This is a genomic window from Vibrio sp. 661 (assembly GCF_033339315.1).
Lineage (GTDB): Bacteria > Pseudomonadota > Gammaproteobacteria > Enterobacterales > Vibrionaceae > Vibrio > Vibrio alginolyticus.
The window spans coordinates 1-56,769 of the sequence record NZ_JAWOUJ010000012.1 but is presented as its reverse complement, the minus strand read 5'-3'; the positions used below and the strand labels follow the sequence as shown (position 1 = coordinate 56,769).

The 56,769-nt window shown below is 41.4% G+C and carries 63 protein-coding genes and 5 pseudogenes (1 of these 68 only partly in view); 42 read left to right on the top strand and 26 right to left on the bottom strand.

Annotated elements, in window-relative coordinates:
• Together R7P69_RS18110 and R7P69_RS18105 are read right to left on the bottom strand one after the other, a co-directional pair.
• Positions 1-41, bottom strand: partial view of a hypothetical protein gene (locus R7P69_RS18110; protein WP_213892703.1) — the start only. The gene continues 721 nt to the left of window position 1, outside the view; 41 of the gene's 762 nt are visible here — the first part of the coding sequence; it begins with the start codon at positions 39-41; its stop codon lies beyond the left edge, outside the window.
• Between the two features lie 2 nt (positions 42-43).
• Positions 44-583 (bottom strand): hypothetical protein, encoded by a 540-nt coding sequence (locus R7P69_RS18105; RefSeq protein WP_213892701.1) that lies wholly within the window; start codon positions 581-583, stop codon positions 44-46.
• A gap of 547 nt (positions 584-1,130) precedes the next feature.
• Here R7P69_RS18105 and R7P69_RS18100 point away from each other — a divergent pair.
• On the top strand, positions 1,131-2,021 hold the full coding sequence (locus R7P69_RS18100; protein WP_170890808.1) for a LysR family transcriptional regulator: 891 nt from the start codon (positions 1,131-1,133) through the stop codon (positions 2,019-2,021).
• 4 nt (positions 2,022-2,025) lie between these two features.
• Here the strand turns inward: R7P69_RS18100 and R7P69_RS18095 are convergent, their stop codons facing one another.
• Complete coding sequence (locus R7P69_RS18095) at positions 2,026-2,436, bottom strand: hypothetical protein (RefSeq protein ID WP_017065034.1); 411 nt, start codon at positions 2,434-2,436, stop codon at positions 2,026-2,028.
• Positions 2,437-2,488: 52 nt separating this feature from the next.
• Positions 2,489-4,162 carry an amidohydrolase gene (locus R7P69_RS18090; RefSeq protein ID WP_213892699.1) on the bottom strand — a complete coding sequence of 558 codons (1,674 nt, stop codon included), beginning with the start codon at positions 4,160-4,162 and terminating at the stop codon, positions 2,489-2,491.
• Between the two features lie 211 nt (positions 4,163-4,373).
• Here R7P69_RS18090 and R7P69_RS18085 point away from each other — a divergent pair.
• From R7P69_RS18085 to R7P69_RS18060, 5 genes and pseudogenes are all read left to right on the top strand, one after another.
• Positions 4,374-4,541: pseudogene (locus R7P69_RS18085) on the top strand (IS481 family transposase); the annotation flags it as partial.
• A 124-nt stretch (positions 4,542-4,665) separates the two neighbouring features.
• Positions 4,666-5,337 (top strand): hypothetical protein, encoded by a 672-nt coding sequence (locus R7P69_RS18080; protein ID WP_033905380.1) that lies wholly within the window; start codon positions 4,666-4,668, stop codon positions 5,335-5,337.
• Between the two features lie 1,370 nt (positions 5,338-6,707).
• Positions 6,708-6,920: a cold-shock protein gene (locus R7P69_RS18070; protein WP_053307303.1), complete on the top strand. Its 213-nt coding sequence runs from the start codon at positions 6,708-6,710 to the stop codon at positions 6,918-6,920.
• A gap of 278 nt (positions 6,921-7,198) precedes the next feature.
• Positions 7,199-7,348 (top strand): hypothetical protein, encoded by a 150-nt coding sequence (locus R7P69_RS18065; protein ID WP_193838005.1) that lies wholly within the window; start codon positions 7,199-7,201, stop codon positions 7,346-7,348.
• A 13-nt stretch (positions 7,349-7,361) separates the two neighbouring features.
• Positions 7,362-7,565 (top strand): hypothetical protein, encoded by a 204-nt coding sequence (locus R7P69_RS18060; protein WP_054579159.1) that lies wholly within the window; start codon positions 7,362-7,364, stop codon positions 7,563-7,565.
• A 791-nt stretch (positions 7,566-8,356) separates the two neighbouring features.
• Here R7P69_RS18060 and R7P69_RS18055 read toward each other — a convergent pair.
• Both R7P69_RS18055 and R7P69_RS18050 read right to left on the bottom strand, forming a co-directional pair.
• The gene (locus R7P69_RS18055) at positions 8,357-8,566 is read right to left on the bottom strand and encodes a hypothetical protein (RefSeq protein WP_017634146.1); all 210 of its coding nucleotides are present in this window, start codon (positions 8,564-8,566) and stop codon (positions 8,357-8,359) included.
• A 160-nt stretch (positions 8,567-8,726) separates the two neighbouring features.
• A complete protein-coding gene (locus R7P69_RS18050; RefSeq protein ID WP_017634145.1) occupies positions 8,727-9,788 on the bottom strand; it encodes a LacI family DNA-binding transcriptional regulator in 1,062 nt (353 codons plus the stop codon).
• A gap of 231 nt (positions 9,789-10,019) precedes the next feature.
• Here R7P69_RS18050 and R7P69_RS18045 point away from each other — a divergent pair, with 231 nt between their 5' ends.
• From R7P69_RS18045 to R7P69_RS18005, 9 genes and pseudogenes are all read left to right on the top strand, one after another.
• Positions 10,020-12,122, top strand: a complete 2,103-nt coding sequence (locus R7P69_RS18045; protein WP_017634144.1) for an alpha-galactosidase — start codon at positions 10,020-10,022, stop codon at positions 12,120-12,122.
• A gap of 130 nt (positions 12,123-12,252) precedes the next feature.
• Positions 12,253-13,974, top strand: a complete 1,722-nt coding sequence (locus R7P69_RS18040; protein WP_017634143.1) for a solute:sodium symporter family transporter — start codon at positions 12,253-12,255, stop codon at positions 13,972-13,974.
• A gap of 128 nt (positions 13,975-14,102) precedes the next feature.
• Positions 14,103-15,113, top strand: coding sequence for a UDP-glucose 4-epimerase GalE (galE, locus tag R7P69_RS18035; protein ID WP_053307373.1), 1,011 nt, complete (start codon positions 14,103-14,105; stop codon positions 15,111-15,113).
• Between the two features lie 83 nt (positions 15,114-15,196).
• Positions 15,197-16,249 carry a UDP-glucose--hexose-1-phosphate uridylyltransferase gene (locus R7P69_RS18030; RefSeq protein ID WP_017634141.1) on the top strand — a complete coding sequence of 351 codons (1,053 nt, stop codon included), beginning with the start codon at positions 15,197-15,199 and terminating at the stop codon, positions 16,247-16,249.
• 112 nt (positions 16,250-16,361) lie between these two features.
• The gene (galK, locus tag R7P69_RS18025) at positions 16,362-17,522 is read left to right on the top strand and encodes a galactokinase (RefSeq protein ID WP_017634140.1); all 1,161 of its coding nucleotides are present in this window, start codon (positions 16,362-16,364) and stop codon (positions 17,520-17,522) included.
• A gap of 771 nt (positions 17,523-18,293) precedes the next feature.
• A complete protein-coding gene (locus tag R7P69_RS18020) occupies positions 18,294-19,196 on the top strand; it encodes a homocysteine S-methyltransferase family protein (protein ID WP_053307308.1) in 903 nt (300 codons plus the stop codon).
• On the top strand, positions 19,183-20,718 hold the full coding sequence (locus tag R7P69_RS18015) for a BCCT family transporter (RefSeq protein WP_017634138.1): 1,536 nt from the start codon (positions 19,183-19,185) through the stop codon (positions 20,716-20,718). The genes R7P69_RS18020 and R7P69_RS18015 overlap by 14 nt, the downstream gene beginning before the upstream one ends.
• Before the next feature lie 274 nt (positions 20,719-20,992).
• A pseudogene (locus R7P69_RS18010) lies at positions 20,993-21,275 on the top strand (type II toxin-antitoxin system Phd/YefM family antitoxin).
• Positions 21,272-21,558, top strand: a pseudogene (locus tag R7P69_RS18005) (type II toxin-antitoxin system RelE/ParE family toxin). The pseudogenes R7P69_RS18010 and R7P69_RS18005 overlap by 4 nt, the downstream one beginning before the upstream one ends.
• A gap of 127 nt (positions 21,559-21,685) precedes the next feature.
• Here R7P69_RS18005 and R7P69_RS18000 read toward each other — a convergent pair.
• A complete protein-coding gene (locus tag R7P69_RS18000; protein WP_017634137.1) occupies positions 21,686-22,003 on the bottom strand; it encodes a CcdB family protein in 318 nt (105 codons plus the stop codon).
• Positions 22,003-22,248 (bottom strand): type II toxin-antitoxin system CcdA family antitoxin, encoded by a 246-nt coding sequence (locus R7P69_RS17995; protein ID WP_025998575.1) that lies wholly within the window; start codon positions 22,246-22,248, stop codon positions 22,003-22,005. The genes R7P69_RS18000 and R7P69_RS17995 overlap by 1 nt, the downstream gene beginning before the upstream one ends.
• Positions 22,249-22,428: 180 nt before the next feature.
• Here R7P69_RS17995 and R7P69_RS17990 point away from each other — a divergent pair, with 180 nt between their 5' ends.
• The 8 genes from R7P69_RS17990 to R7P69_RS17955 all read left to right on the top strand — a co-directional run bounded on the left by R7P69_RS17990 (position 22,429) and on the right by R7P69_RS17955 (position 27,274).
• Entirely contained in the window at positions 22,429-22,770 is a 342-nt protein-coding gene (locus R7P69_RS17990) for a type II toxin-antitoxin system HigB family toxin (protein WP_213892697.1), read from the top strand.
• Positions 22,736-23,149, top strand: coding sequence for a helix-turn-helix domain-containing protein (locus tag R7P69_RS17985; protein WP_025998577.1), 414 nt, complete (start codon positions 22,736-22,738; stop codon positions 23,147-23,149). Before R7P69_RS17990 ends, R7P69_RS17985 begins: the two co-directional genes overlap by 35 nt.
• A 26-nt stretch (positions 23,150-23,175) precedes the next feature.
• Positions 23,176-23,592 (top strand): hypothetical protein, encoded by a 417-nt coding sequence (locus R7P69_RS17980; protein WP_054579164.1) that lies wholly within the window; start codon positions 23,176-23,178, stop codon positions 23,590-23,592.
• Between the two features lie 319 nt (positions 23,593-23,911).
• Positions 23,912-25,087, top strand: a complete 1,176-nt coding sequence (locus tag R7P69_RS17975) for a HEPN-associated N-terminal domain-containing protein (protein ID WP_225466629.1) — start codon at positions 23,912-23,914, stop codon at positions 25,085-25,087.
• 134 nt (positions 25,088-25,221) lie between these two features.
• Complete coding sequence (locus tag R7P69_RS17970; RefSeq protein WP_225466630.1) at positions 25,222-25,698, top strand: GNAT family N-acetyltransferase; 477 nt, start codon at positions 25,222-25,224, stop codon at positions 25,696-25,698.
• A 148-nt stretch (positions 25,699-25,846) separates the two neighbouring features.
• A complete protein-coding gene (locus R7P69_RS17965) occupies positions 25,847-26,350 on the top strand; it encodes a hypothetical protein (RefSeq protein ID WP_146441433.1) in 504 nt (167 codons plus the stop codon).
• A gap of 13 nt (positions 26,351-26,363) precedes the next feature.
• Complete coding sequence (locus tag R7P69_RS17960) at positions 26,364-26,489, top strand: hypothetical protein (protein WP_257969135.1); 126 nt, start codon at positions 26,364-26,366, stop codon at positions 26,487-26,489.
• Between the two features lie 122 nt (positions 26,490-26,611).
• The gene (locus R7P69_RS17955; RefSeq protein WP_104034889.1) at positions 26,612-27,274 is read left to right on the top strand and encodes a hypothetical protein; all 663 of its coding nucleotides are present in this window, start codon (positions 26,612-26,614) and stop codon (positions 27,272-27,274) included.
• A 170-nt stretch (positions 27,275-27,444) separates the two neighbouring features.
• Here the strand turns inward: R7P69_RS17955 and R7P69_RS17950 are convergent, their stop codons facing one another.
• Together R7P69_RS17950 and R7P69_RS17945 are read right to left on the bottom strand one after the other, a co-directional pair.
• Positions 27,445-27,744, bottom strand: coding sequence for a type II toxin-antitoxin system RelE/ParE family toxin (locus tag R7P69_RS17950; protein WP_015296889.1), 300 nt, complete (start codon positions 27,742-27,744; stop codon positions 27,445-27,447).
• A 7-nt stretch (positions 27,745-27,751) separates the two neighbouring features.
• Positions 27,752-27,994, bottom strand: coding sequence for a type II toxin-antitoxin system Phd/YefM family antitoxin (locus tag R7P69_RS17945; RefSeq protein ID WP_213892749.1), 243 nt, complete (start codon positions 27,992-27,994; stop codon positions 27,752-27,754).
• A gap of 230 nt (positions 27,995-28,224) precedes the next feature.
• Between R7P69_RS17945 and R7P69_RS17940 the strand changes: the two genes are divergently transcribed.
• The 5 genes from R7P69_RS17940 to R7P69_RS17920 all read left to right on the top strand — a co-directional run bounded on the left by R7P69_RS17940 (position 28,225) and on the right by R7P69_RS17920 (position 32,721).
• The gene (locus tag R7P69_RS17940; protein WP_213892753.1) at positions 28,225-28,878 is read left to right on the top strand and encodes an AbiV family abortive infection protein; all 654 of its coding nucleotides are present in this window, start codon (positions 28,225-28,227) and stop codon (positions 28,876-28,878) included.
• 218 nt (positions 28,879-29,096) lie between these two features.
• Positions 29,097-29,621, top strand: a complete 525-nt coding sequence (locus R7P69_RS17935) for a hypothetical protein (protein ID WP_005487922.1) — start codon at positions 29,097-29,099, stop codon at positions 29,619-29,621.
• Between the two features lie 483 nt (positions 29,622-30,104).
• A complete protein-coding gene (locus R7P69_RS17930; RefSeq protein ID WP_213892757.1) occupies positions 30,105-30,500 on the top strand; it encodes a hypothetical protein in 396 nt (131 codons plus the stop codon).
• A 215-nt stretch (positions 30,501-30,715) separates the two neighbouring features.
• The gene (locus tag R7P69_RS17925; protein ID WP_213892759.1) at positions 30,716-31,630 is read left to right on the top strand and encodes a hypothetical protein; all 915 of its coding nucleotides are present in this window, start codon (positions 30,716-30,718) and stop codon (positions 31,628-31,630) included.
• Between the two features lie 164 nt (positions 31,631-31,794).
• On the top strand, positions 31,795-32,721 hold the full coding sequence (locus tag R7P69_RS17920) for a hypothetical protein (protein ID WP_213892761.1): 927 nt from the start codon (positions 31,795-31,797) through the stop codon (positions 32,719-32,721).
• Positions 32,722-32,848: 127 nt separating this feature from the next.
• Here the strand turns inward: R7P69_RS17920 and R7P69_RS25390 are convergent, their stop codons facing one another.
• Positions 32,849-33,319 carry a transposase gene (locus R7P69_RS25390; protein ID WP_347879216.1) on the bottom strand — a complete coding sequence of 157 codons (471 nt, stop codon included), beginning with the start codon at positions 33,317-33,319 and terminating at the stop codon, positions 32,849-32,851.
• Positions 33,222-34,040 (bottom strand): IS4 family transposase, encoded by an 819-nt coding sequence (locus R7P69_RS17915; RefSeq protein ID WP_346014764.1) that lies wholly within the window; start codon positions 34,038-34,040, stop codon positions 33,222-33,224. The genes R7P69_RS25390 and R7P69_RS17915 overlap by 98 nt, the downstream gene beginning before the upstream one ends.
• A 156-nt stretch (positions 34,041-34,196) precedes the next feature.
• Between R7P69_RS17915 and R7P69_RS17910 the strand changes: the two genes are divergently transcribed.
• The 3 genes from R7P69_RS17910 (at position 34,197) to R7P69_RS17900 (ending at position 35,301) form a co-directional block, all read left to right on the top strand.
• On the top strand, positions 34,197-34,592 hold the full coding sequence (locus tag R7P69_RS17910) for a DUF3465 domain-containing protein (RefSeq protein WP_017634120.1): 396 nt from the start codon (positions 34,197-34,199) through the stop codon (positions 34,590-34,592).
• A gap of 192 nt (positions 34,593-34,784) precedes the next feature.
• Positions 34,785-35,039 (top strand): type II toxin-antitoxin system Phd/YefM family antitoxin, encoded by a 255-nt coding sequence (locus R7P69_RS17905; RefSeq protein ID WP_017634119.1) that lies wholly within the window; start codon positions 34,785-34,787, stop codon positions 35,037-35,039.
• On the top strand, positions 35,032-35,301 hold the full coding sequence (locus R7P69_RS17900) for a Txe/YoeB family addiction module toxin (protein WP_005464459.1): 270 nt from the start codon (positions 35,032-35,034) through the stop codon (positions 35,299-35,301). Before R7P69_RS17905 ends, R7P69_RS17900 begins: the two co-directional genes overlap by 8 nt.
• A gap of 158 nt (positions 35,302-35,459) precedes the next feature.
• Here the strand turns inward: R7P69_RS17900 and R7P69_RS17895 are convergent.
• A pseudogene (locus R7P69_RS17895) lies at positions 35,460-35,737 on the bottom strand (type II toxin-antitoxin system RelE/ParE family toxin).
• The gene (locus R7P69_RS17890; protein ID WP_136976191.1) at positions 35,734-36,018 is read right to left on the bottom strand and encodes a type II toxin-antitoxin system RelB/DinJ family antitoxin; all 285 of its coding nucleotides are present in this window, start codon (positions 36,016-36,018) and stop codon (positions 35,734-35,736) included. Before R7P69_RS17890 ends, R7P69_RS17895 begins: the two are co-directional and overlap by 4 nt.
• A gap of 245 nt (positions 36,019-36,263) precedes the next feature.
• Here R7P69_RS17890 and R7P69_RS17885 point away from each other — a divergent pair, with 245 nt between their 5' ends.
• From R7P69_RS17885 to R7P69_RS17865, 5 genes are all read left to right on the top strand, one after another.
• On the top strand, positions 36,264-36,521 hold the full coding sequence (locus tag R7P69_RS17885; RefSeq protein WP_017634117.1) for a type II toxin-antitoxin system Phd/YefM family antitoxin: 258 nt from the start codon (positions 36,264-36,266) through the stop codon (positions 36,519-36,521).
• A complete protein-coding gene (locus R7P69_RS17880; protein ID WP_182033403.1) occupies positions 36,509-36,811 on the top strand; it encodes a type II toxin-antitoxin system RelE/ParE family toxin in 303 nt (100 codons plus the stop codon). Before R7P69_RS17885 ends, R7P69_RS17880 begins: the two co-directional genes overlap by 13 nt.
• A 219-nt stretch (positions 36,812-37,030) precedes the next feature.
• A complete protein-coding gene (locus R7P69_RS17875; protein WP_017634115.1) occupies positions 37,031-37,465 on the top strand; it encodes a hypothetical protein in 435 nt (144 codons plus the stop codon).
• A gap of 114 nt (positions 37,466-37,579) precedes the next feature.
• Positions 37,580-38,032 carry a GIY-YIG nuclease family protein gene (locus R7P69_RS17870; RefSeq protein WP_054579183.1) on the top strand — a complete coding sequence of 151 codons (453 nt, stop codon included), beginning with the start codon at positions 37,580-37,582 and terminating at the stop codon, positions 38,030-38,032.
• A 225-nt stretch (positions 38,033-38,257) separates the two neighbouring features.
• Positions 38,258-38,554 carry a YkgJ family cysteine cluster protein gene (locus R7P69_RS17865; RefSeq protein ID WP_031812801.1) on the top strand — a complete coding sequence of 99 codons (297 nt, stop codon included), beginning with the start codon at positions 38,258-38,260 and terminating at the stop codon, positions 38,552-38,554.
• 461 nt (positions 38,555-39,015) lie between these two features.
• On the opposite strand, the gene R7P69_RS17860 is transcribed toward R7P69_RS17865, so the two are convergent.
• The gene (locus R7P69_RS17860) at positions 39,016-40,605 is read right to left on the bottom strand and encodes a diguanylate cyclase (protein WP_017634112.1); all 1,590 of its coding nucleotides are present in this window, start codon (positions 40,603-40,605) and stop codon (positions 39,016-39,018) included.
• Positions 40,606-40,988: 383 nt separating this feature from the next.
• On the opposite strand from R7P69_RS17860, the gene R7P69_RS17855 reads away from it, so the two are divergent.
• Positions 40,989-42,488: a putative bifunctional diguanylate cyclase/phosphodiesterase gene (locus R7P69_RS17855; protein ID WP_017634111.1), complete on the top strand. Its 1,500-nt coding sequence runs from the start codon at positions 40,989-40,991 to the stop codon at positions 42,486-42,488.
• An 80-nt stretch (positions 42,489-42,568) separates the two neighbouring features.
• On the opposite strand, the gene R7P69_RS17850 is transcribed toward R7P69_RS17855, so the two are convergent.
• The 7 genes from R7P69_RS17850 to R7P69_RS17820 form a co-directional block, all read right to left on the bottom strand.
• The gene (locus tag R7P69_RS17850; RefSeq protein WP_017634110.1) at positions 42,569-43,081 is read right to left on the bottom strand and encodes a hypothetical protein; all 513 of its coding nucleotides are present in this window, start codon (positions 43,079-43,081) and stop codon (positions 42,569-42,571) included.
• Positions 43,078-44,229: a phage tail protein gene (locus tag R7P69_RS17845; protein WP_170890862.1), complete on the bottom strand. Its 1,152-nt coding sequence runs from the start codon at positions 44,227-44,229 to the stop codon at positions 43,078-43,080. The genes R7P69_RS17850 and R7P69_RS17845 overlap by 4 nt, the downstream gene beginning before the upstream one ends.
• Positions 44,230-44,232: 3 nt before the next feature.
• Entirely contained in the window at positions 44,233-44,556 is a 324-nt protein-coding gene (locus R7P69_RS17840; protein ID WP_024703879.1) for a hypothetical protein, read from the bottom strand.
• Positions 44,549-45,181 carry a hypothetical protein gene (locus R7P69_RS17835; RefSeq protein ID WP_054579188.1) on the bottom strand — a complete coding sequence of 211 codons (633 nt, stop codon included), beginning with the start codon at positions 45,179-45,181 and terminating at the stop codon, positions 44,549-44,551. The genes R7P69_RS17840 and R7P69_RS17835 overlap by 8 nt, the downstream gene beginning before the upstream one ends.
• 376 nt (positions 45,182-45,557) lie before the next feature.
• Positions 45,558-45,737, bottom strand: coding sequence for a hypothetical protein (locus R7P69_RS17830; RefSeq protein ID WP_213892765.1), 180 nt, complete (start codon positions 45,735-45,737; stop codon positions 45,558-45,560).
• Positions 45,734-46,267 (bottom strand): PadR family transcriptional regulator, encoded by a 534-nt coding sequence (locus R7P69_RS17825; protein WP_017634104.1) that lies wholly within the window; start codon positions 46,265-46,267, stop codon positions 45,734-45,736. Before R7P69_RS17825 ends, R7P69_RS17830 begins: the two co-directional genes overlap by 4 nt.
• 231 nt (positions 46,268-46,498) lie before the next feature.
• On the bottom strand, positions 46,499-46,864 hold the full coding sequence (locus tag R7P69_RS17820) for a hypothetical protein (protein ID WP_213867176.1): 366 nt from the start codon (positions 46,862-46,864) through the stop codon (positions 46,499-46,501).
• A gap of 372 nt (positions 46,865-47,236) precedes the next feature.
• Here R7P69_RS17820 and R7P69_RS17815 point away from each other — a divergent pair, with 372 nt between their 5' ends.
• The gene (locus R7P69_RS17815) at positions 47,237-47,605 is read left to right on the top strand and encodes a hypothetical protein (RefSeq protein WP_213867177.1); all 369 of its coding nucleotides are present in this window, start codon (positions 47,237-47,239) and stop codon (positions 47,603-47,605) included.
• A 540-nt stretch (positions 47,606-48,145) separates the two neighbouring features.
• Here the strand turns inward: R7P69_RS17815 and R7P69_RS17810 are convergent.
• Both R7P69_RS17810 and R7P69_RS17805 read right to left on the bottom strand, forming a co-directional pair.
• Positions 48,146-49,711 carry a hypothetical protein gene (locus R7P69_RS17810; RefSeq protein WP_213867178.1) on the bottom strand — a complete coding sequence of 522 codons (1,566 nt, stop codon included), beginning with the start codon at positions 49,709-49,711 and terminating at the stop codon, positions 48,146-48,148.
• 12 nt (positions 49,712-49,723) lie between these two features.
• Positions 49,724-51,412 carry a hypothetical protein gene (locus R7P69_RS17805; RefSeq protein WP_213867179.1) on the bottom strand — a complete coding sequence of 563 codons (1,689 nt, stop codon included), beginning with the start codon at positions 51,410-51,412 and terminating at the stop codon, positions 49,724-49,726.
• 520 nt (positions 51,413-51,932) lie between these two features.
• On the opposite strand from R7P69_RS17805, the pseudogene R7P69_RS17800 reads away from it, so the two are divergent.
• The 3 genes and pseudogenes from R7P69_RS17800 (at position 51,933) to R7P69_RS17790 (ending at position 53,546) form a co-directional block, all read left to right on the top strand.
• Positions 51,933-52,147 (top strand): annotated as a pseudogene (locus R7P69_RS17800) (Txe/YoeB family addiction module toxin).
• A 412-nt stretch (positions 52,148-52,559) separates the two neighbouring features.
• Complete coding sequence (locus R7P69_RS17795; protein ID WP_213892766.1) at positions 52,560-53,129, top strand: helix-turn-helix transcriptional regulator; 570 nt, start codon at positions 52,560-52,562, stop codon at positions 53,127-53,129.
• Between the two features lie 99 nt (positions 53,130-53,228).
• A complete protein-coding gene (locus tag R7P69_RS17790) occupies positions 53,229-53,546 on the top strand; it encodes a DNA-binding protein (protein WP_053307329.1) in 318 nt (105 codons plus the stop codon).
• A gap of 604 nt (positions 53,547-54,150) precedes the next feature.
• Here the strand turns inward: R7P69_RS17790 and R7P69_RS17785 are convergent.
• Together R7P69_RS17785 and R7P69_RS17780 are read right to left on the bottom strand one after the other, a co-directional pair.
• Complete coding sequence (locus tag R7P69_RS17785) at positions 54,151-54,300, bottom strand: hypothetical protein (RefSeq protein ID WP_017634095.1); 150 nt, start codon at positions 54,298-54,300, stop codon at positions 54,151-54,153.
• A gap of 206 nt (positions 54,301-54,506) precedes the next feature.
• Positions 54,507-54,716 carry a cold-shock protein gene (locus tag R7P69_RS17780; protein WP_017634094.1) on the bottom strand — a complete coding sequence of 70 codons (210 nt, stop codon included), beginning with the start codon at positions 54,714-54,716 and terminating at the stop codon, positions 54,507-54,509.
• Positions 54,717-55,180: 464 nt separating this feature from the next.
• Here R7P69_RS17780 and R7P69_RS17775 point away from each other — a divergent pair, with 464 nt between their 5' ends.
• A complete protein-coding gene (locus R7P69_RS17775; RefSeq protein ID WP_213892769.1) occupies positions 55,181-56,566 on the top strand; it encodes an HlyD family type I secretion periplasmic adaptor subunit in 1,386 nt (461 codons plus the stop codon).
• Positions 56,567-56,769: the final 203 nt, after the last annotated feature.

The following is a 56,769-nucleotide window of genomic DNA, read 5'->3' as shown; positions in this document are numbered from 1 at the left end:
ACATCGCATGGGATTTCAAAGAACGTCTCATCCAGTTGCATGATTAGTCCTCCAAATCGTCCAGCTCGTAATACTTACGGCCTTTAACGATAGTGATGCACTTATCGCTTCGGTGTAAGGTCACATCGAACTTGTGGAAGTTGCTCGTTAGGATAGGTAGGTAAGCCGATACAGGCTCATTGCGTTGGTAGCCGTCTCGCGTTTTACGGCCTTTACCGGAACGGTTGCCCTCATAGATTTGGATGACCGCGCAATCAAAATCAATCTTGGCCATGTCTGCGATCGCTGCATCAAGATCTTTGTACATGTTAAGTACGTTCGCACACAACATGACGCAAAAACGGCGCTTTGAGCTGTCAATTTCGGCAATATTGTTCACTACGCCTTTGGTTTTTGAGTTCGGGTCAAAGTGAGTGACCGTCATGCTCTGCTTGTGGTAGTTAGTAAGGTATTCTTCTGTTAGGTCTGGAAACTTACCGCAACCAAAGTTAAGAATGTTGTTCGCGTATGACCAGTTAGGTGTCAGTTTTCTCAGGCGCTTTGCACTGACTGGAACTTGCTTTCGGCTAGTCTGTAATGTCATGCCCACTCCATGATTGGAGCGGCGCTTTAAGGATGGGGTGGAGTAGGGCTAATATTAACGTTAAAGCTCGATTACGTCACTGTCTTGTAACGTTTCTTTGGATTCTAGCTCAGGCGAACTTTATGGTAATGTTTATCTGTACAATTCAAGGTAATTAGGGGGCACAATTTGGTTAACTCATTACTGCCCCAAAACAATTTAGAGTGTTTGCTTAGTTTAAAAATGTTATTGGTGATTTACTTTATCTTTTTTCATATATGTCTTTAATACATTCTTTTTTGGGTTAGAACGGTATGCTTTCTTCGAATAGGGCTTGTTTTTCGGGTGCTACGCGCTGAGCATAGTAATTCAAGATAGGTGGGCGCGGAGAATTTTCTATTAATATTTTTTTATCTTCGAGTAGAATTATTAATTCTACATATGTCTTAATTGAGAAAGAACAAGGACTTATTGTGTAATTTGGCTGAGCTGAGATCTCAAGAAATGAGTCACGCATTGAATACATACAGGAATTAGTCAAAGCACCATCAACTCTAAGTATTGGTCTATGAACACACTTCATCTAAAAGCACTGTTATTAGCCGTAGAAACTGGATCGATTTCTGCCGCGGCACGTAAACTGGGTAAAAAGCAATCTCAGGTTAGTCAATGGATTTCTGATCTGGAAATCGATCTAGGGGTTAACTTCTTTGACCGAACAGGAAATAAAACCACTTTGAGTAAAGACGGGGAACGTTTACTTCCCCATCTTACTCATACACTGAGCCACCTTGATAAGTTTGTCCAAGGTGCTGAAATGCTTATGCAAAATGAGCCGACTGTACTGACCATAGGGATTGAAAACTACATCCCTGACATTGTGTTTACGCAACCTCTAGCCTCTGTTTTAGATTTACCCCATTTGAGTGTTGAGGTCTATCGCGATGAAAGAACCCAACTGGAGCAAGACTTAGGCGATGGTCATGTAGACGTCATAATTACCCATGAGTCGGAAACTATTCATCACAAGCATTTCGATTATTGCCGTCTAGGGTACTATAGAGAAATTCTAGTCTGTAGTCCTGACCATCCACTGGCTCAGTTATCTCACGTTACCAGTAAGGACTTGAGTGAATACCGCGAGTTAGTATGGGGTGAAGTAAGTAGCGAAGACAACGATGGTTTTAGCCCGTGTTACTGTGTGTTCTCAGATATCGATCCCCTCATAGCTATGCTCAAACACAATAAGGGATTTGCGTTTTTACCAGAGGAGTGTGTTAGCACGCAAATCGAAAACGACCTACTGGTTGCTCTCAATTGCGACTTCGAACTCTCTGGCATTGACCGAAAAGTTGAGCTGTGTTGGCGCAACGGACTAACCCTTTCTGAGGGTGGGAGTATGGTAATTAAAGCCTTTAAACACTACCATCTTCTGCCCCAGAAACACCAATACAAGTAGCGAATTAGTCAGACGCTGCGATAAGCGCATCCCACCAATCATAGATATACAGGGAGGCGTAAATAGGTAATAGCGCCCATAGCAATGGATCGTCCCATACCGTTGATGTGGTGCCAATAGCCGCTATCGCCAAGATCATAAGCTCAGAAATACCAGTAAAGAGAAGTAGCTTAGTGAAGTGAACCAGAATTCGCTGAATCTGATTAGCAAGCTGAGTTTTCTGGTATGTCGCTTCAAACACGCCAATAATACCAGCAGCCATCATGAGCCCAATAACGGCTAAAATCGCCGACTGATTACCATGTTCCATATCGCGCATGCTATCGAAGGTGCAGCTAAACAGTACCGGGACAAGGATCACCAGCAGTATTAGTTGTTTCAGGCTCACTTCAATATAGAAACGTTTACGTAGCACTCTTACCTCCGTGGAAAAAATAAGGTGCCGGAAACATCCTGCACCTTTTTAGTTACTCTTCTGAGTCGAAAACTATATCACCCTGTAACATTGTCATTAAGATCTTAGTGTCGGCAATCTCACCTACCCGCAAGCGGGTAATATCATGTTCCAAAATGGCAAAGTCTGCTGATTTTCCGACTTCTATCGAACCTGTAATATCACTGATTCCCAAACTTTCTGCGGCGTTGGTTGTGTACGCATCAATCGCTGAATGAATATCCGGCAATCCCGTTTTACCCATTTTAAGGCTATTGGCGATACCAACTAACGGATTGATATCATGCACATTCCAGTCACTACTCAAGGAGACGTTAGCCCCTGTATCAAAGATGGCTTTCAGGTTCATCATGGCTCTGGTGCGTTTAGCACCAAGAAAAACTTCTGCCCATTTGTGATCATGGTAAGCCACATAATCAGAGCCAACCTGAAAATCTGCCGTTACATTCAGCTTGGCAAAACGCGGGACATCTTTTGAGTTCACCAGCTCCACATGAGTTAGTGTATAAGGTTTATCTGCGCCTTGACTGCGAACATATTCGATAGCATTCAGTGACTCACGAATACCTCCATCACCTATAGCATGAATATGAGCGCTATAACCAATTTGATTTAACTCATCAAGCCAGATTTTCATTTGCTGCGGTGGAATATAGTTGATGCCGTATGGCTCGTCAGGAATATAGGTGTCTAGATACGGAGCCAGTGTTTTTGCAGTTCCGTTAATGAAAATACCATCGCTATACATTTTCACCTGATCCACCAGTAGCAAACGAGATTTGTCGCTGGATTGAATTTTCTTTAAAAATGTAAGCTGGGGTTCCATGGAGTCGGCCGGGTAAATCCACGGGCGAAGCGATACACGAGCCGTTAAGTTTCCTTTTTCTTCAGCTTGTTTCCACACTTCATACCAGCCACGTTTCCAATATAATCGACCGTCACCAATTGTGGTTATACCATGAGCGGCCGCTTCTTCAAGGCCTGCCATTAAGCCTTCGTAACTTTGATCAAATTGGCTCTCTAAGCTGTTCCATGCTATCTCCATAACAATATCGCCCGCATTATCAAGCAAAATGCCATTGAGTTCTCCAGTTTCATCGTCTTTAAGAATCTTGCCGCCTTGCGGTTCTTGGGAGTATTTGGAGATGCCTGCTTGCTTAAGGGCTGCTGAATTCACCCACATGGAATGGGAAGTCTGCTCCATAATCACCACTGGTTGATCCGGGAAAATACGGTCAATCACTTCTAAAGGTGTATAACGGTTGTCTTCACTTAGGATTGCATCAAGAGAAAAGCCATAACCCATTAGCCATTCGTTCGACTTAGCTTGCTTACGACACGCTTTTAGATAGGGGGTCTGCTCTTCCAGTGAAGCATCCATATTCAGCTCACAATTGCCCCCTGCCTCCGAAGCCGCTTCAAACACATGGTTGTGGTTATCGATAAAACCCGGCATCACAAAAGCTTGTTCAACATTGATAATGTTAGTTGTCGAGGTCCGATAGGCATTGACTTCGGGTGTATTACCAACATACAAAATATTACCATCGTAAATCGCGATAGCATCTGCATCGTCGTAACCGTAAATCTTGGCGTTAGTGATAATCACATCCGCTTGTTCAGCAGCAAGAGAAATTGGACTCATGGTTAAGCTCGCTATTAATGCAAGTGAGTAAACTCGGTTCATATATTGATCCTTTAATGTCCCACAATATCTGTGAGTATAGGAAGTAGGTGGTTTGAAGAAAGTCTACAGTAGTCAAAAAATAGATGAAAAATAGTGAGTATTAGAATCTTGGGATAGTCTGCACAAATCAGATTTCAAGTTACTTATTCTTATATATTGCACTCTTGTTAAAGCAATTAATCTAACAAAGTATTGTCCAAATAACGTTTAGAAAAAACTGTATGGTTCGATGGAGGAGTTACAAAAAGATCTGGACGAATGGATGGACTACAACAATCATCGTACTTATCAAGGAAAAATGTGCTGTGGCAGAATGCCAATAGAAACATTAGAGGATGGGAAATCAATCTGGGCTAAAAAGAATTTAGCCCAGACGTAATTTGACAGGTACTGAATCGAAAAGTGGGTAACTGTCAGATCATGTCTGAACTATTACAGTTTAGTTGATCACTACAGTGCTAGCTGTTACTTTCCTTCTATTATTCCTGATTATGGTTTTTTTGTTGAAAACAGTTCTGTCAATTATTGCCTTTGTCGCTTCCTTATTTTCATCCGAACTCTTGGCCGCTGAAGTCGCTATAGGCATACAAGCCACAATGAATAGTATCGATATTCAAGAGTCCAAGGATAACGAAAAAACAATTGCCCGCATGACCAGCGACATAAAGTATTATCCGACGGTATCACTCCTGTCGGACGAGTACTATTTTAGCAAAGATTCTAACGTTGGTGTTCAATTACAATTTGATTGGAGTATATTCAAAGTTGATAAGCAAGAAGTCGGCGGGAATGATACTGGCATTGATTTGGGAACATCCATATCGGGCTACGCCCTATCGGGTGTACCGGTCCTCTTTTACCACTTTAACCGGCACAACCGTAATGAATGGAATGTAAAGTTAGGAACAGGATTGGGACTTGGGTATTTAAAGCTCAAGGGGGATTATCAGATCACAGATGTGACACATCCCGATTACAGTAAGAAAAAACAAGTAAGCATGGATGAAGTAGGGCTTGCGGTCGGTGTCTACCTGGAAGCAAATAAAGGAAATCATGTTATCTCGGTTTACAACTTTAGTCCTGTTACCCAAAGTGGTACCTCACAATTGGAAGAATATAATTTTTTCTTATCTTATAAGTATCGCGTTAATATTGATGGCCTACTTTACCCCTGAACTGCCACAGTCAGACTGGGCACTTCATCAAGCGATATTTTGCTGTTCAGTGTCAACTGGGTTTAAGCACTCTGTCTTTTCGTCAGATTATAATCAACCGTAATGTACTCAAAGGCCGTTTACCTTGTCTCATATCTGAGCGGTTCGTATTGGATCGCTTCAACTTTGATCGAATGGAAGAAACTCTCAACATTAGCTGAACAGCTTGTTTTTTTCTGCTGAGATGTTGTTATTTGGAATATGGAATAGTCTGAGTATGAAAGTTCTCTTTATGCTCATGGTTCGGAGAGCTTTAAGCAATTTAATGAAGAACTGGGGGAGAAGAGTTTTCGTGAATGATTGAAATGGTTTTTTGAATACTCGGTGCGAGAATCCAAAAGTTCACGATAGTTCCATCAACAATTGTTCAGGATTTTCACGGTACTAAAGTACGCTTCATTACACGCTCTCAAGTGAGTGAGTTTGTTGCGGAAACAACATGCTAACAAACTTGTTTAAGAGCGATTCGCAATGTGTAGCATTTTTCGTTTGCTTTGGCTGTAGTGTGTACGGCACAGTATTTTAGGTTAGTGGTCTGCATTACTCACCACTTAACACGGCGTTATAAACCCGAATGCTCCACGTTTAGTAGACACTTTACTAAGTTAGATCTAGGGTCTACTTGAGAGGTGATTTACGGCTAAACAAATCGCAGCGCTCTTCTTTTCAACAAATATACACAGGGGTAGGTTTTCATTATTGATCCACATACAAACTGTCCAAATTCCTATTAACAGGTGTGATAATAGTAGAAACTTAACCAACGAAGAATGTATGGTCGTCCACTCATCGGTTGAACTGCTATAATTTCCTTTAAAATCAGACAAATAAAGTCTAGTTTAATACTCGATTCTTGTGCTCATATGTTGGATAGACTATCGCTAAGTAGCGCATGATGGTACACCAATTACTAGCTCTATTGACTTCTGCAATTCATTCTTTGCCTTTAAGTCAATAAGGTTCGTGTTGACTTGTTTATGCCTCTTTCAAAGTTAAAAACAGGCTTTATTGTTGTATCGAATATCTGTTTGCAATAATTACTCTAATGATACCATAGATTTTAATCTGACGTACCATTTTTCACTATGATTTTTCCGTTAAGTGATTGATTTAATACATAATAAAATTTATATCAAGAAATGCATATCTATTATGTACACATAGTGTATAGTATCCGAAGCTCAAACAGTGAGCTATTGATAATACATTTAGTTCAAGATCTTCTCAGTTTTTATTCGATTAAGTTCGTCATATCTATCCTGCGATACCTTTTTCTTCATTCCTTATTTAGTAGCTTTCTTTTTTATTAATTCAATGTATCGAGATATATTATGTCAAATAAAACAACTGGATCAGTAAAATGGTTTAATGAAACTAAAGGTTTTGGATTCATCACTCCAGATAACGGTGGTGCTGACCTTTTTGTTCATTTCAGATCAATTTCTGACGAAGGTTTCAAAACATTATCTGAAGGCCAAAAGGTTTCTTTTAATGTTGAACAAGGTAACAAAGGCCCACAAGCTGACAACGTTACTTTAGTATAAGAGTTATTTAAAAGATCTCTTCGTTAGTCGAGGTCTTTTTTGTTTAATTTTAATAATCAGCCCGATGACTCTAAAAACTAATCTAAAATAATATTGGTATTTCTTGGTCTGCTACCAGAAAATAGGTAAACAATGATGTACTAAAAATCCATGCTCTTACTAGGTTAAATACCAGCTTCTTTGACCTCTATTTTCATTTTTTGAACTTGAAAATCAAAGATTCATACGTGAGGTTTTGGAGGCATTTTCGTACTCATATCAAAGAAGGAGGATATCCTTTGAAAAAACCATCGATTAAGAGTAACTCAAGAATGATGAAAAATAAAAGCTCTAGTACAAATGATAATTATAATAGTATTCATAAAATTAGAAAAAAAATTGAAGATATATTGTTAGAACGAGAAGAAAAGAAACTTTGGGATTTATAAGGTAAGTAGTTATATGAGAAAACCAGTAAGAAAGAAATCGATCAAAAAAACGCAGAAAAACAACTTCGAAGAACGATTTTCTATGATGGTAAAAGAATACCAAGAAGCTAAAGAAACGCTAGAATCTATGGAAGAAGGTTCAAAAGAATATATGGTTCAAAATAAGTTATGCGATAAATTATTTTCAAATGCTGAACGATACATTAATAAAAACTAACCATTTGAAATAGTTTCTTCTACTCTATATCAAATTTACCCAAACTTTTTCTAATAATAATTACGATCTATCTTACCTCATTTGGTATCGTGTCTTCAGTGTTACATTGTGTTGAACATAGAGTTGGCTTTGTTACTAATTTATAAAGAAGGGTTGTTGCCTCATCAGTGCAGGTTACTTAATCGGCGGGGTCTACCACGTTTGTCTTGCTTCCAGTTAGTTATTTAATAACCGGAGGTTAATGAGTGTAGTCGATCACAGCGTAGCTTCTTGATTGAGATCCATCAATTTAAATAACAAAGTCTTGCGATACTTACAATAATTAATAATGTGCTAATTTAACTAGTGCCGTTACTCACTTTTGTCTATTTTATGCTGACCTATGTAGTATCATCGTCTCTTTCATAGTCAGCATGGATAAGGTGCGAAATTTAGTTAACCATCAAAATAGGATTATATATGAGTAAGCTATCCAAACCGATACAAAAGCAGAAAAAACCTGTTCTTAATCCGAAAGGAAAAAGGGCTAAGGAACAAAAGAAGTGGGATAAGGAATGGTGATTGTGAGTTCAAGAAACCTTTCTGAACTTATAAATACGACACTCCTCATACATTCTGAAAAACTGAGTAACTTGGACAGAGATATGCTTTCAGGTTTACTCGATCAACTTAACCGTAAACAGGCTTTGACAGACAAACAAATTAAACTGTGTCAAAGGCTAATACGAAAAACTAATCAAGCCTGTGTATTTATTGATACATCTCAAACGAACTTTGATTGTTAGGCAATATCAGTTTTCAATGTTATCAAGCCAGCTTTCATCTAACGTTAATCGAGTTAGGACTTGATCCATTAAATCTTTGATTTCAATTTGGTCAGTCCCCTTTGGCGCATGATGCTCTGCCGAGCGTTTAGCGTTGGTTAGGTTTTTCATAAATATCGTTTCTTTATCTATCACGGTATGTTTCTCGTTGAAGTAAGTAACCAGGTAGGGTGGCATAGTGTTATTCCTTCTGTGGAGGAATGATGATATGAGGCTTTCAATATAGCATTTTTTCAGTGCTACTTCTTTGAGATAAGAAAAAGTGAGACTTTTCTAACATTTCTTATACTATCGGCTTAATAGCAACATAAAAAAGATGGCTAAATAGTTCTACTAATTATGGCAGTAGGTGACGAATATTTTCAAGGCAAGCGAGCACCTCTTGCTTATCATATGAAGTATCTGCTTTTTCACTTGTACTTTGTCTGACGACTAAATTGACGGGCAGCACCTCAGAGATTGTTCCCTCTGGTTTTTCCATTTGGCTGAGCATTAATTTAACGGCTTTACGGCCCAACTTGTCGAAGTCTTGTTTGATCGTGGTTAAAGGCGGTGAAAAATATTGACTGTCCTGAATACCATCAAACCCAATGACAGAAACCGTCTTTGGCACATTGATGCCTGCTTCAGACAGAGCGCATAAAACACCGAGTGCCATTTGATCATTGGCGACTAGCACCGCATCAAAGTCTATACCTTTTAGAACAAGGTCTTTAATCGCTTTGTGGCCACTGGCTGCTTGCCAATCACCTTCATAACAAGCAACTTCTTTGGCTCCATGTTTTTGGAGTTGTGTTTGCCACGCGTCGTAACGAATTTTAGAGGCGGTCGATTCAGATGGGCCAGAAATACACACGAAGGAATCGCGTTTTTGTTCAATCAAATGTAATACCGCTAAGTTTGCTCCTGTATGATGATCACACCTAACATGATTGACAGGGGTCCCTTCAGGAACATCAATGAATACCAATGTTAGTTGACTGAACTGCTCAATCAGACACTGTGCGATGTCTTGATTTACGGGGGCGTTGATAATAATAGCATCGACTTGTTGTGCAATAAGCTCTCGAATCGCATCGCGAAATTCATCAATAGAGTTGTTTGCTAGCACGGTTAACGCTGTCCCGTAGCCCATCTCATGCGCTTGGTTACGAATTCCGTTGGCAATCAGAGCCACACCGTGCAGAGAGATATCCAAGGAAACAATACCGATGATCCGAGACTTAGCTCGGCTCAGCATTTGTGCACCTTTGTTTGGTACATAGCCAAGCTTTTTTATCGCATCGTTGACGCGTTTTCGCGTTGCTTCCGCGACGTTATCTGCGCCATTGGTTACGCGAGATACGGTTTGAGTTGAGACCCCAGCTAACCGCGCAACATCTTTAAACGTGACTGCCACTGCATTCTCCTATCCAGATTTGCTATTCATTCTACCATATTCATTCAAATTTCCTCGTGATTAATGTCGTAAAAACATGAAAAAATGTTTTCGAAAACACAAGATCGACCACACAAAAAATACCTCTTTAACATGATTTGAGTCACATTTGTTAGGCTTTTTTGTCGTAATAAAGCTGAATGTGCGCATCATTATTTATAGATTAAATGTTTGCGAAAACAGAGAAGCAGAATGCAAAAATTTGTTCACTTAAAGTCTAAGAATCACAGCATGATCATTAAAGTGGATCGTGTTCCTGAAATCCTTCATTGGGGAGCGAAAATAGCTCAGATTGACCCTGATTTAATCCTCTCGACCGAGCGGCCTATTTCTCAGGCTCGTCTTGATGTCGACGTGCCGTTATCACTATGCCCAGAGCTTGGTAGTGGTCACTTTAATGCGCCTGGTATTGAAGGACACCGAAATGGCGATAATTGGGCGCCCGTGTTCATAACCAAATCTATTGAGCAAAATGATGGTAGTGCAACATTTATACTTCAAGACGACATCGCTGGGCTTGAGTTGGTCATTGAGCTGCACCTTGATTTCAATAGCGACGTGGTGCAAAAACGCATCTCAATAAAGAACATCGCGTCAAGCGAGTATTGTTTAGATAAGCTTTCTTCCACTTTACCATTACCTAATCATGCCAACGAATTAATGACATTTCACGGACGTTGGTGTCATGAATTTCAAACTCAACGCTTGCGCTTTGAACATGGTGGCTTTATGCAAGAAAACCGCCGTGGCCGAACCTCTCATGAAAATTTCCCTGGTCTGTTCGCTGGCACGAATGGCTTTGGCGAGCAATTGGGTCACGTATGGGGCTTTCATCTTGGTTGGAGTGGTAATCATCAACTGCGCGCTGATGTTCGTAGTGATGGTCGCCGCTTTGTTCAAGCCGGCGAGTTGTTACTCTCTGGTGAAAAGCGTTTAAAAAGTGGTGAGACATACCAGTCCCCGTGGCTTTACGCAACATACAGCAACTCGGGTTTGAACGGTATTTCACAACGATTCCATGAGTTTGTTCGCACCAATATTATCCAGTTTCCAAGCAGTAAACCCCGCCCGGTTCACTTAAACACATGGGAAGGTATCTATTTTGATCATAACCCTGAGTACATCATGCAGATGGCAACCGAAGCCGCTGAGATGGGGGTCGAGCGCTTCATTATTGATGATGGTTGGTTCGTTGGTCGTGATGGCGAACGTGCCGCGCTTGGTGACTGGTATTTGGATGAAACGAAGTACCCAAATGGTCTTGAACCAGTGATTGAGCACGTAAACAACAAAGGTATGGAATTTGGTCTTTGGGTTGAACCCGAGATGGTCAGCCAAGACTCAAATCTATATCGCCAACACCCCGATTGGGTGTTGAGTCTGCAAGGCTACCATCAGCCTTCAGGTCGTTGGCAATACGTGTTGGATTTGCAAAACAAAGATTGCTTCAACTACCTGTTTGATCGTTTGAATGACTTACTAACTCGCTACAACATTGGCTACCTAAAGTGGGATATGAACCGTGAACTGGTGCAGCCAGGTCATCAAGGTAAGCCAGCTGTACATGGTCAAACTAAAGCGCTTTATCGTCTGTTAGATGAACTTTATGCGGCACATCCTGAGGTCGAGATTGAGTCTTGTTCTTCAGGTGGTGGTCGTATTGATTTTGAAATCCTTAAACGCACTCATCGCTTCTGGGCTTCTGATTGTAACGATGCGCTAGAACGTCAAGCTATTCAGCGCGGTATGAGTTATTTCTTTCCGCCTGAAGTAATGGGTGCACACATTGGCCCTGCGGAATGTCATTCAACTAACCGTCGCCATGCCATCAATATGCGTGGAGTGACGGCGTTAAGTGGTCACATGGGCGTTGAACTCGATCCAGTAAAAGAGAGTGCTGAAGAAAAACAAGCCTTCGCCCATTATATTCAATTGCACAAACAGTATCGCGACTTGCTTCACTCTGGGCGTGCTTTCCGTATTGACCCAGCAGATCATAGCCAGAACATCTATGGTGTTGAAAACGGGAAAGAAATGCTGATTACGGTCTGCCAGTTGGCCATGCCAAATCACGCGCTACCATCTCCACTTCGGGTGAGTTGTGCGGATGAAAAGGCCAGTTACGAAATCAAGATTGTGGAAATGCCACAGACCAGTTTTCAATTGATGAAACAACGTCCGAAATGGCTAGACAAAACTCTGACTCTAAGTGGTGATAACTTAAAAGAAATTGGGGTGACACTCCCGATCCTCGATCCCGAATCAGCGCTTATTGTTCATCTTAAAAAACGTTAAACCTCTACCTGCCTCCTCTAGCGACCAGTTTCAACTTACGTTGTTCCTGATAAAACACTCCTATACTCGCTAGAGGGGCACCCTACAACCAACAAGCAAGTTGAATTGCTTAACTTGTTAAGGAAACAAAATGTCTATTACAGTATTACTTTCGTTTTTGCTGTTTACGGGCTTTGTTGTGGTGTTCACTTACAGCAAAGTTAAAAATGATAAACACACCTCTCAAGATGGTTTCTTCCTTGGAGGACGAAGTTTGACGGGCGGACTGATTGCCAGCTCGCTAATTCTTACCAATTTGAGTGCAACCAGTTTTGTCGGTATGAGTGCTCAAGCCTACACCCACAATATGAGTGTGATGGGGTGGGAAGTTGCCTCTGGCGTTACTCTGGTTGTCATTGCGCTGCTGCTTGTACCGCGTTACCTCAAGCAAGGTATCACCACCATTCCAGATTTCTTAGAAAGCCGTTATGACATGTCGGTGAAGAAGTTCGTTACTTTGTTGTTCTTGTGTCAATACGTCATCAACATTCTTCCTACTACTCTTTACGCTGGCGCAGTGGTACTAGGCGAAATCTTCGATGTACAAGGTTTATTGGGTATTTCTGAATTTAGCTCCATCGCACTGATCTCTGCCACGATAGGTTTGTTAGGTTTCTTTTACGCTATTTATGGTGGTCTAAAAGCTGTCGTTATTGCTGATACCTTCAATGGTGTAGGATTGATTCTTGGTGGCCTAATGATCCCTGTATTTGGCCTGATGGCATTAGGCGGCGGTAACTTTATAGAAGGTTTGGACGTGTTGCTCACTGCCGCACCAGAGAAGCTGCAATCCGTAGGTAAAGAAACGGATCCACTGCCATTTTCTACTCTGTTCACGGGCCTATTATTGGTGAACTTGTATTATTGGGGCACCGACCAATCCATCATTCAGCGTGCGCTTGGCGCAAAGAACCTGAAAGAAGGTCAAAAGGGTGTCATTCTCGCAGGTGCAATTAAGGTTATCTCTCCATTATTCCTTATCATTCCCGGCATCATTGCCTTCCACATGTTTGGCTCTGATGCAGGTAATCCCGACACAATGTATACGCGCTTAGTGAATGAAGTGTTACCCAAGCCTCTTGTTGGCTTCTTTGTTGCGGTTATGTTTGGTGCCATATTAAGTACGTTTAATGGTGTGTTAAACAGTTCTACGACACTATTTGCATTGAACGTTTATAAGCCATTATTTGGTAAAGATAAGTCCGATGAAGAGTTAGTCGGTAAGGGGCGCCTATTCGGAGTCATCATTGCCATTATCTCTGTTTGTATTGCACCGTTTATCCTATATGCACCAGAAGGTTTATTCCAATATTTACAAATGGTTGCTGGCTTTTTCAGTGTGCCTATCTTCACCATTGTGTTCGTTGGTTACATTTCAAAACGTGTACCAGCTATTGCAGCCAAAGTTGCACTAACGATTTTTGTGAGCTCCTATGCTGCGATGCAATTGATCTTTGACACCCCAATCCACTTCTTACATCAATTAGCGATTTTATTTGTAGTTTGTACTTTACTGATGTTTGCGATTGGTCATTTTATGCCACGTGATACGGATTATGTGATGCCAGTTAATGAAAGCATCGATGTGACGCCATGGTCTTTCCGCTTTGAGGCGTCCGCAGTCATTCTCTATATGGTGCTAGGTGCATATGTAATGTTTTCGGACGTAGGTTTTGTTTCAAACGACCCAACGGTCATGCAAGTGTATGGTTTTTGCGGTGTTATCTTAATGCTTGGTGTGACCTTTAACTATTTATTGAAACGTAGGAAAAGCAAACAGGTAACCAAGCTGAATGATATGTACATGCCGTAATCAAACCACACTAATTATTTAATCATTAAAAACGGACAGCAAGTAGATAGATCGGTATGCCCGAATATGCGCATGATGCGGGTATACCTGATCTAGAGATTTTTACGTTGAAAGGTGGAAAAGTATTTATGGCAGTTCTTGTCACAGGCGGAATGGGGTATATCGGTAGTCACACATGTGTGCAGATGATCAAAGCTGGTATGGAACCAATCATCGTAGACAACCTATGTAATTCCAAAATAGAGGTATTAAATCGTATAGAGGCACTAACAGGGCAGCAACCAGCTTTCTATCAAGGCGACATTCGAGATGAAGACTTTTTAGACTCAGTATTTAATAAACATGATATTCAAGCTGTGATTCATTTTGCAGGTCTAAAAGCCGTTGGCGAATCCGTTATAAAACCATTGGAGTATTACGATAATAACGTTAATGGTTCATTGGTGTTGGTGCACAGTATGCGCAAAGCGGGTGTAAAAAGCATTGTATTTAGCTCATCTGCAACGGTTTATGGTGATCCTAAGGTTGTGCCTATTACGGAAGAGTCACCAACAGGTGCAACCACTAACCCTTATGGTCGCAGTAAATACATGGTGGAAGAGTGTTTGAGTGACCTGTTTCAAGCTGAACAGGATTGGAGTGTGACTTTGTTACGTTACTTCAACCCCGTTGGTGCACACCCGTCGGGCACCATGGGCGAAGATCCACAGGGGATCCCAAACAATTTAATGCCGTTCATCGCTCAAGTCGCGGTTGGTCGTCGAGAAAAATTGTCGGTATTCGGTAGCGACTACTCCACACCGGATGGCACTGGTGTTCGTGACTACATCCACGTAATGGATTTGGCTGACGGCCATATCGCAGCCCTGAAATCGGTCGGCGAAAAGGCCGGCTTGCACGTGTACAACTTAGGCACGGGCAAAGGTTCGAGCGTACTTGAAATGGTCGAAGCGTTCTCAACGGCATGTGGTCATCCAATCCCTTACGAGCTTTGTCCTCGTCGCCCTGGAGACATTGCAGAATGTTGGGCCAGTACGGAAAAAGCACAAAGAGAGCTCGGTTGGAAAGCTACCCGCAGCATTGCTGAAATGACGGCAGATACGTGGAATTGGCAATCGAGTAATCCTGACGGGTATTAATGTACTCGAAACTTCTTTTAAACAAATTGATGAGTTTGGTGTGTGCCAAATCGAAGACAGACTAAAAAAGATGAGCAAGTAATATGTCAAATGTTGAATTCAATCCAATAGATCACCCACATCGCCGTTACAATCCATTAACCGGGCAGTGGGTTTTGGTCTCTCCTCATCGTGCTAAACGTCCTTGGAGTGGGGCTGATGAGAAACCAGAGATTAACGAACAACCAAGCTACGATGAGAAGTGCTTCCTTTGTCCAACTAATGCGCGTATTTCAGGGGATGTTAACCCAGATTACCAAGGTACATACGTATTCCAAAATGATTTTGCAGCATTGGTGGTGGACTCACCAGATGCACCTAAGTCAGATAATCCGCTATTCAAATCTCAGGGTGTGCGTGGTTTGAGCCGCGTCATCTGTTTCTCGCCTGATCACAGCAAAACCTTACCGGAATTGCCAGTTGATAAAATTCGCGGCGTGATTGATACATGGAATGATCAAATCGAAGAGTTAGGCAAAGACTACATTTGGGTTCAAGCATTCGAAAATAAAGGCGAAACCATGGGTTGTTCTCAGCCTCACCCACACGGTCAAATCTGGGCGAACAGCTTCTTACCAAACGAAATTGAGCGCAAAGAGCGCAACTTAAAAGCGTATTACCAAGAACATGGCAGCAACTTGCTGGTGGACTACGTGCAAGCTGAACTTAAAGACGGTTCACGTACAGTGGTTGAAACTGAATATTGGATTGCCGTTGTACCGTACTGGGCTGCATGGCCGTTCGAAACCATGCTTCTTCCGAAAGTACACATACGCCGCATGAGTGAGCTAACCGATGAACAACGTGATGACCTTGCAGTTGCTATCAAAAAGCTGACGAGTCGCTACGACAATTTATTCCAATGTTCTTTTCCTTACTCGATGGGTTGGCACTATGCACCATTCTTTGAAGAAGGCACCGATATCAACCATTGGCAATTACATGCGCTGTTCTACCCACCATTACTTCGTAGTGCCACGGTTCGCAAGTTCATGGTGGGTTATGAAATGCTCGCAGAAAATCAACGAGACCTAACAGCGGAGCAGGCTGCACAACGTTTACGCGATTTAAGTGATGTGCATTATAAAGAGTCATAAACTCTCGAGAACTATTGATAGCGAACAAAATGGGGAGTACCACCTTGCGATGAAACATGAGGCTCAAAGTACTTCCCCAACACCAAATTTATATCTTAAGAGAACGCCACCTATGTCTGATTTAATCCAAAATGTTGAAAGCTCTTTTGAAGAATTGCTGGGCTATGCACCGAGCCATATTATTCAAGCTCCTGGCCGTGTAAACCTCATTGGTGAGCATACTGACTACAACGATGGTTTTGTGCTGCCATGCGCAATCAATTACCAAACGATAGTCGCTGCTGCGAAACGTGAAGACACTCTAGTACGTGTGGTATCCGTGGATTATGGTAATGCAATTGATGAGTTCGATATCAGTCAAGAGATTGTATTCCAATCTAACCAAATGTGGGCGAACTATATTCGCGGGGTAGTCAAAAGTCTTCTTTCTCGCGGTTACCAATTTACTGGAGCGGATATTGCGGTTAGTGGTAATGTTCCGCAAGGAGCAGGTTTAAGCTCATCGGCTGCATTGGAAGTGGTGATAGGGCAAACGTTTAAAGTACTGTTTAATCTGGAAATCAGCCAAGCAGAAATAGCCCTAAATGGTCAGCAAGCAGAGAACGAATTCGTTGGCTGTAACTGCGGTATCATGGACCAAATGATTTCGGCAGAAGGTCGTGAAAACCACGCCATATTATTGGATTGTCGTAGTTTAGAAACCGAGGCGGTCCCGATGCCAGAGGACATCGCGGTTGTGATAATCAACTCGAACAAAAAACGTGGCTTGGTAGACAGCGAATACAACACGCGCCGTAAGCAGTGTGAAGAAGCGGCACGCACCTTTGGTGTGGCAGCGTTACGTGATGTTACCATTGAGCAGTTTGACGAAAAAGTGTCTGAGCTGGATGACATGGTTGCGAAGCGAGCTCGCCACGTGATCACAGAAAATGACCGCACTGTTAAAGCGGCGCAAGCACTTCGTGCGCACGACATAAAGCGTATGGGCGAACTCATGGCGGAGTCACATGCGTCAATGCGTGATGACTTTGAAATCACAGTTAAAGAAATCGATACTTTAGTTGAAATTGTGAAAGATACGATTGGTGACCAAGGTGGTGTGCGAATGACTGGCGGTGGTTTTGGTGGTTGTGTTGTTGCTCTGGTTCCTATGCATTTAGTCGAAAATCTAAAACTCGCCGTTAAAAATAAATACGAATCTGCAACTGGCCTTAAGGAGGATATATACGTCTGTAGAGCAACCGATGGCGCTGGAGTCCTTAAAGGAAAATAAGCTACAGGGCTGTTCATCTTATTTGTATGCTCGCTCAAAAGCATATGGAATATGCTGACATAGCAGAAAGGAGACGAGTCAAGTAACTGAAATTGGACTTAGCTGATTTTTTAGTTAGTCGTTTTTATTTTTACTCTGTTGTTTCTTAACCTTACATTTTCAAATGGCCTCAGGTGCTCCTAGAGGCCTTTTTTCTGAGCTTTAGGCTCGTATACTTTGATGCTCTCAAGGCTTTAATATCCATAAAAATAATCAATCCTAATGGATATCTCTTGACCAGATTTTGAAGATAGCCATATAAGGATATTTAATAACATAAAATTATAAAAGTATCTCATAGCCGAAGGTGTACCAATGTATAAGTCTTATGGCATCTCGAGTTATCTTTTAGCATAACAACAATAAGACTTGATCTTAACGCCTTTGTGACCAGGACTGAAGGCTGTTGCGGTATTGACACAGGAGCGATGTAACCGCTTGGTTTTATCCTTGGTGATGGACTCTTTTATGGCGGTTAAACTCACGGCTTATTTTCTTGCCCTATGAACTAAATAGGACTGCGTCTATTTATTTCCTTTCCCAACTCATTACAGAGTGGTGCGTTGTGCTGATGGCGGAAACTCATACGTAGTCTTTGTCATTAAGACATCTGCACAGCAATTCTTCTACTCATATGAATTTTCTTCATATTAAGAGTGAGAAAATATAACTTTCACTTACATCATATTGTGATTGAATTGCCATATGGATTTTAGCAGTATGGAAGTCTAAATGATGAATCTTACAATATTGGATGGGGGCATGGGGCGCGAGCTAAAACGCATAGGCGCACCGTTTTCTCAACCTCACTGGAGTGCCCAAGCACTTATCGAATCCCCACAACATGTTACGCAAGCGCATCAGGGTTTTATTGATGCAGGAGCACAAATCATTACCGTCAACAGCTATGCCTGTGTTCCGTTTCATCTAGGTGAAGATTTGTATGCCGAGCAGGGACGCGAGCTGGCAGAGAAAGCCGCGAAAATTGCTCGTGATGTCGTGACCGTGTCACAAAAAGAAGTGCTTGTTGCCGGAGCGATACCTCCTGCCTTTGGTTCTTATAGACCTGATTTATTTGAAGAAAAGCGTGCTTACGACATCAATGTGACTCTATTTGAAGCGCAAGAGCCACATGTAGACATTTGGTTGGCGGAAACCGTTGCAAGCCTTGGTGAAGCGCGAGTGATCAGCAAAGTTCTGTCTAAAAGCGACAAGCCAGTTTACATCTCGTTCACGTTAGAAGATGAAGTCAGCGAAGTCTCGCATCTGCGCTCTGGTGAGCTTGTCACTGACGCCGTTGAGGCGCTTCTTGATACTAATGCGACCGGTATTTTTTTCAATTGCTCAATTCCTGAAGTGATTGAACAAGCGATCAAAGATGTGAATCAAGTGCTGAGACGAACAGGGAAAACGTTAACTATTGGTGTCTACGCAAACAGCTTTGCACCAATTAAAGCGAATCACCAAGCGAATGAGTCATACCAAGGGCTTAGAAACTTCTCTCCAACAGAATATCTAGAATACGCTAAAAAGTGGTATCGTTTAGGGGCGAGTATCATTGGTGGCTGTTGTGGCATTGAGCCTAGTCATATTGAAGAACTCACAGCATGGAGAGACAGCCTTGAAGAATCTTAATCTCGGACTCACCATTCCTGCGATTGGCACTGTCCTGCTCATTTTACTTGTCTCTTCGATGTTCCCTGAGCAGTCTCAAGCTATGGCGAACAACGCAATGACGTTTGTGACTGATTGGTTTGGCTGGTTGGTGCAAATCTGCAGTCTTACTCTTGTTGGCTTTCTACTGTGGTTAGCGTTTTCCAAGTACGGTGACATTCGATTAGGGGAAGGAAAGCCTGAGTATTCGAACTTCTCTTTTGGCGGTATGATCTTTACGGCTGGTGTTGGTGCATCGCTCATTTATTGGGGGATTGGAGAACCGATGTACTACCTGCAATCTCCACCGCTATTTGCCGAAGCGAACAGCTACACTGCAGCGGCGTGGTCAGTCACTTATTCAATGTTCCACTGGGGAATTACAGGGTGGGCGATCTACTGTTTCCCTGCGATTCCTTTTGCTTACGCTTTCTATGTACAAAAACGCCGTACATTGAAGCTCTCCACACTGTGTGAACCCGTATTGGGTAAGAATCCAATCGTGGGCAAATGCGTCGACCTTTTGGCCATCTTCGGAACACTCGCGGCCTTTGCTAGTTCATTAGCGTTAACCGTTACTCTGCTTAGTACAGGAGCAGCAGAGTTATTTGGGATAGATAATAATTTGTTGCTTCAAGGCTGCATCATTTTCTTGTTCGTATTGGTTTTATTCGCAGTGACGCTGGTGGGCTTCAACAAAGGCATCAGTAATGTATCCGATTACACGGTCATCACTGCGATTATCTTTGCCTTATTTGTGCTGTTTTCATCAAATGCACAATTTGTGCTGAACAACGTGACGGATTCACTCGGTGTCATGCTCGATAGTTTCTTCCGCATGTCTCTTTGGACAGACCCGGTGCAAAAGAGTGGTTTCCCTCAAGCATGGACTCAATATTATTGGTTCTGGTACTACGCGTACCTAATCATGATGGGGTTGTTTATTACGCGCATATCGAGAGGCCGCACTATCCGTGAAGTCATCTTGTATACCATCTCTATGGGCGCTCTGGGATGCGCATTCTTTATCTCAATCTTTGGGGGCTATGCGGTTTGGGCGCAGTTATTAGGTGGTTATCCCGTTCAAGAGTGGATGAGCAATGGTGGATTGACGTTTGCCGTCGTCTCGTTGATCAAAACCTTGCCAGCGAACAATGTGGTTCTTGCGGTCTTTTTGGTGATTCAGTTCTTCTTGATGTTGACTACGATGTCGAGCGCTAGCGTGGCCACCTCGATGCTGACGACGAATCAGCTGTCCCTAAACGGAGACCCAGATAACAAGGTCAAATTGATGTGGGCAGGGGCGATCGCACTTATCAGCTTTAGCGTATTCCTCACGGGTGGTGGTATCAATACCATTAAATCCTTGTGCGTGGTCGCGGGACTACCGATGATGTTTATCTACGGAATTTTGGTTAAACAACTCATGATGGAACTGAAAGGTAAGGCAGCTTCGCAAGCAGAGTCGGAAGCCTCTGTGGAAGCACAAGAACTGATTGCTTAACCTTAAATAACAAACCCTCTTCATGTTTAAATTTGAAGCGTGTTACCTTTTTCTTCGTAGAGAAATCTCAATAATGCTTATAAGATTGTGCCTGAATTTCATTACGTTAGTGAATGGGTAAAGTTAGTTAAGTTTTATTTATCTACTACTTCATGTTATTGCCTTGAAGGTTGATGAGGTATCTAAGGGTGTTATAACGCAGAATCGACTTCTTTCTCATAACGGTTAGTTGAACTACTATTTGTACATTATTTTGTACCAGATGGAGTTCAGTATGAGTCGTATTCATTTCGATCAAGACATTCAACCGTTGTCTGAGTTTCGCGCAGGTGTAGCTTCTTACATCAAACAAATCAATGAGACTCGCCGTCCATTGGTAATTACACAACGTGGCAAAGGTGTTGCTGTTGTTCTTGATGTTGCAGAGTATGAAGCAATGCAAGAAGAAAATCGAATTGCTGGAAGAAATGTGTACAGCGGAAGCTCAGTTAGCTTCAGGTCTTGGCGTTTCCAAAGATGATGCGCGTGCTCAAGTTTTGGGGCGCATTAAAAAATGAAAGTAATTTGGTCTCCATTAGCGCTTCAAAAGTTAGGCGATACAGCGGAGTTCATTTCTTTGGATAACCCATCTGCAGCAGAAAAGTGGGTCAACGAAGTTTTGATAAAAGTGAACTACTTGGCAGTATGCCTGAAGTGGGGCGCTTTGTTCCTGAAATGTCTCATACGAATTATCGTGAAATTATCTTTGGTCACTATCGTATTATCCACAGCTTAAGTCATGAAATCCGCGTACTAACAGTTCGTAATTGTCGTCAAATGCTGTCGGAATATGATGTGTAAAACTGCGTTTTAACAAAGCATTTAAGAGTGATTCCCAACGCTTGGCATTTTTAGTTTGGATCAAGTTTAGTGTTTACTGCGTCCAAGTTAAGTGTCGTGGTTGCGTGGCTCACCACTTAGCGCGGCGTTATATGCCCGTAATAAGAAAATCGATAGCAGAGATGATCTCGTCTCTAAAAGTGCTTAGATTGCTTACAGGCTCTCTTAGAATTTTGGTTGGTACACTTGCCATTTGATGCGTCAGAATTACGAAGTCACCTTCATCAATATGGATTACGGGACATAGATGACTAGGTGCTTTTTTCTCTAACAACTCAGTAGGCGTCAACGGAATAACTAACCGAGTGTTCAATGTATCCAGCAATCCACTTTGAACGTCAACAAAGTATGGGTATGCGGTTGCTGTGTTTTTATCGTTGTTTTTGTATAGCGAGAATTGTGACATTAGAATACTCGGTAAGAATCAGAAAATAGTCCATGATTTTCAGTTAGCTCGTTACAAGCATTAATGCCCTCAGCATTTTGCTTTAACCATTCAGCCTTAAGGCGTTGACGTACTTCTTTTTCAAGTGCCTTTTCCATTGTTGCCGAAAGGTTTATATTTAACCGTTTAGCCTCCGCAAGTAACTCACTGTTTAAGCTTAAGTTTGTAGCTTTCTTTGGTGCTTGCGTACTATATGCATTTCTCATAATAGTAACCTGTGCGTATTGTGTGTGCGCATAAATTATAGGCGCACACACAAGCATATAACAAGCATTTCGGACTGCTCACTCCATAAAGGCTCAATTAATCAGGTCTTTTTGTTTACATATTGTAAACTTGGTGTGAGTGTCCTATAGTGTTTACATGATGTAAACAAGAGTTAGGAAATGCACATAATTAAACGAGAGCCTTTTGAAACGGCAAAGCGACTATATCCGCAATGTGCCGAGGCACTAGACTCAACTTTCAAAACGCTAAAAGCAACAAAAGCAAAAAGACCAGAACAACTCAAACAACTTTTTCCGTCATTGGATAACTTTAAATACGTAGACAAGTGGTATGTCATCGACATTGGCGGCGGTTCATTAAGGTTAATCGCCTTTATCGAATTTACAGGTGGGAAATGCTTCGTTAAATACATCGTTACCCACGCAGAATACGACAAGATAGCAGACCAACAAAAAGGGGGTAAGCATGAACATTCAAGCTCTAAAAACCCTATCAAATGAAATTCACACAGCGATGCCTTGGTTACAAGGCATCCGTGACCATGAGCAATATCTAGAGCTTATGGAACTCATGGATACGCTAGTAGAAGACTACGAGGAAAACCATGTCTTGATTGACTTGCTATTCCCTGTACTTGAACGCTACGAGGAAGAATCAGAACACTTCCAAGAGTTTAACGCGCACATTGATAGCCTAGATACTGGTATCGCCACTCTTCGCGTTCTCATCGACCAATACCGTCTAACTCTAAGTGATTTACCTGAGATTGGTGGCAAGTCGCTAGTATCGCTAATCCTAAGCGGTAAACGCCAACTAACCGTTGGACACATTAAAGCGCTATCGGAACGTTTCGGCGTACCAAAGCATATGTTTATTTAGCAGAACACCACCAGCAAGGACACATCATGAATAAAGGCATCGACTTAGACCGCATCCTAACTACCATGAAGAGAATGAGCCCGGAAAAGCTAGAGAAAACCTTTGAAGATTTTGAACTGGTTAAGGCGAGAGCAGCCGCCAAGGAAGCCGACGAACAGGCAAAAGAATCTGGTATCGAGCGCATCACGTTGTTCTTTGTTGGTGGTCAAACTGCCCTACTGGCTAAGCCAAACTCTATGACGCAAGCTTGGCTATTTAATCTGTACGGCAATGGCACGATCACCATTCCAGAGGAAGCTATGGTTAACTTTGAGGTAAGAAGTCATTTTGGCGAACTGCATCGCTTTTCTATGGAGTATAACGAGCTGACTTACTGGAACGACTTGATTGATAGCAAGATGGCCCAAGAGCTTGCAGAGTTTCTTGAGTTACCAATGGTGTGAGTAGAATAAAGTTTCGTTACTAAGTAATAAGGACTCATAACGATTAAAATATCACACCAAAAAGGCAGCGATCATGTCGATACACTGCCTTTTCCAAAACATTTATGCTCTATTGTTGGTTAGCACTGGCGCTAATTAACTTCATTTAGATAAGAGTTTTCCTTACCTATATAGCTATCCGTCATTTTGCAATCTAATACCCAGCGCCTTTCATTAACCTATTGATTACCAATTGAACTGTAATTGGAAAGATTGCATGATATGAGTATGAAAGACAGCTAAAACCCGTATAGAAAGCGTTAGCAATCAGGAGGAAAATGTGGGATACCATTCAGAATTAATGATTTCAATGTGGGAGTCACCACAACTCAGTGGGCTTGACAAAAATGTATGTGCTGACTGTGTTGTAGATGAATCGTTGGCTAGTATAGTCACGGCTAATTTAAGCTCAAATTCATGTTCCTATTGCGGTGAAGAAAATGAAGAAGGTGAATTAATTGCTGCTCCATATGATTTGATCATGGAGCGCGTGTATGAATCAATATTCCAATATTACGCAGATGCACAAGATGTGGACATGCCATGGGTTGAAAAAGAGTGGTTAATGTCAGAAACCAATATATGGGATGTTATGGGAGAATTTGATCCAGGCTGGAGTGGTGAGCTTTGTGAGGACTTGATTGACAGCTCTGATGCAAGCCTTTATCTGGTTGAACATGTCAAAAATGACTGGTCTGTTGATAGTCCCTCATCTGCATTATCATATGGTTGGTCGGCATTTAAGGACCAAGTGTTATATAAGACACGGTATTTATTTTTGTCTGAACCAGAAGATGAATTTTCCTCCGGTAGACCTGATTACATTCCAATTTCAAGTATGCTTGATGCTCTCGGAGCTCTTTGTAATACAGAAGAACTTGTTACTACGATTCCTGCTGAAACCGAATTCTATCGCGTTAGAGTGAACCAACAAGATGAAGAGTTTACGGACTTTTCTGATATTGGCGTACCCCCTGAAGGAAAAGCTAGCGCTGGTCGGATGAATCCAGCCGGTATTTCATATTTTTATGTCGCCTATGATCAGGAGACCGCTGAAAAAGAAGTTATTACAGACGCAACAGAATGGTCAATCGCAAAGTTTAAATTGCTGAAGGACATCAAGGTAATCGATTTTGTCGATCTACCAAAAACACCAAGTGTTTTTGAACCTGAAAAGTATGATGCTAGGCAGAATTTATCGTTCCTCCGCGCGTTTGTGAAAGAGTTAACTTTGCCAGTATCAAAAGATGGTCGAGAGCATGTTGAATATGTGCCAACCCAAATCATATCTGAATATTTTAGATTTAGATTCAAAACAAAAGATGACCAACCTATTTTGGGGTTGCGTTACCGAAGCGTGAAGAATCCAGAGGGGATAAATATAGCAGTGTTTGACTCAAATAATGAGTCACTGAACAAGTGGTTTGAGCTGCTGTCTATCGAAAAAAATTGCTAACAAACTGTTTAAGAGTGATTCGCAACGCGTGGCATTTTTACTATGCGTTGGTTTTAGTGTTTAAGGTGGTATGCGGTAGCATCGGTATTGCGTTGCTCACACCTTAACAGGGCGTTATACGATTAAGGAGAAAAATGAAGCCTGATTTACACGGAAGTAGGGTTGTTTTGAGGTCAATTCAAATGGATGATTCTGATGACTTGTTTGAAATTTATAGTGATATTCAAACAATAGAATTTGCCTCAGATCCGGTTTTTCCATCGAAAGATACGATATTTCAGATGTTGGAAAGCGTCGTCCAATTAGAAAAGTTGGGTGAATCGTTGGAATGGGCAGTTTTAGAGCAATCGACCAACAAAGTTATCGGAACTTGTGGTTTACATAGTTTTAGTGATTGTGGTCATTCATGTGAGGTTGGATGCTTACTTAATTCATCATATTGGCGACAAGGCTATATGTCGGAAGCCCTCAGTTTGTTATTTTCTCACGCAAAATCTTTGGGTATTGAAATATTGTATGCAGACATTGATAAAGGTAACTTTCGGTCTAAAGCTCTGTTTGAAAAATTAGGTTTCAAAGCCCAAAATGGTCAGTTTCAGCGCTCGTTGTGAGAAATCGTATAACAAATTGTTCAAGAGGGATTCGCAACGCGTGGCATTTTCACTATGCGTTGATTTTAGTGATTAAGGCGTTATGCGGCGGCATCAGTATTGCGTTGCTCACCCCTTAACAAGGCGTTATAAGAAATAGGATAATTTCGTGGGTGATTCAGTTTCAACAGAGCTAGCTTACAATTACGCGAAGATGGCACTTGATCAAGAGCTAAAACGCTTTGATTCATTAGATAGTAAAGCTAATAAATTTCTTGGCTTAATATCGGTTGTCCTTGGGGTTCTAGTGAGTGTAATCGGATGGGGTTTTGAAAAGTTTTTCCCTCCAGTAACAAGCCTGCAATGTCTGATAGTTTTTTTATTGTTTTTGATTATCCTTAACTTATCCCTTGCATGGCACTATTTGTTTAAGTCGATAAAAATATCTGACTTTCCTACTTTGAGGCTTGACCAAAATGTTTCCTCACAGCTTTGTACCTTCGAGGAAGAAAATATCAGAACGATAATTATCTCTTATCAACAACTACTCGAAGTACACAAAAATGTAATGCTACTCAAGGAAAAGTATGTTGAAAAAGCATATAAAAATATTTCATATGGGGCAGGAATTACACTAATTGCTCTATTCTTTATCATGGTATCTCAACTCTAATTGGAAAGTACAAATGGCAAATGACAACAAGCAACAAGAACAACGCCCAGAACCTTCAAAGCAAGACAACGGTACTGGTTTTGGTGTGGATTGGTCGAAGAAATCTGAAGATGATAAAACATCAGAAAAACGTGGCTAATTTCTTATAACAAAGCATTTAAGAGTGATTCGCAACGCTTGGCAGTTTCGCTTCGCTCAAGTATAGCCAAGCGTCGCTCACACCTTAATGCGGCGTTATAACGCAATGGAGAGATAAGCGAGTTGTTCAAGTTTTTTGAAAGTGATCGTTACATTATGTGGGTATGTGTAGTTGCCATATTTTTGAGTGGCTCTGCATTCTCTTTAGTTTTCTTAGGCACTGATTTATTGGCAGTGTTAGGTGCATTGGCGAATGTCGCAACTATCTTTGGTACATTGTTTGCGGTAACAGCATTTCTGCGTTGGAAACGAGATCGGCATGCCAACGAGATGCATGATCAACTTATGGAGTTAGCAAAAGCAGTAAGTAATAGCAATGGGCTACTTTATCTAATTCCCATTTCACTTAATCAGAAAAGTAGGGAACGGTTCTCTGGGGCTGCACGTCAGATATTAGATACTTATTATCAACTGTCTTCATTTGAACGAAGCTTGTTCCTTTACACAACAAAGCGTGAACTTACTTTTTCAAGTTTAGGTTGTCCATATACAGCAAAAACACTTGATCACTTTTCAAAACTTATCGGCTTAATTTCTATGCGAGAACAACGCGAAATTGGGGAGCAAGCCGACTATGTAGTTGAGTGGTATGATGCAGTGCTTTCAACAGATAAAGATAAACAGTTTATTGATCAACATATTAAAACATTGACTAATCAACTACCGCATTTACATACAGTTGCACACGAGCTTAAATCTATAGATGTGTCAAAAATTGCGTTATAACAAATTGTTCAAGAGTGATTCGGCACGCGTGGCATTTTTACTATGCGTTGGTTTTAGTGATTAAGGTGGTATGCGGGAGCTTCGGCATTGCGTGCTTCACCCCTTAACTGGGCGTTAGTTTGCATGGATAAACTCTCACCCCAGTTATTATTTCTAGGGTGAAAGTCGTGTTATTTCAGATGATTCTGGGGTAGCTGTGATTGACCTAAAACAGCAACGACTAAGATAAAGTCATCTTCTTTGGTGAAATAAGCTGTGTGTTTTCCAATCGGAAAATAAAAGCCATTTGGGTATATCTCGTCACAACTTCTTCCTAAACCTGGATTATCAGCTAGCATCTGAAACCCCGATAGCAAAGTGTCTTTATAGTTGCGCCACTGTAATTCAGAAAAGTTTTCAACAGTGTAGTTTTTGACCTTGCGCAAGTGAGATTGTGCTAAGTTACTTAGCTTGTATTTGTTCTTTTGCATAAGTGAGTTACAGCGAATTTAGAAAGCTTTCACCATCAACAGTGTTTCCATAGTTCAAGTCTTCTTTAGCTGACTTAAAGCAGTGTTTGAGGTACTCAACTTTCATAGCTTCTAGCTCTTCAAAGTCACGAATGGACATGACAACGACAGTATCTTTACTGTTTTTGCTGATTTTTACTGGCTCGCGTTGTGCGCTCAGAAGTAGTTCGCCGAAATTTCGTTTGGCATCATTGGCTGTTAATGTATGCATGGTCAGTTCCCAATTGAGTGTACAGTTAGATTATAATGTATCGCATGAAATGTTCAATTTAATTAAATCGTGCGATTTGTGTGAAATGCAAACTAACAAACTGTTCAAGAGGGATTCGCAACGCGTGGCATTTTTACTATGCGTTGGTTTTAGTGGTTAAGGTGGTATGCAGAGGCATCGGTATTGCGTCGCTCACCCCTTAACAGGGCGTTAGTTGCTACGAGGATAAAATGAAGAAAAATAGTGGCATTTCAAAGTACAAATTGAATAAACTGGCGACGGAGTCACTAAGAAATGTTGTGAGGTTACACTTTGATTCAGTGCTTCTTTACGACAATGGGTCATTCCCATCTGCATTTCAGTTATCTGTCTTAGCGATTGAAGAACTATCGAAAGCTAACTGGATTGACCATTATATATGGAGCAGTGAAACTAACTCTGGTTATCCTGATGCGGAAAGTGAGCATGAGTGGCTCAAATTATTATATCTGCACCCTAAGAAGCAGTGGAACTTTGTAGCACGAGACCCACAGTTCTTTTCTCCAAATTTCATTGAGCTAATCAAAACTAGAAAACTTGAAGAGAAAAAACAAAACTCGATTTACGTCGGTTTGAAACGACTAAAAGGAAAAATCGACGTAGAAAGCCGAGTCTCAACTCCATGGAAGATCAAACAAGATGATGCCAAGCAAGTCATCTCAATGGTAAACGCAGAGTTGTTAAGGTATTGCCAACGGATTGAAAGTGATGAGTTTTACTTCGAGGGTGCTCGTGAAATGGACGAAGTGCTAAATTATCAAATTTACTCACAATTATTAGCCTGGCCGCATAAAAGTGGCTTAATGAATGATAGTTGGGTTAGTAAAAATCAGAAACGCAACTAACAAAGCATTTAAGAGTGATTCGCAACGCGTGGCATTTTTACTATGCGTTGGTTTTGGTGTTTTAGGTGGTATGCGGCGGCATTTGTATTGCGTTGCTCACACCTTAACAGGGCGTTAGCTTTCTAGAGGTTGATCACATAGATACCGATGATAAATAGGTCATTATTTCTTCTGATTGTATTAATTACTTTCGTCTATTTATCAACGGAATGAGAGCAATGAATAACGTCAGTCGTTTACCTTATAAACTACCTAGTAACCAAGCTGATGCGCTAAAATCTTTAGCGAAGATATTAAATATCCCACTACACTTAGTTCAAGGCGATCCTGTTAAAGTCTCGCAAGCTATGTCTGGAACAATCATGTACCGTCAGTTGGATCGTAATGCGAGACAGCAAGTTATGGCAATTATCCACGGACTAAGTAGTGGTCTATTGAAGAGTTGTCTCATAACAAGAAGTACAGATGTGTTGGTAAACCCTCAATGGGGAGAGTGGTCATTGACCACTGAAGAGCTAACAGAGATTTTAAAATTTCATAATGACTTTAACCGATGGTCAAGCATCTTGGGAGCAAACCCTGGTGCTTATGGAGCAGGGGGCGCAGCATGGAGTATTATTAAGCAAGGAGCCAGTTCTGGTAATATAGCGGTTTTGATTGCATCAATTGCTTTAGTGGGAATACATGAGTTTTCTTATAGTGAAATGCAAAAGTACACTGCAGAGTTAGAAAGAAGAAGATGATGTTAAAATATACAATTTTGTCGGTATTTAGCTATCTCGTACTAATCTCTTTTGCTATATACTTGGGTACAACACTACCAATTCCGGCTCTTCAAGGGAATAACATTATAGCATTACTGTTACCTGTTATCGCTTTTAACTATAAGTTGAATATTGATAAAGGCTTTAGCAGGACAAAAGTGTTCATTGCATTTGTTGTTTCAATAATCTATTGCTCTGTTTCTAGTGCCGTTTCGTTCATTCTGCAAGCGAAACTTCTTGGTACGTTAGAAATCAGTTTGGTGATTTTGTTTCCTTTTGTCTTACTATGTATATTAATGGCTGCAAAACGCATATAAAGCTAACAAACTGTTTAAGAGTGATTCGCAACGCGTGGCACTTTTGCTATGCGTCGGTTTAAGTGATTAAGGTGGTATGCGGAAACTTCGGCGTTGCGTTGCTCACACCTTAACAGGGCGTTAGGCTATTGAGGAGAGTTTGAGCTTGAAAACAGTTTGCGTAGCTCTAAGTATGTTGCTTATTTCATCGCTTGCATATGCAGCAGTCGTTCCTGGTTTTCAGGGGCATTATGAGCGGTATAACAATGATCAATTGGATACTGACACTGCCTTTATTGACTTAACTAAGGTGGGTTCGAACACATACGAACTATCAGGGACAGCAGTTTGGGTAGGAGACTCTTCTTCTGGCCTTGTAAATTTTGGAGAAATCGACGGAATTGTAACGTTAAAAGGTAATCAAATAGGCTATGATGTTGACGGCTGCACTCTCCAAATTTTATTAGATCAAGATACCCTCGTAGTTAGCAAAGACAACGGTTGTGGCGGGCTAAATGTCACCTTCAATGGGACGTACGTGAGAACCTCAGAGAGTCAATAGCCTAACAAACTGTTCAAGAGGGATTCACAACGCGTGGCATTTTCACTATGCGTTGGTTTAAGTGATTAAGGCGGTATGTGGCGGCTTCAGTATTGCGTTGCTCACCCCTTAACTGCGCGTTATACGTAATCGCAAGTCTCAATAATTGTTATTTTTAATTCAACAAGTTGCTTATTGGTGGTAAGTTCTAATAACTTTAGTTTATGAGTGATGTTGTGATGGGCAACTATAGTATTACTTATGCGATTTATAACCCTAAATGGACTTACGGGATAGACGAAAGGCTCTTAAAAATAGGAGCTTCTGAAGTTACACCTGAAGAATACGAACAATACATGCATGGTTCCATCTTTTGCCCCAAGTGTTTTACTCCTTTATCTAGAAACCCTTCGAAAAAGAACGTGTCTAAAAATGCTAAAACAGCACACTTCCGACACCTCCCAAGCTTTAAGCACATTCCATGCGCGTATCACACTACTCAGCAAGATGGCTTTAACTATGTCAATGACGAACTGACAAGTGAGACAGAGGAAGATGGTCAGTTCAAACGCGTTAAAGAATGGGCAAAACTACCTCCTGAAGAGTATATGAAAGGTGATAAAAAAATCACTTATAATGGCATTAATCACGACCCTGAAGGTGAAATAACCGAAGAGGCGATCCCTCGCCACAATGGAAATAAGGTAAAGGTAGGTTCAAACATAGAAACAGTGCAATATATTTGCTGGAACTTAGATTCTTTGTTGAATGTCGGTTTCTCTTTGCCAGGCAAACAAGTTACCTTGCCGTTAAAGGACTTGCTGTACAATACGCAAATGTTGCGCAGAGATATCAGCGAGGAGCCGCAGCTCTTTTACGGTAAAATGAAAGGTTTTCACTACCAAACCTTTAGTAATCGCACAAAAATACAATGTCATGGTAGCAAGTTCATGTACATCTATACAAAAAATGAACTTGATGAACGTCGAAGTTTTGGTGCTGATAGTATAGGGCGTTACGTTATGTTTTTCGGTTCAGTTAAATGGGACGAAAGCAAAAAACCATATGTAATGTTAGATGAATGGGGTTCCTATGCTGTTGTACCTAGAAAGTTAGAGCCTTATCTAGAGAAAGTAACAAGCCACGTATAAAGATTACGTATAACAAACTGTTTAAGAGTGATTCGCAACGCGTGGCATTTTTACTATGCGTTGCGGTCAGTGGTTAAGGTGGTATGCGGTGGCATCGGCATTGCGTTGCTCACACCTTAACAGGGCGTTATATGCTTTGGCATCAATATTAGGAATCGAGATGAATGTATTGGCTTAGATTTTTACCATATTTGAGTTTGGGTGTAGCGACTGTTCTGTGCTTTCTTGGTGCTGAGTTTGTGAAAAGTGAAGATTTCAGCTCTGTCCTAACTTCAGTGGCATCCAACGGCGTATTTTTCTTTGTAGCTTATCTTTTTTATGACGTTATTCGTCAGCAGGTGCTCAGAAAAGAGCAGGGTTATATTCATGAGCATATAAAGCGTCAATTGGCAGGGTGCATTTTTAACTACCTGTATTTCATTAAAAAAGTCATATATGGGTACAACCTTGACACAAATACTCTCGATAATATCTTAGGGATAGTAAAACTTGAGCAACGTGAATTAAAAAATCATGTAGCAAATCAAAGCTACTTGGGATTTCAGATATTCAAGCTAACAAATGAAGTACGCAATTTGTTTGATGAAATTAGTGGTGATGCTGTGTTTCTCAAGTTCTCATCGCATTTGGATTCAGTAAATCTGCTAAAAATATCCAATAATTTGCAATCATTGGAGCGTATTTATCGTGAGCCTAGTAATTTTACGTTGTGCGCTGAAAAGGGCATCGAGTTTAAGGTTGTCGATGGTAGAACACTTAACCCTGAAAATGATGACAAGTTACTACTCATAAAAACGACTGCACATGAATCTCGCTTTGTTGTTTACGATAGCGGGTACTTTGAACAGTCAGATCGTGAACTTCTATTAAATCGTTACGTTTTAAAAAACAAAGCTGCTGACGAAATTTCTAACTTAATGGAAGCAACTTTAACTCTTATGAAGCCTTGGTTACCCAATATTGGTTCTGTCCATAGTACTGAAAGAAAGTTTCGTATTATCAAAGGTTTCTTTAGCGAGAAAACGAATGTGGCAAATAATAGTAGTAACCTGTATGTTGCTGATATCATTGAAGCTAAAAAACGCATATAACAAACTGTTTAAGAGTGACTCGCAACGCGTGGCATTTTTACTATGTGTTGCGTTTTGTGTTTAAGGTGTTGTGCGGGCGCTTCAGTATTGCGTTGCTCACACCTTAACAGGGCGCTGGCGGATCCCCTCATAATTCTCCCAACCCACAGGTATGCGTTAGGCGCTGATATTCCACCATTGCCCAGTGATATTGGGACTCTTGTATTCGGTACCTCCGATGACAACGTACTTCCTTACCAAGCCTAGGAATTGAGAGCACCCGACGATGCTTGATGGTGTTGGCTTGGAAGTCGTAATGCCAATTGGCCTGCATGGCGATTAAGCCATTCCACCACATGATGATTTCGGCCATCAATGCCATAAGCAATAAGATATCAATGCGTTTGGTGCAACGTGTTCGATTATGACGGAGCGCCAACCCGTAGGCTGGGCTTTTTAGATCTCGGAATGACTCTTCAATTTGCATTCTTTTGGCGTACAAACGGGTTACTCTAATGCTGTTAAGTACATGATTGGGGATGTTCGTGACCAGAAGCCAAGGCTCCTTTGTGGAACACTTTTCCTGCCGAGTGTTTTTGGCACGTTCGGCTGTGTCGATGGGCTTTTCTGCCTTTGGGATGACTCTTGTATAAGTAAGCAAAGCACTTAAGCGGTGAGCGTTTAGCCAGTTGGCTTTCCCCTAAAAACTGCGGCTTATCTGTTGCTTGAGGGTAAAACGCTTTATTCCATTGCCAAGAGTGTTCACCACATTTAATCGAGACTTCGCCACGTACACGTCCAAGCCAGAACCAACCTTTGTTGGCGACTTGCCGAAACCAAGTATTTCTAAAGCCTGCGTCGGAGACAATGATAGATGTGCAACCTTCTGGGAGCAAAGACTGAAGCTTATCGAGAAAGTGCTGATGGCTCTTCGGTGAGTTATAGTTTTTGTACTCAAATGCCTGCTCATAAAGCGTGACGGCGCGTCCTTTAACAGATACCGAAGCGCGTAATGTTATATAGCGCAGTTGCTCTCGAACATCAGACCAATCAACCAGGACCACGGGAAAAGGATTAGCACGGGTAATAAAGGAGGCATGCCATTTATATATGGACTCTTTTTCACGGTGTAGATTGCGATTACCAAGTAGTCGGTCGATACGCTTGATGGCATGTTTCACGGTGGTATCAGTGTCGAGAGCTCTTCCAATTTTAGTGAGTGTTAGATCAGAGCCATCCAGAACCGTTTTGGTTGCAAGTATCAGAGATCTAAGTCGTTTTTTGTGAATTTCAGGGCATTGATTCTCAATCGTTTGCTGTAGAATTTGAATGTCGCGCATCGTTAGGGCTCCCTATTAAATCCATTTAATCAGGTGTGTTTTTGGCGAAATTCATTAGATCAGAATGAGCGATGTGCGTCTACTCATTGTTTTATATAGAAATTATGAGGGGATTCGTAAGAACAGGGCGTTATGTGAATTGGAGAAATTGACTATATGAAGAAGTTTATCGCTATATTTATAGCTCTCTTTTGTCTAGCCTCGATTGGTGCTCAAGCTAATGATCATCAGTTAAAAACAGCATATGATAATCATCAAAGTGATGTTCAAGTTCAAGGCTCAGGCACAGTAAGTCGCTTGCTACGTGATGACAACGAAGGAAGTAGGCATCAAAAGTTTATTTTAAAGTTGGACAGTAAACAGACCTTACTTGTTGCTCACAATATTGATTTAGCTCCTAGAATTCCAAACCTAAAAGTGGGCGATCGAGTTCAGTTTTACGGTGAATATGAATGGAATAAAAAAGGTGGTGTTATGCACTGGACACACCATGACCCAAACAATAGACACCCGCACGGTTGGTTAAAGCACAAAGGTAAGACGTACGAGTAAAAATTCACATAACAAAGCATTCAAGAGTGATTCGCAACGCTTGCCAGTTTCGCTTCGCTCAAGTATAGCCAAGCGCCGCTCACACCTTAATGCGGCGTTAGTTTCCTTATCAATATCGCATGTTCAATTTACTGTACAAGTAGAGTGGTGAAGACTATACTTGTTCCATAAAACGTACATGTGGAGGTTCTTATGAGAATCGTATCTTTTACTGAAGCTAGAAATAGTCTTAAAGCTGTTTTAGACGGTGTAGTTAATGATGCTGATACAACAGTTATTACACGCCGTGATTCTGAAGATGCAGTGGTTATGTCTTTAGACTACTACAATAGCCTTATGGAGACAGTTCACTTACTACGCTCTCCTCAAAACGCTGAACACCTAAATCGTTCGATTGCACAGTACCGTGCCGGTAAAACAACAGCACAAGAGTTAATTGATGAGTAGTAGTCAACGTTTACTGTCGTGGACTGATGACGCTTGGGATGACTACCTGTATTGGCAAACTCAAGACAAGAAAACACTCAAGCGCATCAATAAACTCATCAATGATGTTAAACGCTCTCCATTTGAGGGCATCGGCAAACCAGAGCCGTTAAAAGAGAACTTATCTGGTTTTTGGTCTCGCCGTATTGATGACACTAATAGGCTTGTTTACGCAGTCGATGATCAAGCGATAACGATAATTTCGTGTCGTTACCACTACTAAATCAGGTTTAGCGATCTGGCATCTAACAAACATTTAAGAGTGATTCGGCACGCGTGGCATTTTTGCTATGCGTTGGTTTTGTGATTAAGGTGGTTTCTTTGGCATCGGTATTGCGTTGCTCAAACCTTAACAGGGTGTTAGTTCCTCAGAGGAAGCAATCAATCCATAGGAAATTTTTGTTTCTGGTGGAGTACGCGCATGATTCGGATAATGTCGCCTTCGATCCAATAGGAGACGATCATCGAAATCTCAGGAATTATAAGTAATCGTCCACGAACACCGTCTCGCTGTACACCCATAAGAGACTGCTCTAGCAAGTTTTCTACCTTTGCTTCAATGGGGTTGTCAGTTTTTTCTGCCGCATCAGGGTTAAAGTCATAGATAAACTCAAAGATCTTTTCACGATCATTAAGTGACTCTCTTCCCATAAAATCACTGCTTACCTCGATTACGAATTCTGGCTTTGCGTTCTTCCATTCGAGATTGAGCATTTTGGTGCTCAACAAAAACGGATTTTCCTGAGTCAAACTTCTCAAATGCTAGGTTTACTTGTTCAGTTAGCCACGCATCGTGAGATAATGTTTTTCTTTGTTGTTCAGCGAGTTGCTCAGTAAGTTCACGGCAAGCATCACTTAGTGTGCGACCTTGGCTCTCAGCCATTTGTTGAGCTAGGCGTTTTGTTTCTTCATCAACACGAAATTGAATTCTAGTGTCCATGATGTATTCCTTTTTGGTGTGTGTACAAATGTTAGCGCTAGCCTTTACGATGGGCAACTAACTGTTCAAGAGGGATTCGCAACGCGTGGCATTTTCACTATGCGTTGAGTTTAGTGATTAAGGTGGCTTGCGGAAGCTTCGGTATTACGTTGCTCACTACTTAACGCGGCGTTAGCCGTCATGGAGCTTGCTATACTAAAAGTGATAGAATAGTATCACTTTAGTATTCCTTTGGAGCCGCTCTCATGAAAGTAGAACTAGTTACATCACTTAAACGTCAAGCAACTAAAATCCTCGCCGATCTCCACGACACCAAAGAACCAGTGTTAATTACTGAACATGGTAAGCCATCGGCATATCTGGTTGATGTTGATGATTACGAGTTTATGCAAAATCGCTTGGCGATTCTGGAGGGGATTGCACGAGGTGAACGTGCATTAGCTGACGGTAAAGTGGTGAGTCACGATGACGCCAAGGACAAAATGTCAAAATGGCTGAAATAATCTGGACTGAGCCAGCGTTATCTGACCTCAATGATATCGCTGAATATATCGCACTTGAAAATATCGTAGCTGCAAAACAATTGGTTCAAGCGATCTTTTCTAAAGTCGAGCGCTTAGAGGCTTTCCCTGAATCGGGTCGCATTCCGCCTGAACTAGCACATCTAAGTTATCGTGAAGTTGTAGTTAATCCATGCCGTATTTTCTATAAACAAGACGGCGATAAAGTATTTATTCTGTTTGTTATACGTGCTGAGAGAGACTTACGTAAGTTCCTATTGAGCAAGCAATAACCTTTGGGAATGAGCGGCTAACTGCTCAAGAGGGATTCGCAACGCATGGCATTTTAACTATGCGTTTGTTTCAGTGGTTAAGGTGGTATGGGAAGCTTAGGTATTGCGTGCCTCACACCTTAACAAGGCGTTATGTGTTTTGGCGAAAGTCTCAAACTTTAGATGAGCATGTCTGTTAATCTTGGTGTCGGCAACAATAAACTATCAAGGACTGATTTAATGTTTAATTGGACAAATCCTAAGCAAATCGATCTCACTCAACCATATCTGTATTTCATTAAGATCTCTGCTGAACAAAAGGAGTTTCGTTATATTGGTAAAGCTTCGAATAAAGCGAGACTGAATGAGTACAAATCTAACGTGGTAAAGATTCTCGAAGGAAAGTCTCGACGACCGGTGTTAAAAAGAGATGGCTCTCTTCAATCACAAGGTAACTTGAAATACCGATACGTTCACCTTGTGTTAGCTAATGCTCAAAAAAGGGGCTGGGATATAGAGCATTACCCAATTGAAAATGTAGCTAAGCAAGACCTAAATTCCCGAGAGTTAACACTTATAGATGAGTTTGAGTGCAATATGAATGATGGCTCAACTTGGTTAATTGAACAATTTTCTGAACTATCAGAGCAATTGCTACAAACAGTACGCACATAACAACTATTTAAGAGAAATTCGCAACGCGTGGCGTTGCAATTAGTGTTTAAGGTGGTGTACGTGCACCTCATCATCTCAACAGGGCGTTAGCAGAATAGGATAGAAACGACAGTAATGGAATACTTGGATAGATTAATTAGAACCTGTGAAACAGCTAAAGCAGCCAAACCTAAATCTGATTTTAGGGTTTCTAGCTTTAATGAAATTCCAGACCTTGATAAAGGGATTTATATCATCAAAGAGGTTGGCGGATGCGCAGATAGTACGTTTGAATCATTCGTAGATTTTAAGCGGAAAAAGCTTAAAGCATGTAGCAAAGTAAATACCCCATCACATGTTCTATATGTCGGTTCCTCAACTACTGGTTTACGAAAAAGGTTAAGACAACATCTGATTTATTGTCCTGACAAAACGTACTCATTACACATGTATAAATGGTTCGATGGTAATTATGAGGTTCGAATTCTTGAATATGATGTTCCAATAGAGATCCTTCAGCTCATTGAAGATGCAATATCATATGATTTGAAGCCTGCTTTTGGTAAGCAAGGTGGAAACAATAAATAGGATCGCTTTGATAAATCTGCTAACAAACTGTTCGAGATGGCTTCGTAACGCTTGGCGCTTTCACCCCAAGCCAGTTTAGTGTTTATGGCACAATTGTTTAACTAAGGTATTAGCGTCGTTGATACCTTAACAGGGCATTATGATCCACAAGATAGCGAACATCAGAAGTAAGTAGTTTGTACTAAATTACGGTATTATGTGTAATTAACCAAAATGTAGCTACTTATGAACATACCCACCTTTTCTACACCGACTTATCCCTCAAAAATATCTTGCTCTAACTGTAAAGCATGCTGTTGCCGACTGGAGGTAATGATCATTTCTGATACGGGAGTCCCAGAACAGTATATAAAACGTGATCAGTATGGTAGTGAGTCAATGCTGCGTCTAAGTGATGGTTGGTGTGCTGCTTTAGATAGAGACAGTTTAATGTGCAAAATTTATGAAAATCGTCCTTGGATATGTCGCGAGTTTGAAATGGCTTCAGATGAATGTTTGGATGAGCGAGATAAGTTCATATAAATCATATTGCTAAGGTTTGTTTTGTTCGTAAAATCAATCGCTCAAGAATGATTCGGCTCACGCGGCAATTTCATTATGCGTTTGATGTTTATAATTAAGGTGCTGCAATATTACGTTACTTACTCTTAAAATTGGGTTCGAGCTCAATCCAGTAAAATAAAGCTTTAGAAGCAGATAGCATTTCTTACTACTCGCAACTTGAGGAACGAGAAATGAGCTAACCTGTAAAAGATTATGTTTTTTACATCGAGACTACTTACATGCTGGATTACGAGATAGACGAAGCTTGGTAACAAGTTTCGCTTGCTTGACTTGACAAAAAAATTCTTATGAGACAGCTCAACCTAATACACTTGAATTTTAAGAGTAAAGGTATCTTGAAGTTGTGAACTTTATATGTTCGCTAAGTCTGAATTAAGTTACAACGAACCTAAAGTAAATGACACATTAAATTGATCGAGTCAGTTGACCTTATGCACCTCAGTTCTATTTCTACCGTTATGTTTTGCCTGGTAAAGCGCATCATCAGCACCTTTAAGAATAGCGTTGATCGGTTCTCTTTCTGCAAACCATTGAGACATGCCGATAGAAATAGTCACGTGACCTACAACATCAAACTCGTTTGAATCAATGGCTTTTCGGATTCTCTCAGCAACGTATTCAGCTTGACGTATGTCAGTTTTAACTAAAAAGACCATAAACTCCTCTCCGCCAGAGCGGCAGACAATATCCATCTCTCTCGCCTGAGCCTTGATAATATTTGCCACACTGACAAGTAAGGCATCACCGGCATCATGGCCAAAGGTATCATTGACTTTTTTGAAATAGTCAACATCCAGAGCGAGTACAGAAAATGGAGTGTTTTGTATACGCAAGTTATCAATGGCTTTATCTAAACCTCGACGGTTTAACAGCCCAGTCATTGAATCCGTTAAAGTATCGATATGCAGTTGGTCAATGGTGTTGGATACAATGTTGAATGCGCTGAGAAATGAACACTTTAGATGTGAAGCTTCAAAATACCAAGGTTTAACTTCATTTAAGTCTCGTATAGCAGAAGTACGGTTTTCAAAGCTTTTGACTACATTAGCTAGCTGCCACAACGGTTTTGAGATAAAAGCCGCAGATATCCAAATAACTAAAAGCGTGATGGCTCCAATTGGAAAAGTTTCTACAAGCACATCCCACATTTGGTCGTTAAGTACAGAAAAAGTTAAGCCTTCTGATTTCTGTGCAACTATCCCCCAACCTGAAGCATTAACTGGTGCGTACCCAGTAAGCATATCAATACCCTTGGAGTTAATGATGGCTTTACCACCTTTATTTCCCTGAATAACATCATTTATCGCGTCATTATTAACAATGACTTCTCCCACTCTTTGCCGATCAGGGTGATAGATCAATGTCTGATTCTTATCCACAACGTAGAGGTATGACCCATCTCTATAGCTATGTTGCCCAAGTATGCTCATTAACATGTTCTTCTTATCGAGATAAATAGAGCCACTGACATATCCTAAATACTCTTTTTGTTCGGAGAAAATAGGGTGGGAAATACTTATCAGATAATTACCTGCAGGAGATACGAAGGGATCAGTCACGATTGGAGACTTAGCTTTCAATGATTGTAGCGAACTTTCACTTGTTAATTGGACACCTTTCACTTGTATTGCTTCAGGTGAAACGGCAACAATAATTCCCTTCGCATTGACGATGACTACAGAGTTAAAGGCATTGGTTTGGAGCCTCAACCGATCCACTTCTTGTTGCAACTCATCTGTATCTCGCACCTTGCTTCTAAGCATAAGTGCGCTGTACTCCAATTGTGATAGTGCTGATTCAATGAAAGTGTCCGTCATTCTGGCCATTTTTTCAGCATAAACACGATTGGATTCAATGGTGTTAGTGACAGTTAGTTCACGTTGAACATGATATATGGAGTAAAAAGCGTTTAGAAGGGTGACCATCATACTAAAGATGCTTAAAAATAGTATCAGTTGTCTTAAATTTAACTTATCTCTCAGCCGCTTTGATTCACCCAGGTATTCCATAAATTAAGTCATCCATTGGTCTATTAAAAGTGATTCTACTCGTAACTGTAAATCGATTAAATCCAGTTTGAACAGATTTGACAGTTCAGCCATGTTTGATATGCAACTTCCTTATTATCTTATATATTTCTTGAAACTCATATAAGCAACATAGATGGTAAACATACAGCAACTAAGCTCTAGACCTGAACAATATTAGGATGGGGGCAATTAGAGGTTCTTGTTACGACGAAACGTCAACTTAATCCGTAAAAGCATGTGTTTAATATGTTGTTTTGAAAATCTAATTGATATATTGCTAGCTTGATATGCAATGTGGTGATAGTTTACTTATTTAAGTATGCTCTTAACCTTGGGCAGTACACGAGTATTTTGTGGTTTATATGAAAAAAAACTTTCTCAGCTCCGCTAAGCTCGTTTTGTCCTACTTTGCATTCGCGTCAATGTGGGTATTGTTCTCAGACAAAGCGGTAGAGCTCCTATCTAACAATCAACAAGTATACACCTCGGTTCAGTCACTAAAAGGAATGCTATTTGTTGTGATCACCTCTTTCTTGCTATGGGGGCTGATAAAAAAGAACAACAGGTATATTGAACGAGCCAATGACATTGACTATGTAACCGGTTTACATAGCCCCTACGTCTTTTTTCGCTATTTGGAACAAAAGTTTCGTAATACAAAAAAGGATGAACATTATGTTTTATTTCTTCTCGATATAGACAATTTTAAGCCCGTTTCCGACCGAATCGGTTTTGTAAAGAGTAATCTGTTTCTAAAAGATATCGCACAATCGATTAACTCTTCTACCGTTTCTCCACTTTTCTCTTCAAGGGTGCATTCTGATGGATTTGCTTGTTTGATTCGTATGGAAAGCGAAAGTCAAGTTGATATGCACTTAGCACTTATTCAAAGGCAGTTTAAGCAGAACTCAAAACGTCATGGTATTGATTTGACATGCTCCATCGGTGTTGCGCTTTATCCATTTGATGGGGAAAGTGTAAAGCAGCTCATGTCGTCAGCTAAATATGCACTTGCTCAAGCAAAGATCACGAAAAACACTATCCGCTACCACGACAAAGAGCTCGCTAAACATGAGCTCCAGAGACAACAGATGACTTCAGACTTACGTAACGCAATACGAGAAGGCCAAATACAGATTGTATTTCAACCAAAGTATTGCCTTAAAGATAAGAGAGTCGCTGGAGTTGAAGTGCTCTCTCGATGGAAACACCCCGAATATGGAGATATATCTCCTGCAGTATTTATCACACTGGCAGAAGAGAACAATCTCTGCAGTGCTCTAACAGAACTAGTCCTCAAGCAAGCATCAAAGCAACTTAGAGAAACGCAGCTTCTAGGACGAGCCATTCAAGAGGTATCAGTGAACCTTTCTGCTACTGAGCTAAATAGCATTGAAGATATGCATCGTATCGAAAATTACTTAAAAAAAGACCTTGATTTTGCACAATACCTCTGCTTAGAAATAACAGAGACAGCAACGTTAAACGATGTTGAACAATGCGCAAGTTTAGTCAAGGAACTCAAGAAATCTGGTGTGAGGTTCTCTATTGATGACTTCGGTGTTGGCTATACCTCATTTGCAATATTCAATAAGTTGGATGTCGATGAAATAAAAATAGATCGAAGCTTCATTAAAAACATCGCTATTGATTATCGCTCAAGAGCGATCACTTCCGGCATAGTCAACATCGCAAAGGGATTTGGTATTCAAGTCGTTGCTGAAGGGGTAGAGACCCTTGAACAGTTGTGTGTTCTAGAAGAGTTAGATTGTGAGCTAGTTCAAGGGTTCTATTTAAGTCGTCCAATCCCCATTGCTTTATTGGATAGAAAATTAAATAACATCGCAAATGTTATGTATTAAGATGTTGTATTCCCCTCTCTGCTCTTTCGCAGGGAGCACCCTAGCCATTAAAGATGGTGCTGCATTATGTGGTGAATTTTCTACTTAAGTAATTTGTTAAAATCACGCATTGGTATGCAGATATAAATCACGCCCACATTCGCTGTGCCATAGCCAACGGCTTTATGTACGTACCACCACACGGTTCGTAATCCCTCGGCGTTTTCTTCATCCCATTCCAGTACACTACCAACAGGAACATGGTGCGAAGCAATACGCAGCATTAGCGGCTCTAAGGACTCGCCAAGGTTTTCGTCGCCATCGTCCATCATGAAAAAGTTCTCTTGCTCATCTGGACAAGCTAATAAAGCCACCAGCTCTGGCTCACGATAAGTAAGCGTGTCTTGGTTGGTTTCTAGCTCTAGCACTGACTCGCTTTGGTAATTATCATCCGTTGGTTCCAGTTCTGGCTCAATAGGACGATACAGGGACGCTTCAAAGTGATCAGGTGATAGTTTGATGGCCTTAATCCAATCATCCCTTAAAACACGGTTAAAGGGCACATGGCCTTGGTATCGAGCCTTTCTTACTACAGGTTTAACTGCGTCACTCATTTGATGATTCTCTCTAATCTGCTTGGTGTTACGTTCATCATTTTTGCGAAGTTGGTCAGAGCTTCACTCTTAGTCTTTCCTTGCAGCTTGTAGCCGTCATGGAAGTTCTGGAAGCCGACCTTAATCATATCGATATAACCTTTCTTCTCGTTGGACTCCTTACGCAGTTTGCGCGCTTGGCGCTTGATGGTTTCGCTTTCCCGTTTCTGTTTGGCGATCTGTTTTTCCACTGCTTTCTGAGCGCGTAGATACTTCGCGTGTTCGCGCGTAGCGGCGGCCTTATCCACCACCGTTTTACGGTTACGTGCGGCAGCTTTCTTCTCGTTCTCGTTGAGCAAGTACGTTTTGTTATCTGAGCCAAAACCAACACGGCGCGCTTGCTGTTTCATTTGGTTGGCCAAGATGCGTTGCCATGCCAGCGATTGCAGCATGGTTGCCGCCTTGAGAACGTGTTTACATGCCACACCGGACAATTCAGGGTTTCGGATTTTCGGGAAAGCAAACTCTTTAGGCGGCGCTATGCAGTAGTTACCCATAGTGGCCAAGTATCGATACCAATACTGGTGACGGCCACAGTCGCAATCAAAGGAAATACGGCCAGCACACGCCAATTGCACCGCTTGGTTGTAATCCCCATTAGGCGGTTCGTGTAGTAGTTCATCCCACTGCTCAAAACGCACCTTTACTCGGTGTTCTTCATGTCGAGACACGCTTGATGCTCGGACACGAATAAGCGCGATATTGTTCTTAATACCGATCAACGTGGCCTTGTGAATGCCTGTACCGTCATCGACACGGTTGTTTGCACGGTCTACGTCGATTTGACGCGAGTTCTTCACCAAAAAGGCGTAGGTGATACCCGCTGTCTTGCTGTCATAGACCTCTTTGTGTCGCTGGCGAGCCTTGTCGAACTTGATCAGGTCTTCTTTGGTAAACCGTTGCCCTTTAGCCTTTTCGCCTAGCGCTTTTAATGCCTTATTAGTTGGCTTGGCCAGCGTTGAGGCGGTCAGCGTTCGCTTGGCATTACGGCGGTTTCTCTTTTGCGCCTGTTCAATCTTGTTGAATAGCTGGTTGAACTGCTTTTCATTGAGGCCAAGGCTGGCAAATGAGCCGTTATCCCGTTTCTCCGCTTCAAACTTCTTCGGCATAAGTTACAGTCCCATTTCGTCCATGAATTGACGCATGGAACGACGCACCCAAGATGCTGGTGGAAGCTTGATGGTTTCGCCAACAGGTAGCGGATTCATTGGGTCGTCTACGTCACAGACCAGACTAACCAACCAATCAAGCTCAACCGTGGCGTAAGCTCTGTAAGAGACGAGATCCGCACGATAAACCTCATCAAGTCGAATGGTGTACTCAAAGAGATCGGTATTGCCCGAACGGTTGACGTATTCCATGACGATGGCAAAGAAATGCGCCCGTAGAATATCGTCCTCGATGTTCTCTGCTGAGAGGCGGGATAACTTACTCATAGTCGCCTCCCATACGATACTTACCGTCTGCGATTAGCCCTGTTTTAGCCTTGAACAGTCCCATTGCGCGCGAGGCCATTTCCGGCTCTTTCTTGGGCTTGCGTAACATGCCAAACAAGCTCTTAAGCGTTACCGTGTCGCTAAGGTTGTCTTGTGTGGCCGCATAGACCACAAACATAAGCGCGTAGGTATCAGGGCGCAGTTCTGACCAGTCGATGTTGTACATTGGCTTGCCATCTGTTCCCCGTACTTCTTCCACGATGGACGGCGACACTTCATAGCGGCCACCAGCATTAGACGGGTAGGTGATAGCATTTAGGGATGAGAGATAGTTATAGGCTTCCATTGCCGACACAATGATCGGTCTGCCTTTTGCGTCCAGTTCGGACAGGCGAACGGCGCGCCCATACTTCGAAAAGTAGGGCGTAACCTCGTCCACCAGCACAATAAAACCGCCTTTTTTGAGCTTTTCTAACTTCTCGGGCAAAGTCAGCTTAAGGCTCATCAATGAGCGCTCTAATTGTTGGCATTCGATGATATGGAGTTGACCATCATTCACACCAGCAAGCATAAGCCGTGGCTGGCCAGATGATAGAGTAAGTACAGCTATGCGCATTCGTGCCATGTTGTGACCTCTAAGTGCGCTTTTTAAGATGAGGAGTCTTGGTCATTTTAACACCATCAACCAAGCTTTTTAGCCCTATTAATAGTATTTATATTAATTAATGCTCGGAATATCGTGGTGATAATAACACAAGGATAATACATACGCATGCGACGTTCCATTGATTGTTTTTGCTTCTCTCGTTGTCTTTGAAGTTTCTCTGCTATTGTCAAAGCCATTAAAAACACCTACTATTTGCTTGCTCTTGTTTCACATTTGCTGGTGGAACATGGAAAAGGCTGGTAACTCGAATTTGCTGATTCGAACTGTTTGCTAAGGCCAGCCGCAAAAAAACCGCGTTTATTCGCGGTTTTTTTGTACCTATCAAAAGTAAATCTCAATCAAAACCCGATGGCATGGCATGGCTTGCCTTCATCGTTACGCATCCGTTACCCCAGCTGACGATCTTCATGAGCTTACCCTCGTAGTCCCAAGGCTGATTTCGAGTTAAACACTCTTTGGCTCGTTTAAGCGCTGGCGAGTCAACTAAAAGATAAACGGCTTTGCGAGGTTTCACGCAGCATTCTCCGTAGCAATGTTTGAGGAAGTGATCATAGATAGTGAACGTTCGGCAAACTTAAGCTCTGCTTTGCGCACATCAATGTCGCGTTCTACATGCAGTGTGAAGTTGTCACAGAACACACCTTTCTCTTTCTGGTGCGCGTTCAACTTCTCTTTGAGTTGAGTGATTTCTTGATTGAGTTTTTCAATGTACGACTTGAAGTAAGTCTCGCTGCCGATTTCCAGCATCACTGATGCCGGACTACGAATGATAGACAGGATATCGCATGTAGATTCGTTGCGTAAAAGGTTCAGAACACGTTCGCCGCCTTGAGTTATGCTGTATTTTTTGCGATCTGGTTTACCGTCTTGCGCTTCAATTTCGTGAGACACTAACCCCTTTTCCGTCATGCGACCGAGTTCGCGGTACACTTGCTGGTGGCTGGCTTGCCATGCGCCTGATTCAGGCATTGTTCGGTTTGTTAGGTCATAGCCTGTTTGTGTTCTCTGCTCAAGAATTGCTAGAAGTAGATTACCCAAATTCATAGTTAGTTACCTTTTGTTATTGATGCCAAATTTCACCCGTATCCTCGTCAATAAATCCATGACATAAATACTCTCTACTTGTTGAGTAATGCGTAAGTCTTCCCTTTAACGCCTTTTTGTTGCGGTTATGCCAATGCTCGTATCCGGCAGTAAACGCATATTTGTTGTTGTAGTCTGCATAATGCAGATCTGAGCCATTGCGAGCCTCATTAACTCCCGCCGACCAACTTGCTAGAAAATCATCACGCTCATTGAGTTTGACGGCTTGGCGCTCATCATCATGCCCCCTAATAACGTGATAATTCCTAGCCCTTGCATGCGGTCAATGATGGTAGTCTCGAAAAATCCAATGTAGATTTCATCGTGCGGGATAAGCTCTACTTGTTGTGCCATTTCGTAGACCGTTCCATCTAGTGGTAGCGCTTCCATTAGCTCTATGATTAGGCTCAATTGGTTTTTGGAACTGCCATTGGTCAGTGCCTTGTCTAGTTGTCTAACCACATCTGCACACATGGAAAAGCGAGGCATTTCATTTCGTATCGCTTTTTCGTCTGCGTCCTCAATAAAGGCTTTCTCCTCATCTACACTCCCTAACACCTAACTCACACACACGTTCGCTACCGCGACAGCGGCGCGGTTAATGGCCATCGACACCGTTGCTCCGTGGTTAGACAGGACAATAGTGCCTTTGCTGGCATTGAACGTTTTTACGGTCATTTTCTACAAAGAATTAAGTGTGTTCGGAATGGATTGGTGAGACTACCATATCAAAAATAATATATGCAATAACTAATTTAGCCCTTAATATCAAAAAAATATACATTGATATAAATTTTCATGTTCGGAATAAAAAGGATTACCATAATCCTGGGGTGGGATTAGATTACGCTCAATCGGAGCCGTTTAAGAAATGAATTTAATTCATAAATTTTTCGGTAAAACCCATTAATTAACCCTGGTATAGTGCTAATGCAGAGAGGCACATACGCCCACCAGATAAAGCGATTTTTCACTGACATCAAGCTACGTGTTGGTCATATTTGTGAGATGAAAGCGACAGCAAGTAGCAGTGTTAAGTTTTGGGGTTCACTCTGTGCTTATTTTGATGAGATTACTTACAAAGCCAAAGAAAGCTACACAGATATTGATTCCCAATATCAATTTTTAACTTATCTAGCTGATACGGTTTACTTGATCGAGAAAGAGGGCATTGATTGTGATGTCACCAATCAGTCATTGGTTTTGGATGATGATCAAACGCAAGCAACTCGCGACCAACAGCTACGCAATATCAGCCACCTTTTGAAGATGACAAAGCAGTATGCAGAACAGTTTTAACGATGCTGACGATCTACCCATTGGACGAATTTATTAAGGCAAATTTCCGAATTAATTCGTAGTTTGCCAGGATACACGACGTTGTCTTAAAGATGAACGCCAACGGTGATAGAAATATCAAAAGGAGATCAAGTTAAATAAATATGACTTTGTTTGAGCTTATCACCCCTAGAGATTTACGCACTTTCTACGCCCTCAATCTCCAAGTGGCTATGGAGTGGCCTGTTCGCTATCAAGCAGTTATGGCGCGATTTAAGTGGATGAAAGCAAAGCACCTTGTTTAGATGTTATTTCACAAAGCTAGATACGAAGAACGATTGTAAATCACTTTTGGACAAAATAAGCTACAGCTTTCGCTAAATTAGCATTTAACTGATAACCTGAGGCATTTCAAATGCCTCAGGTTAACTGGCCAAACTCCCAGTAGCATTGATCAAACAACTCTCGGGCTGTATCCAAAATCAGAACAAGCTGTTGACGCAAGCATGCTTCGAAGCCAAATCTAGTAATAGTGTTCATAGAGTTGAACCCAATTCGCACTTAGGCTCCGAGAAGCAGCCGCTTACAATCTTCTTCAATGGCTTTATCAATCGCATCATTATCTTGAGCATCAAACAGGACTATCTGAAGCTCTTTTAAGGCCAAATGCCCAAATCGGATCCAAGCTACCAGGTTGGTCCTCAAAAAGAACTCCACAATTAAGCCGCCTGAGCGCAATGCGGCATCTGCTGCGTCAATGGTACAAAGTGTTCCATGGCTTACCAACAACATGCGGCGAAGTTCAGGGGTTGAGCCCTTTGGTATACACTCCTTCCAAGGCTTATTATGCAACACATGTTGATTGACAGCCCAGCTTAACCGAGTGAGTAACTCGGAGATAAGCACTGGTATAGCCATTGCAGCACCGTGTCTAAGATCGTATCCCTGCTCAAACACCTTGCTAAACACAATTGCTAGGGTTTGCTTGTTGATAACCTCTTTGCCTTTCTTAACGTTGCCTGTTTTCACTTCAAAAGCACCGAAGTTCATTAACTGCGTGAGGTTGTAGAAAGGCACCGGCACACCCGAGCCTCGCCCATAGTCAGCTTGCTTACGATCTATACCAGAAGAGCCAGAAACGTCTGACATGATGTGCCCAAACCAATTAGCAACACCGGCGAATATCTTTGCAACAAAGTTATGCCCTACCAGCTCAAACTCTTCCGTTTCGATAGTGATTATCTGGCCTTCACTAACAAATGAGGAGGTATTCGTGAACTGATTCAGAATTGAAAAAAACAGCCCGACAATATCGGGGCTATGACTGAGGCTTTTTAGATGATGGTTCTTAGTGGACAGGTTCTTAACCTTGCCACCAGTGCCGTTTCTCTCTCCATTGGTAGTTGCTTGATCGTAGTTAACTTTAAACTTGCGCTCTAAGAATCCTATTGCACTACTCGTTCTGTTGGCATCACCTCTTGGCCCCTGCCAACCAAGCATTGAAGCAAACTTCTCAACTGCACCCTCAGCAACGTTATCGGCAACTTTGGTAAGTGGGCCTGTAGTGGGAGTACCAACGAATAACACATCGACTAAACCCGCAATAGCCCCGCAAGTCCCCGCTATCATGTAGTCCATGGAATCGCATTGCGCAGGCTTTGAGAAAAACGAGTCTCGAAACTCGCGTTGCGCCTCTGCTAACTGCTGCTGAGACATCACACATCGCAACCCTTGATAGTCTACCTGTATCAGGTTTCTCTCTATATAGGCATCGAGTTGCCTCATATATTCTTCTTCAGAAGTACAGCTATCAACTTCAACAAAATCTAGGGTTTGCAGTGTCCCAATGCTCGCTGTCAACTCCACTTCTATCCCAACAAGAAATGCATCCATATCAACATGGTTGGTATCAAGCCCCTCGCTTGGTTCTGTGCCACACCAACTTAAGAGCTCGTCCGCGTTATCAATCAATCCACTCAGCAAATCATCACCCTCACAGAGCAAGTCATCAACCAGTTCCAACGATGAGCGCATATCAACAAGATGCGCTTGAGCGTTAGATAACTGATGGTTTGCTGCAGTTAGCGTCTTTATGTTCTGCTCGAGAATATCCTTATCTTTCGGCACATTAGGCTCCTGTTAGCTACGCAGCTTGCCTAAAGCAGCTTTGCCCAAGGCCTTAGATTTTGCACCGAGCATATTGCTCATATCGAAGTAGCCAATAGCTTCAAATATCTGTGCTAATTGCTCTAGTGCCTTCACTGAAATTCCTTGCTTAAGCGTCAGAACACCCTCTTCAGCTCCCTCTTCACACTCGTAATGAGACAGCACGGGCTCTTGAAGCTTTTTCTTTGATGGCTCTGATGTAAGCTCGAGAAAACTAGCTTTATCTAGCTCGATGGGACATTTTGACCGAAGTTCACTGGCTTGATATTCATTGCTCTTGTTCTCAAGGTGCTTACCCGACTTGATAAGCATGGTTAGCTGCTGCTGCTTCGCTGCTAACTTGTGGATTACCTCATTCTGATTCAGTGACTTACTGATTAGCTCATTCATTTTCTCAGTAACAAAATTGATGTCTTCCATTAAAACTGAAATGGTCTTTTGAGTGTGTTGAACGGCTTTGGTAAGCAAAAAAGCGCGATGTTTGTGCTTGTCCAGTTTGTCTGCACCCGTAAGTTTCTTCATGCCGTGATAGGCACCCACGCCAATCAAAACCGCAGCACCAATGCCCGTTACCATGCTTGAAAAACCGAGAACACCACCAACGCCAAGAGCTGACAAGCCGGAGGTTAAACCTGCAGCCGACAAACCCATAACCGACCCCGACATATATACAGCAGCAATCGGAGCACCAACAGCGGCAACGCTTTGAGCTAACTGCTTCGTTTTCTGCTCAAGCATACTGTCGTCGATGTGATCATCTAAAATTAGCTGGTCATTTTTGACGGCTTCGACCATAACATCGAGTTTTTCGTCAGATATCCCGAGCTTCGTTTTTAGCTCTTGAAGGTGAGGGCTGTTTTTTGCTTCGTCAACAGTTCCTTGTCCTCCGAAGGCAAATATACCAATGAGGTCTTTCATCAACGTCAGGCAAAGCGCTTCATATTGCGTGTCGGAGATCTCTGCTTTGATAGTGCTCAATAGCTCATCAGCGCTGATGGTGTTTTGATGATCCAACATGTACGAACGAACATCTAAGCGCTTCTCAGGGTTGAGCTCAACACGAGTAATCAAGGACAAAATCTCTGCGGTTTCCTTCGCATCAATCTCATTGTCATTAGCAAAGGCGAGATTGATAGCGACTTTACAGTATGCGGCCTTAACCGTTTCACTCATATCTGATAACAGCACGACCTGCTCTTGCTCTTCAAAGTCCTCAAACTCCGAGATTAACTGCGTAAGAAAATCAGCAAGTCCCTGGTAGTGCCCTTTTAGATCACTCCAGTCGATCATGAGCTCCTCATCATCCCCATAAGTGATGAGTAAGTACCCAATTTCTTTGGTTTTATCTTTTTTCGTTACGGTTTTCTGTACATATTCGGCAGAGTGCATTGACTCGAACTTGATACACTGAGCCGCTTCAAATGGCCCTTTCACATACAAAGATTCACCCGTAACAAGAAAGCCATCTTTCCCATTGTTGAACACAGTCATGTCGAACAACGCTACGACCAGATTAGGATCGAGATCTAGCTTGTAGCTAGCAATGGCATTATCCAACTTCTTTTCAAGCTTTTCATCGGTGAAAGGGGCGATAGCAAGGCGCTTATGAAGAACAGCTTGTTTGAGCTGAGACTTAATAAATCCATTTACATCGACTGACATTTTCTATTATTCCTAGAAGACTGAGAAAGTACCAACATATCAGAATAGGCCTAGAAATATGGTTAACAGTCTGTTAAACAAGAACTTTTCTATAAAACATGTTAAGCGCATCACGATCCCACGTGGCGCGTAATATGAGCAATGTATAGTGGATTTGCCCACATAGTTAGATAAGGAAAGGTAATCAAAATTACGATGATTACAACAAAGTTCAACCCTACTCTAGCTCATTTCGAGGCATTTCTGTGTTACACATCCCGTCAGCACACCTTGGGCATAAACATTTTAGAAATAGCAGCATACCTATGTGATCGCTGCCACTGTGTAGTATGAATCTTTATTACTCTCTCACAGTATTACGTGACGTTTAAAATCACATTTGGAAGCGATGATGGTGTTGCTTCTGGCCAGGTCCAAGAATACGAAAAATACTGAAAATTGGCTCGAGACATTCATGACGTTCGCCACCTAATGTTGATCTTACGAAGTGACCTAAGCGCTTTACTTGGACTGATGTGGTTTGCACTGGCAAAAGCAAGACAAAAACACCCTAAAGCGCATCAATAGGTTGATTAATGACGTTAAACGTTCCCTTTTGAGGGGATAGGGAAGCCTGAGTCACTAAAGGAGAACCTGTCAGGATTTTGGTCGCGCCGTATTGATGATACGAACAGGTTGGTCTATGCCGTGGATAATCAGGCGATAACCATTATTTCATGCCGCTATCATTATTAGGCAATCTAAACATCAAAAATAGAAACATCAAAATAATAGGTACCAAAAGAAATGCGGAAAATTGCTTGTCTACTACCGTCGTTACTGTTTGGTTGTGTCGCTGTTTAGGGACAATCTTATAACATCGATATTGCAAATGAGGACTATGTACAGGTTAACTATGATTCGTCAATGACCAATTACAAGGCCATGCTAAGCGAATTTACCACGCATTGCGCCAAGTAAGACAAGGATTACGTCAATGAAAGTACGATTACAAACGGTTGGGAAATTACTATGGCCGTTTATCGCTGCGTTGAGAAGAGAGAGAACAGTTAACCATTAAGCCACCAGCACAGTGGCTTTTTTGTGCCAAATTGATAGTATAGTATAGGCACAATTGTACACATAAATGGAGTGCAGAGAGAGTTCAATGAGCATTTATGAGTTCACCTTAAACATCGGCAACATCAATATCACGAACGACAACGATCTACTTGATGTGTCACGCAAACTATACGAGGGCGCTTGTTCTGACGCTGTGGTAATGTCTGTTGATGAAATGCTGTATATCGAATTTGAACGAGAGGCAGGAACGTTCGTTCAAGCGGTTACACAAGCAATTAAGGACGTAGAATCGGTCGAGGGCTACGATTTACAAGTTATCTCGATTGAGGGCGACCTTGTGAGTTTGGGCGAAGCTGCGGAGTTCACCGGGGTTAAGAAGAGCACACTAGCAAAATACAAAAAGGGTACATTTGGCGGCGGTGGCTTCCCTGTGCCAGTACGAAAGGCTTCAAAGAAAGATCCTCTTTGGAGACTTAGCGACATAGCAGATTGGCTATACAAAAAAAACAAGGTAGCAATGGAGCTAGTAGAACGCGCTCGTCTGATGGATTTAATTAACCATCATCTAGAGACCAGATTGATGAAGAATAGCGATAAGTACGCAAACCTATTCATCAATATCCAAACTAACCTAATAATTCCCATAAAGTCATAAAGTCATAAAGTCATAAAGTCATAAAGTCTCAGCTGCCATCAGCGTATAGCTGGTAGCTTCTTTATGCGTATCGTAATTGCTTAAAAGGAGGATCAATAATTGAAAGACTATGATTTTTCAATAGTGGCTAAGTTTCAAGACAACATGAATGCAGACTCGCTTTGCAAGCCATCTAATGCGATCAAAGAGTTTAACCCATCCGATTACTTAACCGATCAACAGACTATCCAAGCCTATATTGATGAAGCAGCAAGCACTGGTGAACCAGCGATAATCGCCGATGCCTTAGCAGTTGTTTCACAAGTTAAGGGTATGGACAACACCTTACACCCGCGCGACAACCCTTCTTTATCGTCACTTATCGGGCTGGCCAACGTTCTAGGCATATCAGTTCGATTAGGTATCAACATTAAATAACTTATTCCAGTAGTTCGGTTGGGCCGAATTACTGAAATAGTGCCCCGTCAGGAATCTAGTCAATTTAGTTTCACTTCTTACAGAACAGAAACTAACCCGCCAATTACCGGCTGCGACATCGCCTACAAGAAAAAACGGCGCGACAAGATTGATGATCTGAGCAAGGTTTTCGACAGAGCGTTTAGAGAAAGTAATGGACAAGTTCAGTCTCGTCCAAGAAATGGAACAAACTGCTCAAGAAGATTAGGATTAGTCGGATAATGAGTCAGTTATCAACGTTTTACCGTGTTCTTTACCGGTGTCCACAAGGCACTACGGGTAAAGCTTAATCCGTTACCTGACATTTGGTTAATGTAGTGAGGTAGCAGACTACTTCACCGAGCTATTTCGCCTTTCAATGGTGTTTGGATTGAGCTATTAGAATGGTCTTGTTGATGAGCAAATGGCTCAAAAACTGGCGATGTTCGTTAACGTACCACTCCAGAGTCAATAGTTATTATTGATAAGATAAAATACGTTAAGAAAAATTAATTATGAGTTTGGCTTTCAAAAATTTTATTTTTATTTCTTAATTTAAACCAAATTTTCTTTCTACCATTATTCTTCAAAATAAAACCTCCAAAACCACACCACTTTGGCCACTTGTTATTCTTTGAAGTAGGTCAATTTTTGATTTTTGACTATTTGATTTTTTCTTTTTACTGATTTTTTTATTATTAGATACATTTATTAAATCAATGATTTTATTAGACATACAATGCCCCTTACTTAATGATTAGGGTGTACTGAACATGCGTTATTTTATGATATAGAATGAAGGGAGCTTACAGAGAAACTTATTAAGGATGACGCTGGGAAAACTGACTTTATACTTTTTTATCTGAAACAACTATTGATCAGAGCTACTACTTCCTTACCACTGGATTACAAGCGATAAGGAAGCTAAGTTTTGTAAGACTATTACAACGTCGTTACATTTTCTGCTTGAAGCCCTTTAGGACCTTTACCTACGGTAAAAGAAACCTTGTCGCCTTCAATAAGTTTTTTAAATCCATCCCCAACGATGTTGCGGAAGTGAACGAATAGGTCGTCGCCGTTATTTTGAGAAATGAAACCGAAGCCTTTAGCTTCATTAAACCACTTTACTGTACCAATTACTTGATTAGACATATTATGCCCCTTATATAAATTAAAATTAAGGTGCACTGAACATAAGTATTATTTTAAGGATATAGAATTAAGGGAGATACAGAGAAAAACTTGCTAGGGATGACACTGGAAAACTTACTTTATATTTTTTATCTTCAAACAACTCTTCGTCAGAGCAAAATCAACTATACACGTTTCAAAAATTAAAGATAGCTTTATTTTCTATTTTTATACTAATAATGCACGTTACAGACCCCGAAAGCGCGCCATATGAGCCGCTATAGAATGCTTTAAGCAACATTTTGACACCCAAGAGGAGCATTGTTCCTTATCATCCTACTATAATCATAGAGCAACCTATATGAGTTAAAAAGCCGTTTTCTGTACTCGGTCTATCGTACTGATTTTTTCATATTAGGTCGTTTCAGTCTTCAAGGTGTTAAAGTTGGTATACTAAAACTAAATTATTATAAATGAGCGCAAACATGAAACAAAAGAACTACAACAAACTTAACGATGAAGAGTTAGAGTTTGTTAATGACAAGGTCGCAGCCTTACTCCTAACAAGTCCTAGGAGTGCTCGTTTGTTGCTCTGGATAATGGTGAGTCTTTCAATTGTGATGGTTGGTTGGGCATCTTTTTCTGAGATAGATAAAGTCATTGTCGGTTTAGGGAAAGTCATTCCTTCCTCACAGGTTCAAGTTATACAAAACTTGGAAGGCGGGTTAATTAAAGAAATTTTAGTAAAAGAAGGTCAATTAGTCGAAAAAGGTCAACCATTAATTCTCATCGATGACACGCTCTTTCTTTCAGATTTTCGTGAGCATGAACAACAAGTCGCTAACTTGAGTGCATCTGTATTACAATTGACAGCCTCGATAAATAGCGTTCAAGTTAACAATGACTTTGACATTAAAGATTGGCGACAAAATGTCACACTAAACTATGACCAGCTAATGTTCCCATCATTTTTAGAAGAAACTCAACCTGAACTAATCCTACGTCAAAAAGCTGAGTATCTAGAAAACTTAAATAATATACGCAACCAGCTATCAGTGATTGATCAGCAAGTCATACAGAAACAACAGGATTTGATTGAAATAAAAGCACGAGTAGAAAACTTACGTAGGAGTTATCAATATGCAAAAAAGGAACTGGATATTACCAAACCTCTAGCTGACGAAGGTATAGTTCCACGCATTGAATTACTTAAATTACAACGACAAGCCAATGATAGCAGGCGTGAAATGACATCTAGCAAGCTTAAAATTCCCGTATTAGAGTCATTAATTCAAGAGTTCATGCTTAAACGAATAGAGGTCGCGCTACAATTCCGATCTGAACAACAAGAAAAACTTAATAGCACCCAAGATCAACTATCTTCTTTGGTAAAGTCTACAGTTAACTTAGAAGATAAAGTCAATAGAACCGTGGTTTACTCACCAGTAACGGGAAAAATTAAAACGTTGAGCATAAATACAGTTGGTGGAGTTATTCAACCAGGTATGGATATCGTTGAAATTGTGCCAACCGAAGACGCTCTACTGATAGAGGCAAAAATAGCACCAAAAGATATTGCATTTTTACGTCCTGAGTTACCTGTTATTGTCAAGCTTACCGCTTATGATTTTAGTAAGTACGGTGCTTTAAAAGGGGAGTTAGAACACATTAGTGCAGACACAATCCAGGATGAAGAAGGTAACGACTTTTATGTAGTACGTATACGTACTGATAAAACTAATCTCGGTGATAAAGATCTACCAATCATTCCAGGAATGACAACATCAGTTGACATAATAACCGGAAAGAGGACCATTTTAGAATACTTAATGGGGCCAATTCTAAATACAAAAACTACAGCCGATGATTAACTTATACTGTGTTCAAAAATCGATATGTCCGTTATCATTGAAAATGTTTAACTTCCTATGAAATCGGAGCATCTCGTGTGACATTTATTCTGCCAGAGGGGGGAAGCTTAACTTGATAACTTTTCGGATAAAAATGGAAATGCTCATTGAAGGTGGTTCAATAAGGCGTCTTCTAATTGTTGGTTTGCTTTGATTTCCCGTAT

Bases quoted from the DNA above. Each gene is read 5' to 3' on its own strand.
- R7P69_RS18105 (WP_213892701.1), bottom strand. From the start codon at position 583: ATGACATTACAGACTAGCCGAAAGCAAGTTCCAGTCAGTGCAAAGCGC.
- R7P69_RS18100 (WP_170890808.1), top strand. From the start codon at position 1,131: ATGAACACACTTCATCTAAAAGCACTGTTATTAGCCGTAGAAACTGGA.
- R7P69_RS18090 (WP_213892699.1), bottom strand. From the start codon at position 4,162: ATGAACCGAGTTTACTCACTTGCATTAATAGCGAGCTTAACCATGAGT.
- R7P69_RS18070 (WP_053307303.1), top strand. From the start codon at position 6,708: ATGTCAAATAAAACAACTGGATCAGTAAAATGGTTTAATGAAACTAAA.
- R7P69_RS18060 (WP_054579159.1), top strand. From the start codon at position 7,362: ATGAGAAAACCAGTAAGAAAGAAATCGATCAAAAAAACGCAGAAAAAC.
- R7P69_RS18055 (WP_017634146.1), bottom strand. From the start codon at position 8,566: ATGCCACCCTACCTGGTTACTTACTTCAACGAGAAACATACCGTGATA.
- R7P69_RS18045 (WP_017634144.1), top strand. From the start codon at position 10,020: ATGCAAAAATTTGTTCACTTAAAGTCTAAGAATCACAGCATGATCATT.
- R7P69_RS18040 (WP_017634143.1), top strand. From the start codon at position 12,253: ATGTCTATTACAGTATTACTTTCGTTTTTGCTGTTTACGGGCTTTGTT.
- galE (WP_053307373.1), top strand. From the start codon at position 14,103: ATGGCAGTTCTTGTCACAGGCGGAATGGGGTATATCGGTAGTCACACA.
- R7P69_RS18030 (WP_017634141.1), top strand. From the start codon at position 15,197: ATGTCAAATGTTGAATTCAATCCAATAGATCACCCACATCGCCGTTAC.
- galK (WP_017634140.1), top strand. From the start codon at position 16,362: ATGTCTGATTTAATCCAAAATGTTGAAAGCTCTTTTGAAGAATTGCTG.
- R7P69_RS18020 (WP_053307308.1), top strand. From the start codon at position 18,294: ATGATGAATCTTACAATATTGGATGGGGGCATGGGGCGCGAGCTAAAA.
- R7P69_RS18000 (WP_017634137.1), bottom strand. From the start codon at position 22,003: ATGTCACAATTCTCGCTATACAAAAACAACGATAAAAACACAGCAACC.
- R7P69_RS17995 (WP_025998575.1), bottom strand. From the start codon at position 22,248: ATGAGAAATGCATATAGTACGCAAGCACCAAAGAAAGCTACAAACTTA.
- R7P69_RS17990 (WP_213892697.1), top strand. From the start codon at position 22,429: ATGCACATAATTAAACGAGAGCCTTTTGAAACGGCAAAGCGACTATAT.
- R7P69_RS17985 (WP_025998577.1), top strand. From the start codon at position 22,736: ATGAACATTCAAGCTCTAAAAACCCTATCAAATGAAATTCACACAGCG.
- R7P69_RS17980 (WP_054579164.1), top strand. From the start codon at position 23,176: ATGAATAAAGGCATCGACTTAGACCGCATCCTAACTACCATGAAGAGA.
- R7P69_RS17970 (WP_225466630.1), top strand. From the start codon at position 25,222: ATGAAGCCTGATTTACACGGAAGTAGGGTTGTTTTGAGGTCAATTCAA.
- R7P69_RS17960 (WP_257969135.1), top strand. From the start codon at position 26,364: ATGGCAAATGACAACAAGCAACAAGAACAACGCCCAGAACCTTCAAAG.
- R7P69_RS17950 (WP_015296889.1), bottom strand. From the start codon at position 27,744: ATGCAAAAGAACAAATACAAGCTAAGTAACTTAGCACAATCTCACTTG.
- R7P69_RS17945 (WP_213892749.1), bottom strand. From the start codon at position 27,994: ATGCATACATTAACAGCCAATGATGCCAAACGAAATTTCGGCGAACTA.
- R7P69_RS17940 (WP_213892753.1), top strand. From the start codon at position 28,225: ATGAAGAAAAATAGTGGCATTTCAAAGTACAAATTGAATAAACTGGCG.
- R7P69_RS17935 (WP_005487922.1), top strand. From the start codon at position 29,097: ATGAATAACGTCAGTCGTTTACCTTATAAACTACCTAGTAACCAAGCT.
- R7P69_RS17920 (WP_213892761.1), top strand. From the start codon at position 31,795: ATGTATTGGCTTAGATTTTTACCATATTTGAGTTTGGGTGTAGCGACT.
- R7P69_RS17915 (WP_346014764.1), bottom strand. From the start codon at position 34,040: ATGCGCGACATTCAAATTCTACAGCAAACGATTGAGAATCAATGCCCT.
- R7P69_RS17910 (WP_017634120.1), top strand. From the start codon at position 34,197: ATGAAGAAGTTTATCGCTATATTTATAGCTCTCTTTTGTCTAGCCTCG.
- R7P69_RS17905 (WP_017634119.1), top strand. From the start codon at position 34,785: ATGAGAATCGTATCTTTTACTGAAGCTAGAAATAGTCTTAAAGCTGTT.
- R7P69_RS17900 (WP_005464459.1), top strand. From the start codon at position 35,032: ATGAGTAGTAGTCAACGTTTACTGTCGTGGACTGATGACGCTTGGGAT.
- R7P69_RS17890 (WP_136976191.1), bottom strand. From the start codon at position 36,018: ATGGACACTAGAATTCAATTTCGTGTTGATGAAGAAACAAAACGCCTA.
- R7P69_RS17885 (WP_017634117.1), top strand. From the start codon at position 36,264: ATGAAAGTAGAACTAGTTACATCACTTAAACGTCAAGCAACTAAAATC.
- R7P69_RS17880 (WP_182033403.1), top strand. From the start codon at position 36,509: ATGGCTGAAATAATCTGGACTGAGCCAGCGTTATCTGACCTCAATGAT.
- R7P69_RS17875 (WP_017634115.1), top strand. From the start codon at position 37,031: ATGTTTAATTGGACAAATCCTAAGCAAATCGATCTCACTCAACCATAT.
- R7P69_RS17870 (WP_054579183.1), top strand. From the start codon at position 37,580: ATGGAATACTTGGATAGATTAATTAGAACCTGTGAAACAGCTAAAGCA.
- R7P69_RS17865 (WP_031812801.1), top strand. From the start codon at position 38,258: ATGAACATACCCACCTTTTCTACACCGACTTATCCCTCAAAAATATCT.
- R7P69_RS17860 (WP_017634112.1), bottom strand. From the start codon at position 40,605: ATGGAATACCTGGGTGAATCAAAGCGGCTGAGAGATAAGTTAAATTTA.
- R7P69_RS17855 (WP_017634111.1), top strand. From the start codon at position 40,989: ATGAAAAAAAACTTTCTCAGCTCCGCTAAGCTCGTTTTGTCCTACTTT.
- R7P69_RS17850 (WP_017634110.1), bottom strand. From the start codon at position 43,081: ATGAGTGACGCAGTTAAACCTGTAGTAAGAAAGGCTCGATACCAAGGC.
- R7P69_RS17845 (WP_170890862.1), bottom strand. From the start codon at position 44,229: ATGCCGAAGAAGTTTGAAGCGGAGAAACGGGATAACGGCTCATTTGCC.
- R7P69_RS17840 (WP_024703879.1), bottom strand. From the start codon at position 44,556: ATGAGTAAGTTATCCCGCCTCTCAGCAGAGAACATCGAGGACGATATT.
- R7P69_RS17835 (WP_054579188.1), bottom strand. From the start codon at position 45,181: ATGGCACGAATGCGCATAGCTGTACTTACTCTATCATCTGGCCAGCCA.
- R7P69_RS17825 (WP_017634104.1), bottom strand. From the start codon at position 46,267: ATGAATTTGGGTAATCTACTTCTAGCAATTCTTGAGCAGAGAACACAA.
- R7P69_RS17815 (WP_213867177.1), top strand. From the start codon at position 47,237: ATGCAGAGAGGCACATACGCCCACCAGATAAAGCGATTTTTCACTGAC.
- R7P69_RS17805 (WP_213867179.1), bottom strand. From the start codon at position 51,412: ATGTCAGTCGATGTAAATGGATTTATTAAGTCTCAGCTCAAACAAGCT.
- R7P69_RS17795 (WP_213892766.1), top strand. From the start codon at position 52,560: ATGAGCATTTATGAGTTCACCTTAAACATCGGCAACATCAATATCACG.
- R7P69_RS17785 (WP_017634095.1), bottom strand. From the start codon at position 54,300: ATGTCTAATAAAATCATTGATTTAATAAATGTATCTAATAATAAAAAA.
- R7P69_RS17780 (WP_017634094.1), bottom strand. From the start codon at position 54,716: ATGTCTAATCAAGTAATTGGTACAGTAAAGTGGTTTAATGAAGCTAAA.
- R7P69_RS17775 (WP_213892769.1), top strand. From the start codon at position 55,181: ATGAAACAAAAGAACTACAACAAACTTAACGATGAAGAGTTAGAGTTT.